We start from the raw sequence: 57,671 nt of genomic DNA, 5'->3' as shown, positions 1-57,671 counted from the left end.
CAGCTAATTCTTTGTTTACAAAATCAATACGTTCTTGAATTTCAACCAATTGCTCAAAAGCAGAATCCGCTTCTTGCCAAACCGTTCTTCCTTGTACAAAATCAATATCTTGCGATAAATATCCGATTGTAACGTCGCCTTCGTAAACAACTTCACCTTCTGAAGATTGCTGACTTTTGGCTAAAATTTTAAGCAAAGTAGATTTTCCTGCTCCATTTTTCCCTACCAAACCAACACGGTTTCCTTTGTTGATGCGGAACGAAACGTTTTCGAATAAATATCTACCCGCAAAATAAACTCCTAAATTTTGTACTAATAACATTTTGCAAAAATACAATGTTTTTTGTTAGATGAAAACTTATCTCAAAACTATAAGTAGTATATTGTGAAAGTGTTTTAAAAATAACAATCACCTTTCAATTAATGATTATGAGTAAAATTATTATTGTTCCTATTAATAAAGAAGCTGAATTAAAATTAGATTATGATACAGCTTCTCCAAACGAATTAATCGAAATTAGGTTAAATGAATCAGAATTTAATATTTTATGGAAGAAAGGTGTTTTTGATTTAATTAATCAAACTTGTAATTCAATAATTGACGATTATGAAGACGAAAAAATTAATAATTTAGTTTTAATTGAAAACACTTATAATCAATTGAAGAAAACATATCCTGAATGTGAAAATATTATTAATATATTTCATAAAGCATTAGAACTTAAAACAAGTATTCATTTCTATTTTTAACAATATTTAAAATCACTTATGAAGATAATATTTGATGGCTGGAATGAAGGATTTCAAAAAGTCACTTTAACACATCTACAAATTGACTTACTAAAAATATCATTAAAAGTTGCTAAAAGTAATGTTGACAAATTATTAGATGGACATTCAATAACAATTGATGTTAACGATGAACAATTAGCTTTAACTTTTATAAAAGAAGCTAAAAATATTAATGCTAATTGTAGAATTTTGCATTGATTTTTTTTAAGGTTTTAAACGATAACTCAAAAAATACAATACAAAACTGATTAAAATCGAAAAAGTTGCTGGCACAAAATAAGCCAATGCGAGATTTTTGGTTGCAATAAAATTAATTGGAAGGTTCATTAATCTGAATTGAAAAACTAAAAAACACAATACTACTATAATTACAGACATTTTCCAATCGTAATTGCGTTTATGATTAATTACTGAACATAAAATATACGCCAAAACAATACCTACAAAACTCAAAATTGTTTTCATTGTAGCTAAATGTTTCAGTTTTTCGCTGATTCCGAATTCGTCACTTTTTCTAACCAAAAAGGCAAAATTATCTTTTCCCATTGAATGAATTAATTCAATCAAATCTAATTCAGCCAAGACGTAAAATTGTTGAATTCCTAAAAATAACAAAACGCTTGCTACAAGTTGAATTGCAAATATTTTTATGTCAAATTTTTTCATTCAAAATAGGTTTAAAATCGATCATAGAAACGTGCAATGTTCGCTTCTTTGTCAATTAGTTGATTATTTTCTAAAAAATCGTACAAATCATCCACCATCACAGGCGCTAACATTGTCCCACGCGTTCCCATTCCATTTAGACAAATCAATTGTTGATGCGTTGGATGCGCTCCTATAATTGGACGACGATCCACAACCGTTGGACGAATTGACGCATGTTGTTCCACAACTTCAAAATCATCTTTAAAAAAATTCTGAACACCTTCAACCAAATATTGTTTTGCATCCTCAGTATTTTCATAATTCACATGATCACGATCGTAAGTTGCGCCTACAAAATATTGATTATTTTCTAAAGGCATCAAAAATTCTTTTCCTTTCACAACTGCTTCAGGTAAATTAGCTTCTGTTTTAATTCTCAACACTTCGCCTTTTACACCAATTATAGGTAAATTTTTGAAATAAGGATTGTTCAAAATATTATAACCTTCGGCAAAAATTATTTTAGTTGCTTCGATTTTTTTATAGCTCGTTTGATTATCCTCTAATTTTAATTCATTAAAATCAAAAGTTTCATCAAGAAACAAATCATTTTTGACTAAATAATTTTTAAAATCAGCCAAAAGATTTGTCAAATCAACACGGCCTGTATGCAAAACTTCGCCAGAACCTATCGGAGAATTTATTGAAGAAAAATCATTCAATTGTTCTGTATCAGTTGCTAAATAATCAATCAAATCTGGATGAGTTGTCGCTTTTTTCAACCACGTTTTTTTCTCTTGTTCGTCATTAAAAATTCTATAAACTGGAAAATTGTAGATATATTTTTTGTTTAATAATTGTTCGAAATCACCAAAAACTTCGCGCAATCTTTCAATTTGTTTTGTCGCATTCCAAACAATTGAAATACGTTTTAGCACAACAGGATTAAAAATTCCAGCAGCAATCGCCGATGCTTTGTGAAAATGATTATCAATCACCACAAAAGATTTCTTTTCCTGCAACAATTTCATCGCCATACAACTCCCTGCAACACCTTGACCAACGATGATATATTCTACTTTTTTCAATTTCTAAAATTTGCTTACAAAGGTATCTATTTTAGATTTTAAGGATTAACTAAATTCTGAAAAAAAACATTGTAGAAAAATTAAACTATTTTTTCTCCTTCAAAAGTATTTAGAGCATTAATATAGATATTCTCTACAAAGTCTCTTAAGGTGATTCTTTTTTCGCTTTCGTCTAATTTAGTTGTTGATTTTTTAATAGAATTAGAAAGAGTTTTTGCTTGTCCAAAACTATTAATTGAAACAAATAGTGTTGTAGTAAAATAATACTTTTCATCATTATGTTTTTAATCGACCTAATTTAAATAAAAAAAACTCCAATCAAATGATTGGAGTTTTTTTATTGTATTCTGATTAGTAATTCCACATATCAGCTTCTGACTGAATAATAGAATTTCTAATTTTATGATGTTCTTCTAATTGACCTTTCGCATCATTTGGAATGTAATCATCAATCATTTTCGTTCCATACATTGTTTGAGCTTTATAAATAACAGAACTAAATCTGCGTGCATTTAACATCTCATCGTATGTAATTGCCGAATTTGAATTACTTGGATTAAATACTGTTGCATTCACCAAAACATTACGAGCATCAGGATACCAAATCCAAAATAAATCTACGTAAGCTCCGTCAGCAAATTCTGTTCCTAACGATTGCGCATCAGGCCCCATAATTGCTAAACCTAACAAACGATATTTTAATTCTCCTAAACGACGGTCGATATACCAAAGACCTTTCGTTTTTACCATTTTGATATCGTCAGATTTAATTTTATAATTAAAAATAGCAGCTTCGTCAGGAGTTTCTCCAGCAGCTTTCATATCGTAGTAATACTGCTGTGTATCTTTCTTCTCATTACGAGCCATAATTTGCTCATAACTCATTTTAGTTTGAAAGTACTCATCATCGTAAACTTCTCTAATCTTTTTGCTACGAACTCCGTCAACCAATACATCGTATAATGATTTAGAATTTTGCACTAACTCATCACCAGATCTATAATAAGGTTGATTTAGACGCTCATTCAAATCAATTACTTCCCATACAACTTTCGACCATAAAACATCTTTATCTTCGATAAAACCATATTTCATAGGATCTTGAGCCGTACTTACTGTATCTCCAGCTTCATCAACTCTTGTTTTATTTTCGCGGTCTTTTCTTAACTGTTCTGGCGAAACAGCGTTAAGAACATTTTGCGCCATTGTAAGAGTTGAGAAAAAACTCATTAAACCAAACAAAAGATACTTCATATTTTAAATTTTTACTTTTTAAATTATTGTACTTGAATTGCGATAGATGATGCTTCTCCAGTTGCTCCTGAATTTGTACGATATTTAATATCGAAAACACCAATAATATCACCTTTTTTCGCTTTCGAAATAACTCCAGCTGCTCCTGACATTTTATTTCCAGAAACACGAGCCGTTGCCTGACCAGGAACTTTAACATTGAAAGATGTTACTTCACCTGAAATTGGGAATAAGAAATCTGGCCAATCTACACGAATTGTTTGCGCTGCAATTCCATTATCTGGAATAGCTGGACTTGTATTTCCTAAAATAACACCACGTGCTGGTGGAACTGGTTTGATACGGAATGTTTCACGAACTGATAATGTTTTACCAGAACTTGCTCTTGCAGATGCCGTAAACACCACTTCGTTTCCTCCTCCAGGCGTATAATTCCATTTGTTAGCTCCCGCTCCAGAAGGACTTCCAGAAGAAGCACTTAAACTAACAGGTCCGTTTGCACCGTTAATTGTTGCTGAAATTGGATTAGATACTCCACGATAAACTACACGTAAATTATCTGCAACAATAGAACCTCCTGTTGGATCTTTTTCAATAATCTCAGCAGCTTTTTTATCTAATGTTTGTGCAACAACTTGATAAGTTGAAGGTGCTATGGCTACCGTTTTCGTTTTTCCATTCGATACGTATGTAATGTTACCTGTTAATTGATGCATACCAACTGCAGATGTATTCAGCTTAATAGATGCTTTACCATCAACAACAGTAGCAGAACCAACACTTGTAGAAACAGAACCTTTGATTGAATTATCGTAAGCTCCTAAAACTACATTAAGAACAGCTTCATCTCCGACTTTAACAACACCTGGAGATAAGAATAAACCTTGGAAAGCATCCAATTCGATTTTTTCTTCTAATTTACCAGATAATAATGCTCTCACTAAGTTACCTTCTTCTGTACGAGCATCCATTTGCATTTTCGATAAATTCGTTAAAGAAGCAACCATTGGTTGATCATAGAATTTTTCTTGAATCCAACTTTGTTTCTTCGATTTTGGAGTTGTTCCAAAAAATTCGTTGATACGAGCTTCCGCATTTTTAGCATCAGGACTTTGTTTTGCAAAAGTCATTAAGAAATTTCTGAAACCATCAATTTTGTTTGTAAACTCTTGTGCTTTCTCATTTCCTTTGTCACCTCCTTTTCCTTTAAAGAATAAAGATACAACAGGCTCTGTATTAGACAATGCATTGTAATCTGTATCTTCTGCTCCAGAAACAAAATCTGCACCAGCTAATTCTTTTTTCAATCCATCGATATAAGCAACAAAATCATTTGTTTGCTTTTTAACTTCTGCAGCCTCAGCTTGAGTTTTTGCATAAGTTGGATCATCCTTCGCTTTTAGATCAATTTGACCATAGAAGGTATCGTTATTTGTTTTCGTTAAAGTCGTTGTTGACTCTAAAGAAGTATTTATCGTTTCGAAAGATCTCAACACCTCACGATCCACGTTCAAAGCCATCATTGCAATGAACACGAGATACATCAGGTTGATCATCTTCTGACGTCCGGTTAGTCTACCACCTCCTGCCATAATAATTTATAGAATTAATGAATAATTAGTTTAATTTATCGTACAATGATTAGTTGTTTTTCATTGCAGAAAGCATACCTCCGTATACTTTGTTTAATGCATTAATGTTAGCAGAAAGCTCTTGCATTTCTTTCAAGAATTGCTCTGAACTACCTGAAGATTTTTGCATTTCTTCGATAAATTGTTTATTTAATTCTACTTGTTTTTGGCTATTTACAATTTGCTCAGCATATACAGCATTTAATTGGCTGATATTAGTTGATGCTTTTGCAATTTCGTTGCTATATTGTTCTGTTGAGGCAACAGCTGATGTTGTTGTGTTTAATTCATTAACAGCTGAACCAAATTTATCTAAAGAACCACGTAATCTTTCGAAAACTTCTTTGTCTAATTTTGCATCTGCTAATACTTTGTCTAACTCAGCAGTTAAGTTGTTTCCTGCAGTTGCAACAGCCGCAGTTTTTCTTTGTACTGGCTCTCCGTTTAATAATTCTGGATAAGCTTTTTCCCATTCATAGCTTCCTTGAGGTTTATCGAAGAATGCTGAATAAAAGAAAACGAATGCTTCAGCTACTAATCCAATTGTTAAGATTAAATTGGCTGATATTGGTCCTAAATTCGTGTGAGTAATTTTACATAATGCCCCGATAATTACTACTGCGGCAAAGAAATTATACAAAAAATTTGTAAGACGTTCTTGTTTTGAAGCTTGTACTGCCATAAGAGTGCTTTTTATTAAATTGTTTTATTAATTAGGTTATTTGGTTTTTCTAAAATTTACTTTTGATCCTTCTGGGAATGATTGAACTGTACGGAATCCGATGAAACTTCTTGCAGAATCTTTGTGTTCCCAATCTCTTGCTGAAGTCATTAATAAATATCCAACATCTTTCCAAGATCCTCCTCTTACACTTCTATTTACTTCTCCAGACATTGTAATTGACGGATTAAGTGATGAAGACATTGTATAAGATGATCTGTTATACGGAGAACTTGTCCATTCAGCTACGTTACCAGCCATGTCATAAAGACCATATCCATTCGCACGGAATGTTTTTATAGGAGCCGTATACATGTAACCAGTTTTCTTGCCATCGTTGATTTCTAAATAATCTCCACGTTTTGGTTTGAAGTTCGCTAGATAACAACCTCTATCATCTGTTAAATAAGGACCTCCCCAAGGATAAGGTGCATTTTCTAAACCACCTTTCGCTGCGTATTCCCACTCAATTTCTGTTGGTAAACGGTAACTAATAACTTTTACTTGACTTCCTCTTTTCTTTTTATTATTCAATGCTGTGTTATGATATCTTGTGCGGAAATCACAAAAAGCTGTTGCTTGATTCCAGTTAACACCTACAACAGGATAATTTGCATAAGCTTTATGCCAAAAATAGTCTTGGTGCATTGGATCATTGTACGAATAGTTGAAATCTCTTACCCAAACTGTTGTATCAGGATAAATGTTTAAACTAAATTCTTTACGAAAATCTACACGGAAAGTACCACGTTTTTTTGCTGCAGCAGTTTGATCAACTGTCACATAAGAATAGTTTAATTTACGCGTATCAATACGTCTTTCTCCATTCATACGCTCTTCTGGAGGATAATATAATCCTTCCATAACCTCAGCATAATCTACATCTGGATATTTGTATTTATCCCACTCCAAACGCTGTTTCCAATTTAATTTCTTACCATCTAAAGATTGACCATCACGACCTGTATTACTGTTTTTAATATATTCATCATATGGCGTCCCTTGTCCATCTTGTGAACCAGAAATATATGCATAATCACCAATACCTCCTGCTCCATTATTTGGATTCATAGGGTCAAAACCTAAAGTTTCTGCCTTGTTTGCCAAAGCAGTACGAGCGATAGAATCTTTTACATAATTTACAAAATACTGATACTCAGAGTTTGTAATCTCTGTATCATCCATAAAGAAACCTGTAACAGTAACCGTTTTTACTGGAGCATCATTTGTTTTTGTAAAATCGTAATCGGTTTGTCCTAAAACAAACGATCCACTCGGAATCGGAACCATTCCTTTTGGACGAACTGGCGTCCAAGCCGAAGATGTTTTCGAAACTATTTGTCCATCATTTCTATCACTACTCCCTCTGTTCTTCAACATTTTACATGATGATAAAGAAAGAGATAGCAACAATGCACTTACCAAAATTCTATTCATTCTGTTATAGATTTATTTTTATACAGGTTTTATACTTTTAGTTCTCAATTAATAAGGCTACAAATTAAGGCAATTTATTAATTGATTTTTAAAATTGTTCTTTATTTTTTAATAAAATTTTTTGAAATATTTCCACCACCTATTCGGTATTTCTCCATTCAAGGCTTGCTCATAATCTTTTTCTGAACACGGAATAATTTCAAATTTTCGCTCTCCATCAACAGTGTTATCAACTTCTATCCACAATTGATTGGTTAATACATTTCGGTAAAAAATATAATTGTATCCTTCTGTAGGAACAAAAATTTTTTCAAAATATTGTGTATCGTCAAAACTTTTTATCTCTGGACGGTGATTTTTTCCATCAATAAAATACCAAATCATCTGCGAAATTAATAGATGATCTAATTTTTTATAATTCTCGATATAATCACAAACGTAAAGTGAAGTCAATTTATTGCTGAAACCTAAATATCTTGTTAACGCACAAATTTCTCGTGAAGTAAATCCATTTGGCGTCATATTTTTTGAAGAAGAGAAATCCGAACCTTGTAAACTCGATAAATTAAGCAAAGCCGCATTTGCATCTCTCGAATAAGGTTCTATTTCTTTTACATTTTCAGAAATCACACCCAAACGAACAGCATCAAAATTTAACTGATCTAACAAATCTAATTTTTCTTGAGCAACAAAATACGTTTGAAAACCGATATTCGTATAATCCAATAAATTGAAAGGCTCATTCGAAATAATTTTTGTTAAATAATTATTTTCTGTTGTTTGTGCTTCATCTTTTCCTAATCGTAATTTATGATCGATTGTTAAGTAATAAACTTTATCAACAATTTCGTCATAAGCACGATATTGTTGATAACCTAAACTTGGGTTTCCACCCAAAATAACAACAACATATCCATCACGAATTAATCCGTTGGTAACTTCTCTAAAAACTTTTTCGGTTTCGGCTTTATCATCATAATAAACAACATCGCCAAAATCGTACAAATCTATCGACCAATTTCCCATTTGCAATTCGTACAATTGTGTACGAACAAGGCTAAAATCTACATCTTCGATCAAATCTTTTTGTTTCGAACGAGATTCTGTCACACCAATAATCGCAATTTTATCGTTCGATTTTTCATCGCTTTCGATAACATCTTCGCGAAATTTTATAGCTTGTCCTAACGCAAAAGAATTACAAGATTTAGCAAAATCTTGTAATTCTTCAGAAACGGGTTTTAAAAAGTCGTTGTACATTATTACTTTTTAGTCGTTGTTTTTTTAGTTGTCGTTTTCTTCGCAGTTGTCTTTTTTGCAGGCGCTTTTTTAGTCACTGCTTTCTTTTTAGGTTTCGCAGCTTCTATTAATTTTTCAACCTCAGCCAAAGTCAACGCTTCTGGATTCGTCTCTTTCGATAACTCAACTTTTATTTTTCCTTGAATCAAATTATAACGTCCCCAACGCGCTTTCTCTAATCGAATTTCCTGTTCTGACCATTCGCGAACAACACGTTCAGATTCTTTACGTTTTTTATCTTCAATCAATTCGATAATATCAGCTTGAGATAAATGATCGAAATCGTATTTTTTCGGAACATTAATAAACCATTCATTCCATTTGATAAATGGTCCAAAACGTCCTTTTCCTTTTGTTACATCATACCCTTCGTATTGTGCAATCGGTGCATCAGCTTTTAATTTTTCTTCGATTAATTCTACTGCACGATCAAATGATAAATCCATTGGATCTTCCTCTTTCGGAATCGAAATATATTTATCATCAAATTTCACATAAGGTCCAAAACGTCCAATATTCACTTCTACTTCGTGCGCTTTATACTCACCTAAAGTTTTTGGTAATTCGAACAATTTCATTGCCTCTTCTAAGGTAATATTATGAATAGATTGATGTTTTTGAAGACTTGCAAAGCGAGGTTTTTCTTCATCTTCTGCTTCACCAATCTGAATCATTGGCCCAAAACGTCCAATACGTGCATGCACTTTTTTACCCGATACAGGATCAATTCCTAATTCGCGTTCTCCAGTTGCACGATCAGCATTTTCTTGAACATCTTCTACAACATGATGAAATTTCGTATAAAATTCATCAATCATTTTTGTCCAATTCAATTTACCTTCCGCAATATCATCAAAACTATTTTCGACACGCGCTGTAAAATCGTAATCCATCACATTCGTAAAATAATCAACCAAGAAATCATTTACCACAATTCCGATATCAGTTGGCATTAATTTGCGACGATCAGCTCCAAAAATTTCTTTTTGTTGAACTTTTTTGATTTGATTATCGATTAGCGTTAAGGTATTATATTTTCGTTCTTGACCATCCAATTCCCCAACTTCCACATAGCCTCTATTCTGGATTGTAGAAATCGTTGGCGCATAAGTTGATGGACGACCAATTCCTAATTCTTCTAATTTTTTTACCAAAGATGCTTCTGTATAACGAGCCGAAGGACGAGAAAAACGTTCAGTACCGTTTATTTCATCTGCTTTCAATTGCTCATTTACTTTTACACTTGGTAATAATACTTTATCATCATCAGCATCTTCGTCGTCAAACGATTCTTGATATACTTTTAAGAAACCATCAAACACAATTACTTCTCCTTTCGCTTGGAAAATAAAGTTGTTTTTGTTGTTATCAATATCAATAATAGTTCGTTCCAATTCTGCATTTGCCATTTGAGAAGCAACTGTACGTTTCCAAATTAATTCGTACAATTTTCGCATAGAATCGTCTGCATTTATTGAATGATTTTCGAAATGCGTTGGACGAATCGCTTCGTGCGCTTCTTGTGCAGATGAATTTTTGTTTTTATATTTTCTTATCTCAACATATTTGTTTCCGTAAGCAGATTCTATCTCAGCTTTTACTGCTGTTAATGCATCATCAGACAAATTCACACTATCTGTTCTCATATATGTGATATGTCCAGATTCGTATAATTGTTGTGCGACACGCATCGTTCTTGAAACTGAAAAACCTAATTTACGAGATGCTTCTTGTTGCAAAGTTGATGTTGTAAATGGTGCTGAAGGTGTACGCTTTGCTGGTTTCTTTTGTAAATCATTTACTTTAAAATCTGCTCCAACACATGTTTCTAAGAAATCTTCGGCTTCTTTTAACGTAGAAAATTCTTTTGTTAAAACTGCTTTTAATGTTCTTCCCTCATTTGTTTCGAAAATTGCAATGAATTTATATGACGAAACTGGAACAAAATTTTGAATTTCTTTTTCACGTTCAACAATTAATCGAACAGAAACTGATTGAACACGACCTGCAGATAAGCCTGGTTTGATTTTTTTCCATAAAATTGGCGACATTTCGAAACCAACTAATCTGTCCAAAACACGACGAGCTTGTTGTGCATCAACCAAATTCTCATCAATTTGACGTGGATTTTCTACCGCACGTTGAATCGCTTTTTTTGTAATTTCATTAAAAACAATACGTTTTGTATCTTTCTTTTCTAATCCAAGAACGTGATACAAATGCCAAGAAATTGCTTCTCCTTCGCGGTCCTCATCGGATGCTAACCAAATTGTTTGGGCTTTCGAAGACAATTTTTTCAGTTTACTTACAACCTCCTTTTTATCAGGTGTTACTTCGTATATTGGCTTATAATGATTCTCGATTTCGATTCCCATTCCTTTCTTTGGTAAATCGACCACGTGACCAAAACTTGATTCCACGATAAAATCATCACCTAAAAAACCTTGAATGGTTTTAGCTTTTGCTGGGGACTCAACAATAACGAGATTTTTAGACATATTGTTTTCTTAAAAAATTTCTGCAAAATTAATAACAAAAAAATGAAGCAGCCAAAAATGATTTTCAACTGCTTCATAATTTTGTCTATTTCATGTAAGGATTATCCTTGTAAATATCTGTTCCTATTTGGTCTATTTCTGATTGTTCATTGTCTTCTGTTCCTATAACTGTTTCATATAAAACATATGTAGCAATATAAATTAGAGGCATTGCTACTAATAATCCAACTCCACAAGCAAGTACGCCTAAAATTGCAACTCCAAAACAAGCCAAACAAAAAACAAATGCTGATCCGAAGTTTTTAAATAAAATACTTACACTTGATTTTATAGCTTCCGTTGTAGTAAAACTTGTAAACAATACAAAAGGAATTGCTAGTATTGATGTAACATAGAAAATAAATCCAGGTACAATACATAATAAAATACCTATGAATCCTAAAAATTGAACAGCTAAATATGTTGTAAAAATCACACCAAATTTTCCATCTTTATAATGAACAAACAAATCTGAAAAATCAGGATTTTGATGTTTATTAAATTTTTTAGCCATTGTCAAAATACTTACTGTAATCGGTGCTAAAGCTGCTGCAACTACAATACTAACAATATTACTCACCCACGCTAAAGGAGATGATGCTTCTGCAAACACTTCATTTAAATCAGATGGATCATTAATAACCATAGTTGGTGCTGAAATGATTAATCCTAAGAAGAAATTAATCATGAAACTAATTGCGAATGTTATTACAATTGCAAGAATTGCATATAAAGCGATTCCTGAAAAAATTTCCCATGATTTTGAAAAAATATCGCCAACGTTTATATTTACTCCTCGTTGTTTAATTTCTTCTATTCTTTGTCTAATTCTATCATCCATAGTTTTATATTTTTTTAGATTTCCTCAAATCTACAAAATGTTAATAAAATGCAAAAGAAAATTTTACTGCCAATATGTCACATAGATTTATTATTTTTGCACGATAAAATATCCATTTTAGAATGCATACAGAAGAAAAACATATAGATGAAGCAAGACAAGGAGAGGCTTTGATGACTGCTCCTACTCGTAATGCAACAAAGAAATTATTCTTAGAAAGTTACGGATGTCAAATGAATTTCTCGGATAGTGAAATTGTTGCATCTATTCTAAATAACGAAGGTTATCAAACCACTCAAAAAGTTGACGAAGCAGATTTAATTCTTTTAAACACTTGTTCTATTCGTGAAAAAGCGGAACAAACAGTTCGTAAACGTTTAGGAACTTTAAACGCAATCAAAAAACAAAATCCAAGTCTTAAAATTGGAGTTTTAGGTTGTATGGCGGAACGTTTGAAACATAAATTCTTAGAAGAAGAACATTTAGTAGATATCGTTGTAGGACCAGATGCTTACCGCGATTTACCAAACTTAATCAACGATGTAGAAGATGGTCGTGATGCGGTAAACGTACAATTATCAAAAGAAGAAACATATGCCGAAATTTCTCCTGTTCGTTTAGGTGGAAATGGCGTTACAGCCTTTGTTACGATTACTCGTGGCTGTGATAACATGTGTACATTCTGTGTTGTTCCTTTTACGCGTGGTCGTGAGCGTTCTCGTGATCCTCACTCAATCTTGAATGAATGTAAAGAATTAGCAGAATCTGGTTACAAAGAAATTACACTTTTAGGTCAAAATGTCGATTCATATTTATGGTATGGTGGAGGACCAAAAAAAGATTTCAAAAATGCAACTGATATTCAGAAAGCGACTGCTGTAGATTTTGCTCAATTATTAGACATGGTTGCTACGCAGTTTCCTAACATTCGTTTACGTTTTTCAACCTCTAATCCACAAGATATGGAAGAAGGCGTATTGCAAATGATGGCGAAACACAAAAATATTTGTAAATACATTCACTTACCTGTTCAATCGGGTTCTACTACTGTCTTAGCACGTATGAATCGTCAACATACTCGTGAAGAATATTTCGAATTGATTGATAAAATTCGACGTATCGTTCCAGATTGTGCTTTATCTCACGATATGATTGCAGGTTTCTGTGGCGAAACAGAAGAAGAACATCAAGATACATTATCGTTAATGGAATATGTGAAATATGATTTCGGTTATATGTTCGCTTATTCTGAGCGTCCAGGAACGCCAGCGCACAAAAAAATGCCTGATGATGTTTTACCAGAAGATAAAAAACGTCGTTTACAAGAAATCATCGAAATGCAACAAAAACACTCTGCAGAGCGTATGAATAGTTATGTTGGAAAAACTCATGAAGTTTTGATTGAAGGAAACTCTAAACGTGACGAAAATTTCTGGTACGGACGTAATACACAAAACGCGGTTTTAGTTTTCCCTAAAGTAGAAGGAACTAAAATAGGAGATTTTGTAAACGTAAAAGCAAATAGCTGTACAACGGCTACTTTGATTGGTGAAATGATAGAAGGATAAACAATCAATCCGTCAATTGTATACTAAAAATAAAATTCGTCAATTCGAGTGATTTTTATAAATGAAATGATTAAAAATTGTATCGAGAATAGAATTTTAATAGTTTAAAACCTTTTTCTCGATACAAAATTCTAAAGAATTTTACTCGAAATGACGGTTTTAATAAGACAATAATTGAAATTTGATAGATCATTTTTCAAAAACCTAAAAAATAAAAAAATGGATTCTTTACAAACTATCAAACAACGTTTTGGAATCATTGGAAATAATATAGCCTTGAATCGTGCTTTAGAAAAGGCGATTCAGGTTGCACCTACAGACATTTCTGTTCTTGTTATCGGAGAAAGTGGTGTAGGTAAAGAATTTATTCCGAAAATTATTCACAATCAATCTGCACGCAAACACAACAATTATATTGCAGTGAACTGTGGTGCGATTCCAGAAGGAACAATCGATTCTGAATTATTTGGACACGAAAAAGGTGCTTTTACAGGCGCTACACAAACACGTAAAGGTTATTTTGAAGTAGCAGATGGTGGAACTATTTTCTTAGATGAAGTTGGTGAATTGCCTTTAGCTACACAAGTGCGTTTATTGCGTATTTTAGAGTCGGGTGAATTTATGAAAGTTGGTTCTTCGGAACTTCAAAAAACAAATGTTCGTGTTGTTGCTGCAACGAATGTAAAATTGAAAGAAGCTGTTGAAAAAGGTAAATTTCGTGAAGATTTATATTATCGATTAAATACAGTTCAAATTGATATTCCTGCTTTGCGCGAGCGTAAGGAAGATATTAATTTATTGTTCCGAAAATTTGCTTCAGATTTTGCAAATAAATACAGAATGCCGCATATTGAGCTTTCTCCAGAAGCCCAAAATTATATTGCGAATTATCCTTGGCCGGGAAATGTGCGTCAATTAAGAAATTTTGCTGAACAAGTTTCTGTTGTGGAAAAAGACCGTGTGATTTCGTTAGAAAAAATCATGGAATTATTACCCAATAATTCAACAATGTTGACGGTAACAAATAAATCGAAAGATGGAAGTTCTTCTGATTTTATGGAACGTGAATTATTGTTCAAAGTTTTATTGGACATGAAAAAAGATTTGAACGATTTACGTGCTTTAACATTAGATTTAATCAAACACAAAGATGTTGAAGATTTTAATGGCAATACACAAGAATTGATTCAGCGCGTTTATCAAGATCAAAACGAACCAGAAGAAGATTTTGTGCCAAGTCAATATAATTTGGTTCCAACGAAATCTGCTCCAATTACACCAAATTATCAACAATCGCAATACGATTATTCGAACGATGTATATGATGTAAGTCCAATCGAAGAACCAGAATCTCTTTCGTTGCAAGATAATGAAAAGGAAATGATAAAATTGGCGTTGGAAAAACACAAAGGAAAACGTAAAATGGCGGCTGACGAATTGGGAATTTCTGAGCGAACATTGTACCGAAAAATCAAACAATATCATTTGTAATATGAACAAAATAAAACTATTCGTCCTTAGTATTTTTGCTATTTTTAGTTTAACAGGATGTATAAAATATTCACTTTCGGGAGCAGCAATTCAACCAGATTGGAACACAATTTATGTGGCAACTTTTCCGAATTACGCACCTCAACAAAATCCTACTTTGAGTCAAGATTTAACGATTGCGATTCAAGATATTTTTAGAAGTAGAACGAAGTTAAAGTTAAATTCGAATGAAAATTCTGACTTAATTATCGAAGGTGAAATTACGGGATACGATGTTGTTCCAGAAGCAATTCAATCAAATGATATTGCGGCAAAAAACCGTTTGACGATTTATGTAAAAGTTCGATACATCAACAATAAAGACGAATCAAAAAGTTATGACAGAACATTTTCTGCTTTCCAATTATATGACGGAAATGCAATGTTAAGCGCTGTAGAATCGTCAATTGTTCCTTTAATTATTGATGATATTCGCGACCAAGTTTTTGCGTCTATTGCGATGGATTGGTAAAAAAATAACCTTATATTTGAGCAATGACCAGAATTGAATATTTAGTAGCACATCCGTACGAAGTTGAGAAATCGGACATTCCACTTCTTAAAAAAGAGGTAGAAAAATATCCGTATTTCTACACATTGCGCGCTTTATTACTTTATGGTTTAAAAAAGGAAAATCATCCTTCTTTTGAGGATTATTTGAACAAAACTTCAATTCACAGTAGCAATCGTGTCGATTTGTATCATTACATCAATTCAGAACCAATTCAAAAAGAAATTCAAACAAAAACTGAAACTATTTCTCCTGAAATGGAAGAAGAAATAATGGAAGAATTAGTTGAAAACGAAATTATTTCTGAACCAATTTTAGAAAATTCTACTTCTGAAATCATCGAAAACAATAACGAAACAGTTGAAGTTATTGATGAAATCATTGAAGAAAAAGAAGAAGAATTAAACCAAGAAATTGAAGTTGTTTCTGAAACTAATTCAGAAGAAATCAATGAAGATATTGTAGACGAAATGATCGAAAATGATACAGAAGAATCTGAATTGAGAACAGATCATGTTGTTGATATTATTTCGGATGAAGAATTGAACGAAGTTGCTGAAATCACGAATAAAGTTGTGGTAGAAAATAATTCGAAAGAAGAAAATTTAACTTCTGAGAATGATATCGAAAATGCTGTTCAACAAACTTCTGGAATTGAAATTATTGAATCTGAACCTCAGCAGGTAATTGAAACAATTGAAGATAATCAGGAAGAAGAAATTATAGAAGGATTGTCTGAAAATGCGGAGGTAATTGAAGAATCTGAACCTGAAACGATTGAAGAAAAAGTAGAAATCATTGAAAATAATTCGGATGATTCGACGTTCTCTTTTTCGGATTGGTTGAAGAAAGTTCCTTCTCAATCAAAAACTCAACAAGAGATTGAGGAAGAGCAAGAAATTGCAGAAAGAGAAATAAAATATAAGTTGATTGATGACTTTTTGGAAAAAAATCCGAAAATCGTTCCGATGAAAAAAACGGATATTACACCAGTTAACACACCATCAAATTTCGTTCAGAATACGGAAGAATATTCGGATTTGATGACCGAAACTTTGGCTCAAATTTATATTGAGCAAAAAAAATATGATAAGGCAATTAAAGCTTATAAGATATTAATTTTGAAATATCCAGAAAAAAATAGTTTATTTGCAAATCGAATTAAAGAAATTGAAAATTTAAAAAACTCTAAATAATAAAATGGGACTATTTCAGTTTTTCATGATTATTATCATGATTTTATGTGTATTATTAGTACTAATCGTATTATCTCAAAACCCTAAAGGAGGAGGATTATCTTCTACTTTCGGAGGTGGCGGAGGAAGCCAAATGTTTGGAGTTCAAAGAACGAATAAATTCTTAGACAACACAACTTGGGGATTATTTATCGCTGTAATCGTATTGATTATTGGAGCAAGTGCTTCGCATGAAAATCCAAATGCGATAAAACCAATTAAGCCAAATGTTACGGCACCAGCTAATAATTTACCAACGCAACCTGCTGCAAACGGAGCAAGTCAAAATCAATTACCAGCTCAACCAGCGAAGTAATTTTGATAAGAAAATATACAAGCCTCACAAATTGTGAGGCTTTTTTTGTTGATTGATTAATATTATCTTTAAATTTATCAAAACCTAAATTATGAAAACATTCGTTTCATTTATAACCATCTTACTTACTTTTATAAGCTGTGTTGGTCAAAAAGTATATCAGAAAATTCCAAAAGAAAATTATCAATTACTCACAACTTTTTCTGCGCAATATGAATTATCAGGAACACATTTCTTCAAAAATGAAACTGAATTAAACAACATGTATGCCACATTACCAAAAGATTACAATAAATCATTACCTCGTTTCGTTATTGATTATGAACAAAATCAAATAATTTTGATTCCTCAAAAACATATTAATTCATATAATATTGATTCTATTACTGGTAATGAAAAGATTTATAATTTACATTTAACACCTATAAAAGGAATTAATCAAACACAAGATTCTTCAAATTTATTGATGATGATTGTACCTAAATCTGTAGAGAAGATTTTAGTAAAAACTAAATAAAAATGGAAAAATATACATCTAAATATTTACTTATTTGTCTTGCATTTAGCACAAACTTATTTGCTCAACAAAACTTTTGGAAAACTACCAATGCGAAAGGAAATATTTCTAAAGAGCAATTAAATCCAAGAGCACATATACCAACTAAATCGGTTAAATTAGACTTAGCTTATGATAATTTGGTGAACTATTTAAACAATACGAATCAACAAAATTTTTTATTAAAATTTCCAACTGAGAACGGAAAGTTTAATACATATCGTATTGTAGAAACCTCAAATTTATCTCCTGAATTACAAACTAAATACCCAGATATAAAATCTTTTTCTGGATACAATACAAATGATTTGACAGAGAAAATCAATTTTAGTTTATCTCCTCAATTTGGTTTGTATGGTTTAGTTTCAAACGGCAATAAAACAGTGTTAATAGACGCTTACACCAAAAATAAAGCGTCATATATTGTGTATGATAAAAAAGATTTAGTTAATACAAATTCTTTCAAATGTGCTACAGAACCTTCTGAAAGTGCTCTTGGGATAGATAATTTGAATTTTGAAACTATTAAACAATCTTCTCGAACAGCAACTCAAAATGGAAGTTTAAGAAAATTTAGATTAGCCATTACAACAACGACTGAGTATTCAGATTTTGTAATCAAACAAGCTAATTTATCATCTGGTACAGAAGCTCAAAAGAAAGCGTCAATATTAGCTGCAGTCAATTTATCACTCACACGAATTAATGGCGTTTTAAAAAATGATGTTGGTGTTTTTTTAGAATTAATTCCAAATACTGATCAATTATTTTTTATTGATTCTGATTCTTTCCAAGACCCTAATATTAATTCTAATTCTGCAGCAAATTACAATCTTGAGGAAAATATTACTGTTACAAATAATGTTATTGGAGTTGCTAACTACGATATTGGTCATTTATTTTTTCAAGTGAATGATGATAATAATTCAAATGGATTAGCCAATACGCCAGCAGTTTGTAATGATAGAGCAAAAGCAGGAGGAGTGACTGGTACAATAGTTCCTATTGGGGATGCTTTTGATATTGATTATACTGCCCACGAAATTGGTCATCAATTAGGTGCCTACCATACACAAAACAACAATTGTAATCGTACACTTAACAGTTCTGTTGAACCTGGAAGTGGTTCTACAATTATGGCTTACACTGGTATCTGTTCACCAAACGTACAAAATCAAAGTGATGCATATTTCCATACAAAAAGTTTAGAAGAAATGGCAAAAGTGCTAAATTATGTGAATTGTGGACAATTCGTTACAACAACTAATGCTGCACCTATTATAGCTTCTAACTTGAAAACAAAATATAACATTCCAATTTCAACTGCATTTGCTTTAGAAACATTAGCCACTGACTCAAATAATGATCAATTAACATATTCTTGGGAGCAGATGAATCCTGAAGTTTCTGAAACTTCTATTAAATCACTTCCTCCTATTTCCTCTAATTCTCAAGGCCCAAATTTCAGATCATTCTCTCCACAAAAAGTTGGAATTCGCTATTTTCCTCGTTTAGAAAAAATTATTTCAAATGAATTAGTATTTCAAACAAATCTATATCTGTCAAACGTTTCAAATTACGATAAAAACAATTGGGAAGTCATTCCTTCAGTTCCTCGTACAATGAATTTCTCTGTAACAGTTCGTGACAATAATTCTGAAGTTGGATTAACCGCTCGACAAAATGTTCAGTTAAACTTTCTAAATTTTGGTCCATTCAAAGTGACTTCACAATCAATTGCAGAAAATTGGAAACAAGATAACACTGCTACAATTACTTGGAATGTTGCAGGAACTGATGCAAACGGTATTGACACACAAAATGTAAAAATTTTATTATCGGTTGATGGAGGAAAAACATTTGATTATGTTTTAGCTGAATCAGTTCCGAACAACGGTTCTTATACATTCACAGTTCCTGCAGGATTAGGAATTACTAATAAAGCGAGAATTATGATTAAAGCTATTGATAACGTTTTCTTAGCTGTTAACTCTACTGATTTTTCTATAGAAAGTTCTTTAACTACAAATGATATAAAAGGAAAAGATTTAGGTACGATTTCTCCAAATCCTTCAAATGGAATAATCAATTTAGATTTTACAAACTCATTTACAACAGGTAAAATTACGGTGACAGATTTAGCAGGAAGAACAGTTTACTCAAACAAATTGAATTCTTCGAAATCTCAACAAGTTAATTTATCTAGTTTATCAAATGGTGTTTACATTGTTTCGATTGAAGCAGGTAACGAACAATTCACGAAAAAAGTGATTATCAAAAAATAATTATTCATAAAAATCACTTTAAATGCCAAGTTGTCATACAACTTGGCATTTTTGTTTTAAGGAGTGAAATTAACTTATCCATAATGGCAGAAATTGTGTGTTGGCACGTTTTTCGTTTATTTAAAACCATCAATTATTAAAATAAAAATATAAATATGTCACAATTAAACATTAAACCATTAGCAGATCGAGTGGTTATTGAGCCTGCTCCTGCAGAAACTAAAACAGCATCAGGAATTATTATCCCAGATTCAGCAAAAGAGAAACCTCAAGAAGGAATCGTTGTAGCAGTTGGTAATGGTAAAAAAGATGAACCAATAACTGTTGCAATTGGAGACAAAGTTCTTTACGGAAAATATTCAGGAACTGAATTAAAATTAGAAGGAAAGGACTATTTAATCATGCGTGAAGCTGATATTTTGGCAATCATCTAAATTTAGTTGTAATTAGTAAAATGTATTAAGTACAAAGTAACTTATTTTTTTATTTTTAATTATATTCGACTTAAGACTTAAGACAACAAAACTTATAAAAAAAATGGCAAAAGATATTAAATTCGACATTGAATCAAGAGACGCTTTAAAAAGAGGTGTTGATGCATTAGCAAATGCAGTTAAAGTAACATTAGGACCAAAAGGTCGTAACGTAGTTTTAGAAAAATCTTTCGGTGCTCCACATGTAACAAAAGACGGAGTTTCTGTAGCAAAAGAAATCGAATTGGAAGATCCAATCGAAAACTTAGGTGCTCAAATGGTAAAAGAAGTTGCTTCTAAAACAAACGACGTTGCAGGTGATGGTACTACAACTGCTACAGTTTTAGCTCAAGCTATCGTTCGCGAAGGTTTGAAAAACGTTGCTGCAGGTGCGAACCCAATGGACTTAAAACGTGGTATTGATAAAGCTGTTTCTGGAATCGTTTCTAACTTAAGAGAGCAATCTCAAGAAGTTGGTGATTCATCAGAAAAAATTAAACAAGTTGCTTCTATCTCTGCAAATAACGATGATACTATTGGATCATTAATCGCAGAAGCTTTTTCTAAAGTTGGAAAAGAAGGAGTAATTACTGTTGAAGAAGCAAAAGGAACAGAAACTTACGTTGACGTTGTAGAGGGAATGCAATTCGATCGTGGATATCAATCTCCTTACTTCGTTACAAACGCAGATAAAATGATTGCTGAATTAGAGAATCCTTACATCTTATTATGTGAGAAAAAAATCTCTAACTTACAAGAAATCTTACCTTTATTAGAACCAGTTGCTCAATCAGGACGTCCATTCTTAATTATTTCTGAAGAAGTTGAAGGTCAAGCTTTAGCTACTTTAGTAGTGAACCGTTTAAGAGGTTCTTTAAAAATTGCTGCTGTTAAAGCACCAGGATTTGGAGATCGTAGAAAAGCGATGTTACAAGATATAGCAATCTTAACAGGAGGTACAGTTATTTCTGAAGAGCAAGGAATTACGTTAGAAACTGCTACTTTAGAAATGTTAGGTACTGCTGAAAGAGTAGTTATCGACAAAGACAATACAACTATTGTTAATGGTGCTGGTGATGCAGAGCAAATCAAATCTCGTGTTAACCAAATTAAAGCACAAGTAGAAACAACTACTTCTGACTATGACCGCGAAAAATTACAAGAGCGTTTAGCTAAATTAGCTGGAGGTGTTGCTGTATTATACGTTGGTGCTGCTTCAGAGGTTGAAATGAAAGAAATTAAAGACCGTGTTGATGATGCTTTACACGCAACTCGTGCTGCTGTAGAAGAAGGTATCGTTGCTGGTGGTGGTGTTGCTTTTGTTAGAGCTTTATCTAACTTAACAATCGATACTACAAATGCTGACGAAGCTACAGGTGTTAAAATAGTAACGCGTGCAGTTGAAGAACCATTACGCCAAATCGTTCACAACGCTGGTGGTGAAGGTTCTGTAGTTGTTGCAAAAGTAAAAGAAGGAAATGGAGATTTCGGATACAATGCAAAAACTGACGAATATGTAAACATGATCGAGGCTGGAGTTATTGATCCAACTAAAGTCGCTCGTGTTGCATTAGAAAACGCTGCTTCTGTTGCAGGTATGTTAATTACTACTGAGGCGGTTGTTACAGAAATTAAAAAAGATGAGCCAGCTATGCCACCAATGGGAGGTGGAATGCCAGGAATGATGTAATCATCAACTCATAAAAATATACAATAGAAAAAGCCATTCAGAACTCTGAATGGCTTTTTCATTAAGTCATAAATAATAAAAACTATATAATCGTCGATTTCCCCATCAATACATTTTCAAAATTAAAATATGAATGATGATCATGATCGCTCAATAATATCTTCGCAATATAATTTGCTACAACAGACGTCGAATAATCGCTCGTTTCATCTAAATCTGAAGTTACAATCAAATTATTAATCGCATTTCCCACCGCATTTTCTATTGCTTTTGCTCCTTCTTCCAATCCCAAATAACGCAACATCATTGCGGCACTCAAAATAGAAGCCATCGGATTTGCAATTCCTTTTCCTTTTGCTTGTGGATACGAACCATGAATAGGCTCGAACAATGCATTTTCTGTACCAATAGAAGCCGAAGGCAACAAACCTATACTTCCTCCAATTACACTTCCTTCGTCCGAAATAATATCACCAAACATATTCTCTGTCAAAATCACATCAAATTGTTTTGGATTGATAATTAATTGCATCGCTGCGTTATCAACAAACAAGAAATCTAATTCAACTTCAGGATATTTTTGGCTAATATCCATCGCAACTTTTCGCCATAAACGAGAGGTATCCAACACATTTGCCTTGTCTACCAACGTTACTTTTTTGCGACGCTTCATTGCTTCCTGAAAAGCTAAATGTGTAATTTGCTCAATGTCTTTTCTGTTGTACGAACACGTATCATACGCATGAGAACCATCTTGTGCTGTAAATTTTTCTCCGAAATAAATTCCATTAATCAATTCACGAAAAATAACCATATCTGTTCCTTCGATGTGCGAACGTTTCAATGGACTTTTCCCCAACAAAGATTCGTAAGCCTTGATTGGACGGATATTTGCAAATAAACCAAGTTCCTTTCTTAGCTTTAACAAACCTTGTTCGGGACGAACTTTAGCGTTCGGATTATTGTCATATTTTGGATCACCAATAGAACCAAACAAAACCGCATCTGCATCTTTACATAATTGCAATGTCGCATCAGGCAAAGGATTTCCCGTTTCGTCAATCGCAATTGCACCAATCAAAGCTTCCTCAAATTCGAAATTATATTTAAAAATTTGTTCAACGACTTTCAGAACTTTTATTGTTTCCGAAACGACTTCTGGTCCTATTCCATCGCCAGAAAGTACTGCAATTTTATGCGTTTTCATGTTGTAAAGATTTATGGTTTTGTTCGTAAGTTTCTATTTTATCTTTTTGACTGATTAAAAAATCAATGTCATCATATCCATTTAATAAACAGATTTTTTTATAAGAATCAACATCAAAGTTGATGGTTTGATCTTGAATTTTTAAGGTTTGATTTTCTAAATTAACTTCAAATTCTGTTGAAGGATTTTGATCGATGATCTCAAAGATTTGATTTAAAATTTCATCTGAAACAACGATTGGTAAAATTCCGTTATTCAATGCATTTCCTTTGAAAATATCTGCAAAATAACTACTAATTACCACATCAAATCCGTAATCTTTGATTGCCCAAGCAGCGTGTTCTCGGCTACTTCCACAACCAAAATTTTTACCTGCAACTAATATTTTTCCAGCATATTTTGAATCATTCAGCGGGAAATTATCAATTGATTGATTATCTTGATTAAATCGCCAATCTCTGAATAAATTATCTCCAAAACCTTCTCTACTAATCGCTTTCAAAAAACGAGCTGGAATAATTTGATCGGTATCTATATTTTCTATTTTAATCGGAACAGCCGATGATTTTAATTGATTGATTGAATCCATTTTGAGTAAATTTTAATTGATATCAACAATTTTTCCGTGAATTGCAGCAGCAGCAGCAATCAAAGGACTTGCTAATAATGTACGAGAATTTGGACCTTGACGTCCTTCAAAATTTCTATTCGAAGTCGAAACACAATATTTTCCTTCTGGAACTTTATCGTCGTTCATCGCCAAACAAGCCGAACAACCTGGTTCGCGCAATCTGAATCCAGAGGCTTCAAAAATTTTGTCCAAACCTTCTTCTATCGCTTGCTTTTCTACTTGTTTCGATCCCGGAACAATCCACGCAGTTACATTTTCATTGCGCTGTTTTCCTTTCACATAATTTGCTACTTCACGCAAATCTTCGATTCTTGCATTTGTACAACTTCCGATAAACACATAATCAATTGGATGATTGATGATTGATTGATTATCTTGGAATCCCATATATTTCAACGCTTTTTCAAACGATTCTTTTTCATTATCGCTTAACGAATCTTTAGAAGGAATACTGTCTTTCACCGAAATTCCCATTCCTGGATTCGTACCAAACGTAATCATTGGATAAATATCCGCAGCGTCAAATTCTATTTCTTCATCAAAAATTGCATCAGCATCACTTGGTAAAGTTTTCCAATATGCTACTTTTTGCTCCCAATCTTCTCCTTTCGGTGCAAATGGTTTATCTTTTAAATAAGCAAAAGTTGTTTCATCTGGTGCAATCATTCCGCCACGAGCGCCCATTTCTATCGACATATTACAAACTGTCATTCGACCTTCCATCGACATATTCTCGAAAACATCTCCTGCATATTCACAGAAAAAACCTGTTCCTGCATTTGTTCCAACTTTAGAAATGATATACAAAATCACATCTTTTGGTTGAACATTTGGATTCAGTTTTCCATTAACTGTAATTCGCATCGATTTTGGTTTATTCATCAACAAACATTGACTAGCAAAAACCTGTGCAACTTGACTTGTTCCAATTCCGAAAGCAATTGCTCCAAAAGCTCCATGCGTAGATGTGTGACTATCGCCACAAACCATGCTCATTCCTGGTTGCGTAACACCCAATTCTGGCGCAATAATGTGAACAATTCCTTGATACGGATGACCTAAACCATAAAAAGTAATATTATTTTTTTCGCAATTAATCGCTAATTGCTCTAATTGTTGTTTTGATAATGGATCTCGAACTGGCTTATCTTGATTAATCGTTGGTACATTGTGATCCGCAGTTGCAACAATTTGATTTGGTCGAAAAATTGGAATATTTCTCGCTTCTAATTCTGCAAAAGCTTGTGGACTTGTTACTTCGTGAATTAAATGTTTATCAATATAAATCACTTGTGGTCCATTTTCTACTTGGCTGACAACATGGGCATCCCACACTTTATCGAATAATGTTCTCATGCGAATTTTCTCTGTGATGTTTGATTAAACTGATGCATTAATCCAAGTAAATCTTCACGAACAACTTCTTTCTTCAAATCTGCAATTTCTAAAAATTGTTCATATAAAATATCTAATTCATTTTTAGATGTATCGAAACCGATATCTTTTAGACGATAAGCTAACGCCGAACGCCCGCTACGAGCTGTCAAAATAATAGAGGATTCATTAACTCCAACATCTGCTGGATTGATAATTTCGTATGTTTCACGGTTTTTAATCACACCATCTTGATGAATTCCAGAACTGTGCGCAAAAGCATTCGATCCTACAATTGCTTTGTTTGGTTGAACCATCATTCCCATTGTTTCAGAAGTTAATTGACTTAATTCTGTTAACATTTGAGCATTGATATCTGTATAAAAATTCAATTCTTTGTGTTGTCTAAAAATCATCACGATTTCTTCCAAGGCCGTATTACCAGCACGCTCACCAATTCCATTAATTGTACATTCTATTTGGCGTGCTCCATTTATAGCTCCTGCAACTGCATTCGCTGTCGCTAAACCTAAATCGTTATGATTGTGGCAAGAAATAATCACATTATCAATTCCTTGAACATGATCTTTTAAATATTTAATTTTATTTCCATACTCAAAAGGCAAACAATAACCCGTTGTGTCTGGAATATTAAGAACCGTCGCACCAGCTTTTATCACTTCTTCACAAACTTGAGCAAGAAAAGCATTATCCGTTCTTCCTGCATCTTCAGCATAAAACTCAACATCATCTACAAATGTTTTTGCATATGCAACCGCTTCAACTGCACGTTCGATAATCGCTTCACGATTCGAATTAAATTTGTGAATAATATGAGAATCCGAAGTTCCAATTCCGGTATGAATTCTTGGTTTTACGGCATATTGTAAAGCTTTAGCTGCAGATTCTATATCTTTTTTGTTTGCACGAGTTAAACCACAAACTGTGGCATTTTTCACTAATTTTGAAATTGCATTTACGGCTTCGAAATCTCCAGGACTTGAAATTGGAAAACCAGCCTCGATAATATCAACGCCTAATTCGTCCAATCGAGCCGCAATTTCTAACTTCTGTTTTTTGTTTAACTTACACCCCGGCACTTGCTCTCCATCTCTCAGTGTCGTATCAAAAATTTGAATCTTCTCAGCACTCATTGCAATTAGTTTTGTTTGTTATTGTGATGTAAAATTAAAATTGTACTAACTTTAAATTTTCAAATTGAAAAGTGTTTTACAATTCTTAAAGCTAAAATATTTATCATAATCATTTTATTTTCAATACATTATATATAATTTAATTACAATGTCAAATCATAACAAAGACGCACTATTTAGTTTAATAAAGTCACTTAATCGTTCCGAAAAACGTCAATTCAAACTTTATGTAAATCGTCTGCAAATTAATGCAGATGCAAAATTTTTGTTATTATTTGAAGCATTGGATAAGTTGGAAGAATATGATGAAACGGCTATTTTGAAGAAAAAAATTACCACGAAACAACAATTATCTAATCTAAAAGCGCATTTGTACAAACAAATTTTGTTTAGCTTGAGAATGAATCCTTCGCAACAAAATTCGCGTATGCAAATACGTGAACAGTTTGATTTTGCTACGATTTTGTATCAAAAAGGCTTACACAAACAAAGTCTAAAAATGTTGGACAAAGCCAAAACTCAAGCCTTAGATTTTGACGAAAAAGCCATTGCTTATGATATTTTAGAACTCGAAAAAATTATCGAATCACAATTCATTACACGAAGTATTTCTGGTCGTGCAGATCAGTTGATTGAACAATCGGAGGAATTGAGTTTACAGAATTTACAAGCAAGTAAATTGTCTAATTTATCGCTAAAATTGTATAGTATTTTGCTCGAGAATGGATACGCAAAAGATGATGATGAAATTCAAAAAATTCAGAATTTCTTTGATTCGGAAACAAAAAATATCGATTTTAAGAAATTAAAATTCAAAGAGAAACTGTGGTTTTACAAAGCAAATGTTTGGTTGTCGATGTTAACGCAAAACCTACACTCTGCCTATGAATTTTCGAAAAAATGGGTTGAATTATTTTACGAGAAAAAAGAACGAATTCTTAGTCATCCAGTTTGGTTTATTAAAGGAAATAGCTATTTATTAAAGATCTTATACCTGAAAAAAAATTCTGAAGAATTTAAATTTTGGTTTGATAAATTAGAATCTGTTTACGAGATTTTGCCTCAAAATGATAATGTGGAAGCGCTTTGGTTTATCAATAAATTTAATAGCAAACTGAATTATTTTTTCATTAATCCGAAAGAAAATATTAGTCCATTTTTGATTAAAGATATTTTACGCGAAATTAAATCGCATCATCATAAAATCGATAATCATCATATTTTGGTGCTTTATCTAAAAATTGCTGCCTATTATTTCTTAAACAAAGATTGGGATAATTCGTTCGAGTATTGTCAAAAAATAATCAATAGTGAAGCGTCAATTCAAGAAGATTTACATTTTTACACCTTGGTTTTGATTATGATGAATTTGTATGATTCTGGGAATGATCAAGAATTGGATACATATTCGTACAAAACGCATCAATTCTGCAAAAAGATGAAAAATAGTAATATTATTACACGAAAAATTAGTTTATTTTTTATTGAATTGAATGATTTGTACCCACATGAAAAAGTAAAAGCTTTCAGAGAATTAGATGATTTTTTGAAAGATTCGGACAATCAAAATTTGTTGCGAAGAAATACCAATTACATTAATCTTAGACGTTGGATGGAGGATAAAATTTAGACTTAAATTATCTGCATAAAATAATTTTAAAAATTTAGTGTTTATCATATATTTACATCTAAATTAACACATAAACACTATGTACCAAGATTACAAAGTTGGCGAACATAAAGCGAACAAAGGATTGCGCTTTTTAAATTTTATTATAGATTATGTATCAATCATTTTATTGACGATGCTATTTTTCGGTTTTATAGCAATTGTTATTGTGATCATTAATCCAGAAAGCGACATTATTTATCAATTAGAAAATATAAATCCTTTGATTGATAGAGTTATCACAGCCTTTTTTTATGTTTTACTAATTTTTTTATCAGAGTTTTTAACCAAAGGACGTTCATTAGGTAAATTTATTACAGGAACAAAAGTTGTGATGATTGACGGTTCTACACCTACAACGAAAGATTATTTTACAAGAAGTATTTGTAGAATAATTCCATTTGATGTTCTTACTTTTTTAGGAGAAAATGGTTGGCACGATAAAATTTCAAAAACTACAATTGTGAACAAAAAAGCTTTTGAAGCAGATTTATCACAAGCAGACAACATCGAAAGTATTGGAAAAACTGAGTTTGAATAATTTTCTATAAAATAAAATCTATTCAAATTATCTCAAAACAATAATTTATGTAAAAAATCATTGTTTTTTCTGCGTATTATTTCGCAAAAAAGGCTATTTATTAATACCTTTGCAACGTAAATATATTTTTGAGAAATGGAAAAACAACCTCAAGAGGTAGTGTTAGTTGGTGCTGGTATCATGAGTGCTACTTTAAGCATACTTCTTAAAAAAATAAATCCGGCTATTAAGATTTCTGTTTTCGAAAAATTAGATAAGATTGGATTTGAAAGCTCTGATGCTTTCAATAATGCAGGTACTGGTCACTCTGCTTTTTGTGAATTGAATTATACACCAATGGACAAAAATGGAGTGGTTAATATTGATAAAGCAATTAATATTGCAAAACAATTTGAAACTTCGAAAGAGTTTTGGTCTTACTTAGTCGAAAATAATTACGTTTCTTCTCCAGAAAAATTCTTACGTCCTACTCCACATATGTCTTTTGTTTGGGGCGATGACGATGTAAATTTCTTGAAAAAACGTTACGAAAAATTATCTCAGCATCCTTTATTTAAGGATATGGAATATTCGGATGATGTTTCTAAAATCAGAGAATGGGCTCCATTAATTGTTGACGGTAGAAAAGGTAATGAAAAAGTTGCGGCAACGCATATGAACTTGGGAACTGATGTGAATTTTGGTGAATTAACGCGTCAAATTTTCAAAGGTTTACAAGACAAAAAAGAAATCACGTTAGAAACTGAACACGAAGTAAAAGACTTAACTCGTCTTAGCAACGGAAAATGGGCAGTTAAAGTAAAAGATTTAAAATCTGGAAATAACAAAGCACTTAATGCTGATTTCGTATTTATTGGTGCAGGTGGAGGAGCAATTTTATTGTTACAAAAATCTGGAATTCCAGAATCGAAAAAATTTGGTGGCTTCCCAGTTGGTGGACAATGGTTAATTTGTCAAAACGAAGAAGTAATCAAAAAACATCATGCAAAAGTATATGGAAAAGCAAAAATTGGTGCACCACCAATGTCTGTTCCTCACTTAGATACACGTGTTATTGATGGAAAACAATCTCTATTATTTGGTCCATTTGCAACATTCTCAACAAAATTCTTAAAATACGGATCTAATTGCGATTTATTCAAATCTGTAAACTTAGGAAACGTAGGATTTTTGATGAATTGTGGATTAAACAATATCGATTTAACAAAATACCTGGTAGAACAAGTGATGTTATCTAAAGCGAAAAAAGTAGAAGAATTACAAGAATATTTTCCTGAAGCTAAACTAGAAGATTGGTTCGAACAAACTGCAGGACAACGTGTTCAAGTAATCGAAAAACAAGATGGAAAAGGAGTTTTAAAATTTGGTACAGAAATCGTAACATCTCAAGATGGAACAATGTCTGCCTTATTAGGAGCTTCTCCAGGAGCATCTACATCTGTTAGTGCAATGTTGAACTTAATGAAACAATGTTTCCCAGACTTGATGAAAAACAACTGGAACGAAGCAATCAAAGAAATGATCCCTTCTTACGGTGAAGATTTAGCACAAGCTGAATTAGTTGAAGCATCAAGAGCCCGTACAACTAAAGTGCTTAAAATTTTAGATTAAGATTTTCTTACATCATATAATTATAAATCCTGATATTCATTTGTCAGGATTTTTTTTGCACGAAACTTAAGAGCATAAAAAAAGGTTTGAGAATAAATTCTCAAACCTTTTAATTTTTTCTGAACATCTTAGTCTTTCTTGTCTTCGCTTTTGATAATTTCGTATTCAACTTGCATCACTCCTGTATTGGTGTGACCAATTTCGCTGAATGCAGCTTGACTTAAGTCTAAAACTCTAGATTTAGCGTATGGACCTCTGTCGTTGATTTCTACAACTACAGATTTACCATTTCTGATATTCGTAACTTTTACTTTCGTACCAAATGGTAAAGACTTATGGGCAGCTGTTAGTTCGTGTTTGTCATACGTTTCACCACTAGCTGTCTTGCGTCCGTGGAATTTGTCTCCATACCAAGAAACAACTCCTGTCGAGATTTTTCGAGCACTATTCTCGATAAGTTCTCCAACCAACTTTTCATCTTCAACTGATAATGTATCTTTTTTGATGGTATCATTATCAATATCGTTACTAAATCTTTTCTCAGAAGCTGGCATAATAATTGTGTCATTATTACCAGAATCCTTAAAAATTTTACCATCAGCATTTGCTATTGGAAAAATCATTAACATTGCTATAAACGCTGTAATGCTTTTCGTCATCCTTTAGATTTTTCTGATTTACTTTGCAAATTTAAGGGTATAAACAGCTTCTTATTTAGAATTATTCTAATCAATTGATTTTTAATTCTAAAATCTCTTGTGCTTTGCGAATTTAGATGCTTACAGCGATTTGTTAATTTAATGTTAAAATAAAACTATAATCCTAATTTTTTTGGGAATTATTTATTTAAATCGGATATACTATTGATTATCAATAAATAATAATTTTATATAATTTGAAGAAATTTATCTAATAAAGAAATAAAAAAGGTAAAGTGTTATAAACTTTACCTTTTCTTAATTTTTAAAGATTTAAAAATCAATTATAAACTAGCTAAAATATCTTTTACTTTAGCTGAAATTAATTTTCCTTCCGCTTTACCAGCTAATTTAGATGAAGCAGCTCCCATTACTTTTCCCATATCTTTTGGAGAAGTAGCGCCAACCTCTGCAACAATTTCTGTAATTGCAGCTGTTAATTCTTCGTCTGATAATTGAGCAGGTAAAAATTGTTGAATAACTTCTGCTTGTGCCAATTCTTTTTCAGCTAATTCAGCACGTCCATTTGCTTCGAATTGTTCAGCAGCTTCTTTACGTTGTTTTACTAATTTTTGTAATAAAGCAATTTCTTGATCTTCTGATAATTCTCCGTTAGCACCTGATGTTTTTGCTAATAATAATTCAGATTTTACAGCTCTTAAAGCTTCTAAAGCAACAGTATTTTTAGCTTTCATCGCTTCTTTTAACTGTGCCATTATTTGAGTTTCTAAATTCATTTGTTTTGCTTTTAGACTACAAATTTAAGACAAAAAAAGGCTCATCGCAAAAGCAATGAACCTTTTCTATAATAAGAATATTTTTTACGAGTGATCGTTTATTAATCTACGTTATCGTGTAGAAAATTGTTTGGACGAATTTGTGTTTCGTTGTTACGATTAGTTCCGACAGAAAAATCAGAAGATTGATTATCATTACGATCAGATAAATTCAATCCTTGACGTTTATAAGCAGGAATTGCTTCGTATTCGTCTACTTGAGAATTCGTCATCGTATTGTTGAATTTAAAATTAAATTGTTTCAAACGATTTCTTCTCTCTTCAATCATACTATTCAATTCAGGATCATTTGATTGCTCAATTGGCTGACTAAATGGATCTATAGCAACTTGTACTTCTTCAGCTTGTGGAGCAGCAGAATGAGTTACATTAGATTGAATTGGCTCTACATTTCCATATCCTTCGTTCTTTGGAGCTTGGTATCCAGCATAATTATTTTGAGGATAATTTGACTGTTCTGAAGCTACAGGATTAGAATATGAATTATATGTTTGATTATTATTTACATTATTCGTTGGTTCTTGCGGACGATTAAAATCAGATTTCAAACGTGGTTCGAAATCATCGTAAGAACGTCTTTCTTGTACTGGCTCATCTTCAATATCATCTAAAACATAACGCTTTGGAGAATTATTTTCTTCGAAAGATTCTTCTGGCGTATTGTGATAAGTTTGTTGTTGAAAACTTTGGTTAATATCTGCTTGACGATAATTATTTTGAGGAGCCTCTGGCGTTTGATTTTGTTGAGGCGTTTGTGGTGCTTGTTGAGAAGCATTAGAACGACCAAAGTCTAACGTCATTGGTTTTACACGATTTACAAAAGGTTGCTCAACTGATAATGTTTTATTTATTGGTTGCTCTTCCTCTAATGTGTGTACAATTTTTTGTTCCTCTTTCCCTGTATACGCCTGATCTTCTGTAGGAAAACCAGTTGCCACAACAGTTACAGAGATAGAATCTCCTAAATCTAAGTCTTCACCAATACCCATGATAATATTTGCACTATTACCAGCTTCTTGTTGAATGTAATCATTGATAATACCGATTTCATCCATTGTAATTTCGTTATTACCAGATAAAATCAATAACAATACGTTACGTGCACCTGTAATTTTGTTGTTGTTTAACAATGGAGAATCTAAAGCAGAAGAAATTGCATCTTTCGCTTTGTTTTCACCAGAACCTTGTGCAGATCCCATGATTGCTGTACCAGAATTTTTAAGTACTGTACGCGCATCACGTAAATCGATGTTCATTGCATAGTGTTGTGTAATAACTTCTGCAATTCCTTTAGCTGCTGTTGTTAAAACCTCATCAGCTTTTGAGAAACCATTTTTGAAACCTAAGTTTCCGTATAACTCACGTAATTTATCATTGTTGATCACAATCAATGAATCTACGTTTTGTCTTAATTTTTCGATACCTTTTTCGGCTTGTTCCAACCTCATTCTTCCTTCGAAAAAGAATGGCGCTGTAACAATTCCTACTGTTAAGATATCCATTTCTTTTGCAATACCAGCAATTACTGGCGCTGCTCCGGTTCCTGTACCACCACCCATTCCGGCAGTAATAAAGACCATTTTAGTCCCTTCGTCTAAAACAGCTTTTACATCATCCATACTTTCGATAGCAGATTGCTCTCCTACCTCAGGATTTGCTCCAGCTCCTAAACCTTCTGTTATTGCTTGTCCTAATTGAATTCTTGTTGGTACTGGACTATTTGCTAATGCTTGAGAGTCCGTATTACAGATTACAAATTCTACACCTGCAATTCCTTGTTCAAACATGTAGTTTACGGCATTACTACCTCCACCACCTACTCCGATTACTTTGATAGCTTGAGATCGGCTCTTTGGTAAGTTGAACACAATATCTCCTGTTAACATATCACTCATATTCTTCTTATTAAATTGGTTCGTAATTTATTCTAGTTTATTCTTATTATTCAGTTTCGTTGATCATTTGGATAAATTTATCCGTCCATTTCGAAAAGAAGTTTTTCTTTTCTGGCTTAGATTTAGCTTCTTTCTTTTCTCCAATTTCTTGATCCAAGAATTCGTCCACTACTTCTTCTCTTTTTGGTTTTTGGATAATTTCTTCCTCAACAACAATTTCAGCTTTTACAGTCTTTTTTTGTTGTGTTGGTTGAATTCCAATTTCTAATTCTTCTTGGTTATTTAAATTATTAATAACTGGTTTTTCATAAATTTCGTGCTGATAATTCGCCGCTAATTCTTCTAAACCTTTCATTAATAAACCTACAGATGTTGCATATTCTGGTCCACTAATTTCCTCAGCTTTTGCACCAACAATATGTTCGTTAGAATATCCAATTCTTACATCCATTCCAGTTACATATTCTGTAAGTTGACGAATGTGTTTCAATTTAGATCCACCACCTGTTAAAACGATTCCTGCAATCAACTTTTTGTTTTGATCTTCGCAACCGTAATTTTTCAATTCCAAATATACTTGTTCCAAAATTTCCTGCACACGTGCATGAATAATTTGTGACAATCTTTTTAATGATATTTCTTTTGCTTCGCGTCCTTTTAAACCAGGAATCGATACAATTTCAGTTTCTTTATTTTCTCCTGGCCAAGCAGAACCAAATTTTTCTTTTAAAGCTTCGGCTTGCTTACCAATGATAGAACATCCAACTTTGATGTCTTCTGTAATCACATTTCCACCAAACGGAATAACAGATGTGTGACGAATAATATTATCCTTAAAAATTGCAATATCCGTTGTTCCACCACCTATATCGATCAATGCAACACCAGCTTCTTTTTCTTCTTCGCTAAGCGCAGCACTAGACGATGCAATTGGTTCTAAAGTAATACTTGCCAAACGTAAACCAGCAGCTTTTACACAACGTGCAATATTTCGGATAGATGAAACTTGTCCTACAACCACATGGAAATTAGCCTCTAAACGACTTCCGTACATACCAATTGGTTCACGGATTTCACCTTCGTTATCAACCTTAAATTCTTGAGGAAGAACATGGATAATTTCTTCTCCAGGTAACATCACCAACTTATAAACTTGATTTGTTAATAACTTTAAATCATTATCATCAATCACGTCTTCTGAATTGGTACGAGTAATGTAATCGCTATGTTGTAAACTACGAATATGTTGTCCAGCAATACCAACAGTAACATCAGTAATTTTGACACCAGATGATCTTTCAGCCTTATCAATTGCCTCTTTTATCGAGTTAATGGTTTGTGTAATATTATTTACAACACCTCTGTGTACACCTAAGCTTTTTGCTTGTCCGTGTCCAAGAATTTCGATTTTTCCGTTCTCATTTTTTCGTCCGACAAGCGCTACAATCTTTGTAGTCCCTATGTCTAAGCCAACTGCGATCTTACTATTGTTCTCCATTTTTTATTCGTTTGGTTGCTACAACTTGGTTTACAAATTTCAAGCTCAATTTTTCATAATCTTCAGTTCCTATAAAATCAATGTATTGATTATAGAATAATTTTAGATTATGTAACTTCTGTTCAAAGTTGTTTAAAGTTCCTAATTCTATATAATAGTTTCCTGTGTTTACAATTAAATTAAAAGAACGTTGTCCCACTTTTTGAATTGCTATGATATGATTTTTTAATAAATCGTCTGCTTTCAAAGCTTGAACAAATTTACTCAAATCCTCATATTCATTCGGTTTCACATCACCAGAAACTAAGATTACATCTGCTGAATTTAATTTAGATAAAGGCATTTTTCCGCCTTTTGTTGTCAAATAAAATTCATTTTTCAGCGTCTTTATTCTTGCTACTGCTGAGTTTGCTTTTATGTCAAGTCGTAAATGTCCGTTGATATCTTTACTTACTTGTACAGAATCCACAAAAGGACTCTCACTTACTTTTTGTTCGATTTCTTTTACATTCACTTCTCTTAGAGATTGTTTCAGAATGTCTTTTCCATCTCTGTTGATAATTTCTCTTATCGATTCATCATTAATAAAATAATTATCAACTGGCTGAACAAACGCCACGTCAATTTTATTCACTGTACGCGAAGCATTTTTAATTACCGTAAAACTAATCAAACCGATTAGCAAGGCAACTCCAAAAATCACTTTTATGATTTTCAATTTACGCTTCACTTAACCACTCTTTTATTGGTTTAACAATTGTATCAATATTTCCTGCTCCCACAGTCAATAATACATCAAAATCTTGTTTTTTGATGTTTGCTAAACTATCTTCTAATGAAGATACTATTTTTTCATTTAAATTCACCTTTTCTAGCAACCAATTTGAAGTAATTCCTTCGATTGGTAACTCTCTGGCAGGATAAATGTCTAATAAAATCAAACTATCTAACTGCGATAAACTTTGTCCAAATTCTTCTGCGAAATCTCTTGTACGTGTAAATAAGTGAGGCTGAAATACTCCCAACACTTTTTTACCCGGATAAAGTTCACGAACTGAACGAATTGCTGCATTCAATTCTGTTGGATGATGTGCATAATCGTCGATGTAAATTTTTCCATTTGCTTCGAAACGATTAAAACGTCTTTTAACTCCAACAAAAGTTGATAAAGCTTCTTTAATTTTATCATGAGGAACACCCATATAATCTGCAACAGCCAAAGCCGCAACCGCATTTTCCATATTGTGATGGCCTGGTAATAAAATTCCAACGTCTGTCAATGAACCGTTTGGCGTTTTTACATCAAACACATAATGTCCATCAATAATTCTTACATTGTGTCCATCATAATCTGCGTCCAAATCTACTCCATACGTAAAAGCTCCTTCGAAAGGCAAACCTTTGTGAACAAATAATTTTTCTTCCACAATTGCCGCAAATTCTTGAAACGATTTTTTCACTTCATCACGCTCACCATAAATATCCAAATGATCTGCATCATCACTTGTGATAATCGCTAATTTTGGAGAAAGACGTAAGAAAGAACGGTCAAACTCATCGGCTTCTGCAACTGTATATTTAGATCCATTTAAGATGATATTCGAATCGTAATTTTCTGCAATACCACCTAAAAAAGCTGTACATTCTACATTCGCAACTTTTAGGATATGTCCTAAAATAGATGAAGTCGTTGTTTTTCCATGTGTTCCCGCAACACCAATATTGTATGTATGTTTGGTAATTTCACCTAACACTTCTGAACGTTTCATGACTTTAAAATCATTCACTAAAAAATAATTTAGTTCTGAATGATCTTTTGGTACTGCTGGCGTATAAATTACCAACGTATTTTTTGGATTAATTCCTGCTGGAATTAACTCGATGTTATCTTCAAAATGAATATCAATTCCTTCAGCAATCAATTCAGTTGTTAACTCGGTTTGTGTTTTGTCATAACCTACAACTTCTTTTCCGATTGACTTGAAGAAACGTTCCAAAGCACTCATTCCGATTCCTCCTGCACCGATGAAATAATAATATGTTTTATCTAAAATATTCATTATAATAAATTCAATAATATATCTACAATCTTTTTTGTTGCGTACGGTTTCCCTAATTGCTTAATGTTTTGAGATAATTTATTTTTTAATTCTTCATTATTCGCCAAAGCAATTACTTCTTTGACTAAAATTTGTTTTGCATCTGCATCTTTCACCATGATCGCTGCATCCTTTTCAACCAATGCTTGTGCATTTTTGGTTTGATGATCTTCTGCCGCTGTTGGCAATGGAAGCAAAATAGTTGCTTTTCCTACAATACACAATTCCGAAATCGCCATTGCTCCTGCACGAGAAACAATCATATCCGAAGCTGCATAAGCATCTTTCATGTTGAAAATAAATTCGGTTACATGAATCGTTGGATATTTATCGCCAACCAAATTTTTGATTTTTTGATAATCTAACTTTCCTGTTTGCCAAATCAATTGAACGCCACTTGCAACAAATTCGTCAAGGTTTTCTAACCAAGCATTGTTCATTGCTCTTGATCCTTGTGAACCACCAACTGATAAAATAGTTGGTTTTTCTGGATCTAATCCAAAAGCTGAAATTGCTTCTGCTTTTGAAGGTAAATTTTGAAAAATTTCGGCACGAATAGGATTTCCTGTGTAATGCACTTTTTCTTGCGGAAACTGAGAAATTCCTTCGTAAGCTGTACAAATAGCACTAGCTTTATTTTTCAAAATTTTGTTGGTAACTCCTGGAAACGAATTCTGTTCTTGTAATAAAATCGGAACATTTTTACTTCCCGCTACCCACAACATTGGTCCACTTGCATAACCTCCTGTACCAACAGCTAAATCTGGCTGAAAATCTTTGTAGATTTTCTTTGCAAGATTTAAACTTTTTATCAATTTGAAAGGGAACTTTAAATTCGCTTTCATGTTACTTCTATCAAATCCAGAAATTGGTAAACCTTTTATGTCATACCCAACTTTTGGCACTTTTTCCATTTCCATTCTTCCTTCTGCTCCAACGAACAAAATTTGTGCATCTGGCAAACGACGTTTTATTTCGTCTGCAATTGCAATGGCTGGATAAATATGTCCACCTGTTCCTCCGCCGCTTATTAAAACTTTAGGCGATGTCTTCGATGTATTCTTCACTTAATACTTTTCTATCTTGTTCTAATTCTTCTTGCGATTTAATCTGAGTACTTACACTCAAAATTATTCCGAACGAAATACATGTCATCCAAATGGATGTTCCTCCGTAACTAATCATTGGCAATGGTTGCCCTGTTACAGGAATTAAATTAACCGCTACCGCCATGTTTACCATCGCTTGTATAATAATTGGTAAGCCCACTGCAAATACAAGTAGCGTACCAAAAACGGTATGAATTTTAGATGCGATGATACAAATCCGTATTAAAATCAGAAGGAAAATTCCGATTAATAGAATTGCACCAATTGCACCATATTCTTCTACAATAATCGCGAAGATAAAATCGGATGATGACTGCGGTAAAGTTTGTTTGAAAACACTTTTTCCTGGTCCAGCCATTTCATTCAATCCTCTCGCAATTGCAGCTTTTGCGTGTAAAACTTGATAACTTTCTAATCCAGAATCGTCATTAAATTTCTCGATACGTGACATCCATGTGTGCACACGAGAATTTGTTACTAAATCTGGTCGAGATAAAGCCATCCACACGAATCCGCCACCGAGTATTAAACCTACTCCGGCAATTGTAAATAAATATTTGAATGGAAATCCACCAATAATCAACAATATTCCGCACATTCCAGCTAACATCAACGCTGTTGAACCATTAGAAGGAAAGATTAATCCTACAATTACAATAATTGGTAAGAATAATGGAACTGCTGTATTTTTCCATGTATATTCTTTGTCTCTATTTTTTGTTAAATAACGAGCTATATAAATCAACAACGCTTGCGAAGCAATCATCGAAGGCTGAATACCAATTCCAGTCCCTGGAATAGTTAACCAACGCGCAGCATTTGCACCTCCAATGGTTTGTCCTTGTACGAGTGTTATTGCCAAAACTCCAGAAAGTATAACAACCGCTGTTAAAGCAAACAAACCAAACCAACGATAATCAATACGTTGTAATCCATAAATGATAAATAAACCAATTAATAAAATCACAGCGTGCTTACCTAAATGCCCAAAAATAGTTCCCGATCCTACCGTATACACCAAGTTAGAACTTGCAGAATAAACAGGTAAGAACGAAAATAGTGCTAACAATAAAATGAAAGCCCAAAGCGGTTTATCGCCTTTAAAATATTTTTGTACGATGTTAGACATTGGTTGGTTATGTTATTATAATTTGCGTACGTTTTCTTTAAATTGATCTCCACGATCTTCGTAACCTTTGAACAAATCGAAACTTGCACAAGCTGGTGACAGAAGAACCGTTTCTCCTTTTGTTGCTAATTTATATGATTGTTCTACACAATCTTTCATTGTATTTGTTTCAACAATTGTATCGATATATGGACTGAAAAAATCAACAATTTTTGCGTTATCAACACCTAAACAAACAATTGCTTTCACTTTCTTTTTCACGAAAGGTAAAACTTCGTTGTAATCGTTTCCTTTATCAGTTCCTCCAACAATCCAAACAACTGGTTTCGTCATACTTTCCAAAGCAAAATATGTTGCATTCACATTTGTTGCTTTAGAATCGTTGATAAAATCTATTCCTCCAATTGTCAAAACAGGCTCTAAACGATGTTCAACCGATTTAAAATCAGACAAACTCTTTTTTAGTTCCTCATTATTGATATCAATAATTTTTGCAGCTACAGCCGCAGCCAATGAATTAGAAACATTGTGTTTACCAATTAATCCTAAATCATTCACTAACATTGTAAAATCACCATTCGAATCGTTCACACGGAACAATTCATTGTTTGCGTATGCTTCATTTGTTGCATCCATCATTGTGAACGGTTTGCGATGAGCTCGAATATCAATCTTATCAATCATCTCCATTGTTTTTGGATCATCCAAATTGTAGATAAAATAATCGTTTTCATCTTGGTTTTCAGTAATTCTGAATTTAGCCTTTGCATACAAATCAAACTGATAATTGTATTGGTCTAAATGATCTGGTGTAATGTTCAGTAAAATTGCAACATACGGTTTGAAATCTATTTTGATATCATCTAACTGAAAACTACTTACTTCTAGTACATAATAATCGAAGTTATCTTCAGCTACAGATTTTGCAAAACTTTTTCCGATGTTGCCACCTAATCCTACATTTAATCCAGCTTGCTTTAGGATATGGAACATCAAACTTGTTGTTGTTGTTTTTCCATTAGATCCTGTAATCGCAATAATTTTTGCATCTGTATAACGAGACGCAAATTCAATTTCAGAAATAATTGAAATTCCTTTCGCTTCTAATTTCTGAATTAGCGCTGATTTTTTTGGAATACCTGGACTTTTCATTACTTCATCGGCATTCAGAATTAATTCTTCTGTGTGCTGACCTTCTTCATAAGCAATTCCGTGCTCCTCCAAAAGTTGTTTATACTTGTCTTTTATTTGTCCCATGTCCGAAAGAAAAACATCAAAGTTTTCTTTCTTCGCAAGAATAGCTGTTCCTACGCCACTTTCTCCTCCTCCTAAAACGACTAATCTTTTCATTTTTTATCTAATCTTTAAGGTAATAATACTAATTACCGCTAAAATGATTCCGATGATAATTGCACGCACCACGATTTTACTTTCATGATAACCTAACTTCTGAAAATGGTGATGTAGAGGAGACATTAAAAAGATTCTACGACCTTCACCAAATTTCTTTTTCGTGTACTTGAAATAAGACACCTGTAACATTACTGATAAACTTTCTGCGAAAAATATTCCACACAAAATTGGTAATAATAATTCTTTACGAACGATAATTGCTAAAACAGCAATAATTCCTCCGATTGTTAAACTTCCTGTATCTCCCATGAACACTTGAGCTGGATAGGTATTATACCAAATAAATCCGATCAAACCTCCAAGGAAAGCTCCACAGAAAATCAAGACTTCTTCTGAACGCGGAATAAACATAATGTTCAAATAATCGGCGAACATTAAATTTCCGGAAACGAAAACAAACATCGAGATTGCCGCCATAATCACAGCCGAACTACCTGCTGCTAAACCGTCGATTCCATCTGTTAAATTTGCTCCATTCGATACTGCTGTAATGATAAAAATTACCGCAAAAATAAAAATCGCTGCAACTGCCCATGTTGGTCGATCTTGCGCATCCATCCAAAACAAAATATCAGAATAGTTGAATTCATTTCCTTTTACAAAAGGCATTGTCGTTTCTAATGTTTTTTCTTCTGGACCAAATTTTATTTGTCGGTTGTATTCTGTTTGTTCTATTCCTACAGCTGTTTTTACTCTATTTTCTTGATGTTTTACAGTAACTGTTGGACTGAAATAAAGCATTAATCCAACTACAACTCCAAGACCAACTTGTCCTAAAATTTTAAATTTACCTTGTAAACCTTCTTTGTTTTTTCTAAAAACTTTGATGTAATCGTCTAAAAAACCAATCACACCTAACCAAATTGTTGAAACCAACAAAATAATAATGTAAATATTATCTAATCTCGCAAAAAGTAAAGTCGGAATTAATGTCGCCAAAATGATGATTAAACCACCCATTGTTGGCGTTCCAGCTTTTTCGACTTGCCCTTTTAAACCTAAATCACGAACAATTTCGCCCATTTGTTCTTTACGTAAATAACTGATGATTCGTTTTCCGTAAAACAAACTGATGAACATTGCCAATAAAATTGCCATTCCCGCACGGAAAGACGTGTATTGAAACATACGCGCTCCAGGAAAATGAATACCTTCTAAATAATCAAATAAATAGTATAACATTCTTTATTTGTTCAATATTTTACTCAATTCTGATGCAACTTCTACATCAGAAAAATGTGTTCTTACTCCGTTAATTTCTTGATACGTCTCGTGACCTTTTCCCGCTATTAAAATAATATCTTTTGGTTCGGCCATTTTAAGTGCTGTTTTTATAGCTTCTTTTCGATCTGTAATCTTCAAGGTGCGATTATAAAATTGTGCTTTTACACCAACTTCCATCTCACGAAGAATTTCTTCTGGATCTTCTGTTCTTGGATTATCTGATGTAAAAATGGCAAGATTAGATTTTTCGCTCGCGATATCCGCCATTTCAGGACGTTTTGTTTTATCACGATCTCCACCGCAACCTACAACTGTTATTAATTTTTCATTTTTGGTACGAATTCCTTCTATTGTATCCAATACATTTTCTAACGCATCAGGCGTATGTGCATAATCTACGATTACGATAATTCCTGATTCTGTTTTGAATGTTTGAAAACGACCATCAACATTTCCAAGTGTGCTCAACGCTTTTAGAACTTCTAATTCATCTTGTCCTAAAATTGACGCTACACCAAAAACTAATAATAAATTATATGCATTGAATTGACCAATTAATGATGTCCAGAATTCTTTTCCATTGAATTCTAATTGCATTCCATCAAATTGGTGTTCAATAATTTTTCCTTTAAAATCTGCATCAGTTTTTAGCGCATACAATTTTTTCGTAGCAACTGTATTCTGAAGCATTACTTTTCCGTTTTTATCATCTGCATTCGAAATTGCCGTAGACGTTTTTGGCAAATCGTCGAAGAATTTCTTTTTTGCTGCAAGATAATTTGCAAACGTTTTGTGATAATCTAAATGATCGTGTGTGATATTCGTAAATCCAGCCACTTCAAAATGCAAACCAGCAATTCTATTTTGATGAATTCCGTGCGAAGAAACTTCCATAAAAGCAAATTCGCATCCTCTATCTACCGCTTCGCGAAACATTTTGTTCAATGTCAAAATATCTGGCGTTGTATGGGTAGACGGAATCACTTCACCATCAATCACAATTTTAATCGTCGAAATTAATGCACAAGCATAACCTAATTTTGTAAACAATTCGTACAACAAAGTTGTCGTTGTTGTTTTTCCATTCGTACCTGTAACTCCAACAAGTTTTAAATCTTTTGTTGGATTTCCATAAAAGTTAGAAGCTAAAATTCCTAATGCAATCGTTGAATTTTCAACTTTCACATACGTTATTCCATCAACTAAATTTTCTGGCAAAACTTCGCAAACAATTGCTTTAGCACCTAAACCAATCGCTTTTTCTATATACTGATGACCGTCAACTGTAACTCCATTTACAGCAACAAAAACATCATCGTTTGATACTTTTCTTGAATCAAATTGAATATTATTGACTTCAACTTTTGTTGAACCAATCGTTTCTGAGATGGAAACTTTATATAATACATCAACTAAATTTCTCATCCTTCCAACATTAAATAAATTGTCTCACCCTTCTTAAATCTTGTTCCCGCAGGAATGGATTGATTTGTTACTTTTCCAAACCCTGAATATTGTACATCTAACCCTAAATTTTCTAATACCGGAATTGCTTTAGATCCTGTATGACCAGTCACATTTGGCACTATATTTTTAGAATTACTAACATTAATATCATCTCCTTTTTTAAACTCTTTCACCGCGTTCTTTTTTACTAAATCGCGTGGCAAAGGTATGGGAGTTTTTGAATATACCCAATCGGCAATTTTCTTAAAAACCGGAGCAGTTACACTACCTCCATAAAACCCTTTGGCTGTATTTGGCTTGTGCACAACAACAATACAAGAATACTTTGGTTTTTCTGCTGGAAAATATCCTGCGAATGATGCACGATATTGCATTCCTTTACCGTCTCGCTTCCAATAATCAACACGAGCAGTACCTGTTTTACCAGCAATATCGTAATTACTATTACTAATAATACGTCCCGTTCCTTGTTCTACTGCTCCTCGAAGCATTTCTTGCATTTGTTTTACATTTTCCAAAGAAGTTAATTGATCAACCAAAACAACTGGTTCGAAAATTTTATCAGGTTCACCTTTACGTGTGATTTTATCCATAAATAATGGTTTCAACATTTTACCATTATTTGCCACTGCGTTGTAGAAAGTCACAATTTGAATTGGAGTTAACTGTAAACCATATCCATAACCCATTACAGGTAACGTAATATTACTCCAAGATTTACTATCTGGACGGTGCATAATTGGACTTCCTTCTCCAAGAATATCAACTCCAAGAGGCGAAGTCATATGCCATTTATCCATTTTTTTGAAGAAAGCTTTTGGATTTTCTCCGTAATATTTATTTATAATTTTAGCTGTACCAATGTTAGACGATTTTTTCATCACGCCATCTACAGTCAATGTTCCGTATCCGTGTGTATCTGTAATCGTACGACCATAGAATTTATAACTTCCACCTCCCGTTTCTACTGTCGAGTTTTTATTAATAAAACCATCATCCATTGCTGCAAGCAACGAAACTGTTTTGAAAGTAGATCCTGGTTCTGCAGCTTCACCAACCGCATAATTATAATCGTCTATATATGTTCCATCTTTTTTACGAGATAAATTCACAATTGCACGAACTTTCCCTGTCTGAACTTCCATCACGACTACACTTCCGTGTTGCGCCTCAAATTCAGAAAGTTGTTTGTACAAAGCATCGTAAGCAACCATTTGTAAATCGGCATCTATTGTTGTGTAAACTGATGAACCCGCTTGGGGCTCTTGCTCCCAACTTTTCATTGGTTTCCATTTTCCACGTCCCATAAATTGCTCCCAACGACGACCTTCAATACCGCTTAATAAGTCAGAATAAGCTCCTTCTAACCCAACTTTTCCGCGTTGATCATCGTAACCAATTGTACGAACACCAATGTCTTGAACAATTAATTCTCGTTTTGACTCAGTTTCATGAATAAATCCACCTTTGTTTTGACCTTTGTTGAAGATTGGAAATTTTTTGATGCGTTGATATTGCTCATAATCCAAATCTTTTACTAACATCATGTAGCGATTCTTCTTTTTACGTTCTGTCGAAAATTTGTCGTAAAAATAAGAAGGTGATTTTGTAAACATCTTACCTAAAGAATCGGCAAGATTGTGCATTTCTGTTTTAAATAATTCATCTTTGATCACCGTCAAATCCACATAAACATTGTGTTTTGTAACAGTTGTAGCCATTAATGCGCCATTAGAAGCATATAAATTACCACGCTCCGCCGTAACGGTATCTAATCTAAAATTATTCTTTTCAGCAAAACGCTCTAATTCAACCCCTTCTACAATATTAATTCGAAACATAAAAACAATAATAAAGATGGCCCAAATCGCTAGCGCGCCGGCAAATACCCATCCTTTGATGACAATATTGTTTTTATTTTTCGCTGACTTCGTCATAAACTTTGTCTACTATATAATAAGGTTGTTTATCTGGAATTTTCAAACCATACACTGCTGTACGCTCCAAAATTTCCGTTTCTAATTGCATACGCATCAAATCGCGATGCTTATCTGTATATTGAGATTTTAAATCTTCTACTTTATCTTGTAATTCAGCGATTCGAACCACTTTACGATCAACTAAATGCGAACTCGAAATACTCAAAAAAGCCAAACCTACCAGATACAACATGAACTTCCAGTTTTGTTCTGAGCCAGTTTTGATTAAAAACTCACCTCTCAACAAACCTGTAAAAGTTTTTTTCTCTGGTAATATTTTTTTCTTTTTTGCCATTCCTATTTCTTAATCCTCATTACGAACCGCAATACGCATTTTCGCACTACGCGCTCTTGGATTTTCATTAATTTCTTCTTGCGTTGGCACAATCACCTTTGATTGTAAAGGTTTGAAAGGTGCCGACCAATTTCCAAAAACATCACGTTCAGGTTCACCTTCAAACATTCCGTTTTTCATGTAGCGTTTTGTTAAACGATCTTCTAACGAATGATACGAAATAATCACCAAACGACCACCTGGTTTTATCACTTCTCCACATTGCGTTAACATCTCTTTCAATGCAGCCATTTCATCATTTGCTTCGATTCGTAATGCCTGAAACATTTGAGCGAAAAATTTATTTTCTTTCATTTTTGGAATGAATGAAAAAATTTGCTTCAACTCATCAATTGTATTAATTTGTTTATCTGCTCTTGCTTTCACAACTTCTCTCGCCAAACGATACGAACCTTGCAATTCTCCAAAATCATAAAAAACACGAGCAAGATCTTCTTCTTCGTATTCATTAATAATTGTTTTGGCAGAAAGTTTTGCATTCTGATTCATTCGCATATCCAATTCTCCATCAAAGCGAGTTGAAAAACCACGTTCTGGCGTATCAAACTGATGAGAAGAAACTCCCAAATCACCCAAAACACCATCCACTTGTTTTATTCCACGAAATCTTAAATTATTTTTCAAGAATCTAAAATTTTGCTCAACTAACTCAAATCGATTATCATCAATTTTATTGCGAACCGCATCCACATCTTGATCAAATGAAAATAATTTTCCATTTTGATCCAAACGACTTAATATTTCACGTGAGTGACCTCCACCCCCGAACGTACAATCTACATATATACCTGATTCGTTAATAATTAACGCATCAACACTATCTTTTAATAATACTGGATTATGATATTCACTCATCTTCTCCTAAATTTCCCATTACATCTTCTGCCAAAGAAGCAAAATCTAAATCATCTACATTAATCGACTCTTCATATTTGTCTTTATCCCAAATCTCGATCATGTTTACAGAAGAATTAAGAACTACTTCTTTATTAATTTCTGCAAATTTCACTAAATCTTTTGAAATCTGTAGCCTTCCATTCGCATCAACTTCGACAATTTTTAGTCCAGCCGTAAAAATTCTAATAAAATCATTGTTTTTCTTCACAAATCGATTCAATTTATTCAAATCATTCATCACTTTTTCCCATTCTTTCATAGGGTGCAGTTCTAAACAATTTTGAAACACAGATCTTTTCAACACAAAGCCATCTTCCAAACATTCAGCAAGTTGTTTCTTCAAACCCGCTGGTATTGGGAGCCTACCCTTTGTATCTACCTTACACTCATATGTTCCAATTAATGAATTCATGATAGAATTTTTCCAAAAATAAATAAAATATTACCACAAATTACCATTTTTTACCACTTTTATTGAAATAGTTATCAACAATTTAAAATTTAGTATCAGATAGTTATGTTTTTTCTAACGCTAACCCCATGTATAAAATGAGAAATAATGTTTATATAGACCTTGTTTTGATAAGTGATTAATATGGATTGTTAAAGTTTTTCATATAAACCACGAAATAAAAAATATAATTAATTAAATTTGTCGACTTAATATCGAGTAAATGTTTTTTAGCTTAAAGAAAAAAGATAAGTTCTCTTACATAGAAGAAGGAGAAGGACAACCAATTGTTTTGCTTCATGGATTAATGGGTGAACTTAGCAATTTCAGCTCACTTACAAATTATTATGCACAAAGAGGATATAAGGTTTTCGCACCAGAATTGCCATTATATTCTTTATCTGTCATCAATACTAATATCAAAAATATTGCAAAACATGTTGCAAATTTTATTGAAGAAGTCGTTAAAGAACCAGCTATTTTAGTTGGAAATTCTTTAGGAGGACATATTGGTTTGATGGTTTGTCACAGACATCCAGAATATGTAAAAGCACTTTGTTTAACAGGAAGTTCTGGTTTGTACGAAAAATCTTTTGGAGAAACTTATCCAAAACGTGGTAATTACGAATATGTAGAACGTAAAACGCGCGAAGTTTTTTACGATCCTGCTATCGCTACAAAAGAAATTGTAGATGATGTTTTTGACACTGTAAATGACAGAAATAAAGCTATCAAAACTTTATATATCGCAAGAGACGCGATCAAATCTAACATGAAAGATGATTTAAAAGACATCAAAATGCCTGTTTGTTTGATTTGGGGAAAACAAGATAATGTAACTCCACCAGAAGTTGCAATAGAATTTGAAGAAGAATTACCAGACGCTTCTTTATTTTGGATTGATAAATGTGGGCACGCTCCAATGATGGAACACCCTGAATTATTCAACGAAATTTTATACAAATGGCTAATCGAAAAACAATTAGATCCAGCCACTAAAGCATAATTATGATTAAAAAAGCTGAATTCGTAAAAAGTTCGCAAAAATATACAGATTGTCCAGATCCTTTCAAACCAGAATACGCATTTATTGGGCGTTCTAATGTTGGAAAATCATCATTAATCAATATGTTAGCAGATAAAAAAGCATTAGCTAAAACTTCTGCAACTCCAGGTAAAACTCAATTGATTAATACATTCGAAATGGACGATACTTGGTATTTAGCCGATTTACCAGGTTATGGTTTTGCTAAAGCACCAAAAGGTGTTCGTGGTGGTTTCAATAAAATGATTTATGATTACATTGAGTTTCGTAAAAACTTGGTCAATGTTTTTTTATTGATTGATTCTCGACACACGCCTCAAAAAATAGATTTACAGTTTATGGAATGGTTAGGAAACAAACAAATTCCGTTTGCGATTGTATTTACAAAATTAGATAAACTAACGAGTACACAAATGCAAAAAAACTTGAATCATTACAAAAACGAGTTATTAAAAACTTGGGAAGAATTACCAAAAATATTTACAAGTTCGGCTTCGAGTAAAATTGGTAAATTAGAAATCTTAGGCTACATTGATAGTTTGAACGAACATCTTGTAGACGAGTTCAAGAAAGAACAATACAAAAAAGAATATTAAAAAAGTCGGAACGTTGTTCCGACTTTTTGCTTATTACTCTCCTAATTCAGCAGATTTTGTTTTCAAATCATTGATACAAGGTTCTATTAATTTCATTAATCGTTCTTGTAATTCAGGTGTTGGATTATTCATCTGCATCATTTCTGTATACGTAAATTCATCCATCATTTTATCTGTCGAACAGTCACAATATTTTGTAATCAGTTCTTTTTTAGCCGCAGATATCCCTGGTGTTATTGCCGCTTGTTCACAAGCCGTCATTGCTTGCTCTTTTTCCTCCGCATTATTCTTATCGCCTTTAGCATTACAGCTAACAATGGTTAATCCAAAGATTAATCCTAAAATAATTTTCTTCATAGGTAATAGATTTTAATCTTGTTAAGATAATGATTATTAATTATTTCACAAAATCATTCACAGCTTCAACATAACCTGGTAAACCTTTTCCTGAAATAATTTTTAGACAACTTTCACCTGTTACACTATTTTTTCTGAAATCTTCGCGCGCATAAATATCCGAAATATGAACTTCTATCACTTTAGTCGTAATCGCTTTTATCGCATCTGCAATCGCATACGAATAATGCGTATATGCACCAGCATTCAAGATAATTCCGTCATATTTAAAACCAATTTCGTGCAATTTATCAATAATATCTCCTTCGTGGTTTGATTGAAAATAATGCAACGAAACTTCTGGAAATTGCTTTCTCAATTCGTGTTCAAAAAAATCTTCGAAAGTTTGTGTTCCATAAATCTCTGGTTCGCGAACGCCAAGTAAATTTAAATTAGGTCCGTTTATAATTTGTATTTGTTTCATTTTCTTTATTTTATAAATATAAATCTCTTTTTTAGATCGAAAAAGTTTAATTTTTTCTTTTTTTTAATCAATTTTTTACTTTTTATTAAGTTTTGGCATAAACCTTGTGTATATACAATTACCAACCTATTATCATATAAACCAATCTAAACCAAAAAAATCAACCAAACCTTAAAATCTCAGTTAACAAATGATTAACTGGGATTTTTAATTTTAGTACCCATACTTTCCTTTCCACTTTTGATTGAGCGATTGTTTATCCACTTGCTCTCGCTTATTATTTCCTGGCTCATAAAAAGTCGTTCCCGAAATTTCATCAGGTAAAAATTCTTGCTCAGCAAAATTTCCTGGAAAATCGTGCGAATATTTATATTCTTTTCCATAATCCAAATCTTTCATTAACTTAGTTGGTGCATTTCGTAAATGCAACGGAACAGGCAAATCACCCGTTTGCTTCACAACTTGTTGCGCTTTACCAATCGCTAAATAGGTTGCATTACTTTTTGGAGAATTCGCTAAATAAACCGCACATTGACTCAATAAAATACGAGATTCTGGATAACCAATCACCGAAACAGCCTGAAATGTATTATTCGCCAAAATCATTGCAGTTGGATTTGCATTTCCCACATCTTCGGAAGCTGAAATCAACATTCTTCTCGCAATAAATTTCAAATCTTCACCACCTTCAATCATTCGAGCTAACCAATAAACCGCTCCATTTGGATCTGAACCACGAATCGATTTGATAAAAGCCGAAATAATATCGTAATGCTGTTCTCCCGTTTTATCGTAACGTGCTAAATTTTGCTGAATACGTTCATGCACAATTTCATCATTGATGATGATTTTATCTGTTGGAGAAAAACTATTAATCACCAACTCCAAACCGTTCAACAGTTTTCTTGCATCACCACCCGAATATCTTAATAATGCATTTGTTTCAACTAATTCAATATTTAATTTAGATAAAACCGTATCTTTTTTTATAGCTCGTTCGATTAAATCAACTAAATCTTCTTTTTCGAGATGTTTCAATACATAAACTTGCGCACGCGAAAGCAAAGCTGGTACAACTTCGAAACTTGGATTTTCGGTTGTTGCTCCAATCAACGTCACCAAACCAGTTTCTACCGCTCCCAACAAACTATCTTGTTGTGATTTATTGAAACGATGAATTTCATCTATAAATAAAATAGGATTTTTTGTTCCCGAAAACAAATTTTGATTCTTTGCTTTTTCAATTACTTCACGTACTTCTTTCACACCAGAATTTATGGCGCTCAACGTATAAAAAGGTCGATCAGTTAATTCGGAAATCAATTGTGCAAGTGTCGTTTTTCCTGTTCCTGGCGGTCCCCAAAAAATCATCGAAGCAATCATATCATGTTGCAACATCATTTTTATTGGTCCGTTTTCGCCCACCAAATGCTTTTGATTAATGTATTCTTCAAGCGTTTTTGGACGCATTCTTTCAGCTAAAGGAGCATTCATAAAATCTTGTTTAGATTTCAAAGTTAGGGAATGTTTTGTCAAAATGAATGATTTTTTAGACGACATGTTTTGGCATTTAGATTTATTTTCTTTGTGTTAGAATAAAAATTAAAATGATGAAGAAAGCGTTAGAATGTGCTTTAATTTTAACAAGAAAGCACCAACTTTTGGGTGATAAAATTGCTTTATCAACTGATTATTTGAAAAAGATTGAACTAAAAGATAAACAATCAGAAATCAATAAACAAATGATTGAGTTTTTGGTCGAATTGCAAGAATTTGTCGAATTTATCAGAGTTAATCAAGAACTTAGATTGATGTATGTTGAATTGGTAAATTATTATTTCACGCAAATTCATCATCAAATTAATTTTTATGAAATTGAATTGGATCGTTTAGAATTTGAATCAAAATTCTCTATCAATATGATTAATCAATTTAATCAAAACGAAAAAAATAATGAAATAAATTCGGTTCAAGAAAAACTAAATTTATATTACACGATTATTAATTCGTAGAAAAACGTTTTCGGCATAATTTTTTATTGTAAATTCGACTTAATATTTAGAATTTGAAATGAAAAAATTAACTATGTTTTTTAGCTTAATGATTTTGTCATTAAGTTTTGCATTTGGTCAACAAACAGAAAAACCAAAAATTTATAGCGAAGAAGCAAATCCGAAAGTAGATATTGCGAATGCGGTGCAAAAAGCTTCTGCTGAAAAGAAACACGTTTTATTGCAAATTGGTGGAAATTGGTGCGCTTGGTGTATTATGTTTGATAAATTGACGAAAGAAAATCAAGAAGTAAAAGATTATATCGCGAATAATTATGAAGTGGTTCATGTAAATTATTCTCCAAAAAATAAAAACGAAGAAACGTTAGCTGCATTGAAACATCCAGAGCGTTTTGGGTTTCCTGTTTTTGTGATTTTAGATGAGAAAGGAAATTTAATTCATACACAAAATTCGGCTTATCTTGAAAGCAAAGAAGTGAAAGGACACGATCCGAAAGTTGTGTTAGAATTTTTACAAAACTGGTCTTACAAAGCATTAGATCCAGCGAGTTATACTAAAAAATAATCTGCGTTAAGCACGTATCGTATAGAGAATCAATCTGCAAAAGCATAAACTTTTTAGATTGATTCTTTTTTATTTCGGTTATTGATTAACTTTGCGAGATGAACAAAATTTTGGTTACACCATTTATTCTGTTGGTAAGATTTTATCAATTAGCAATTTCTCCTTGGTTGGGAAGCAATTGTAGATTTCAACCAACTTGCTCTTCTTACATGATAGAGGCGTTAAAAGAACATGGTTTGCTGAAAGGTTTGTGGCTCGGAACAAAAAGAATTGGTCGCTGTCATCCTTGGGGAGGACATGGATACGACCCTGTACCTAAAAAGAAAAATTAATGATTAACTTAATTTCGTTTATCGATTGGGATCCAAAACCTTATTTATTTGAAATAGCAGGATTCAAAGTACATATTTACAGTTTATGTTGGATAGTTGCCTTTGTCGTAGGCTGGTATTTGATGTCGAACATTTTCAAGAAAGAAAATCAGAAAAAAGAATTACTTGATCCGTTGTTTTTGTACACATTTATTGGCGCAATTGTAGGTGCAAGACTTGGAGAATATATTTTTTATGATCCAGCAGCGTTTATCGAACGACCAATCGAAGTTTTCTTACCTGTACAACATTCACCAGGACAAAGTGCTTTCTTTGGTTTATTACAAGATTACGAATTTGTAGGATTTAGTGGACTTGCAAGTCACGGAGCAGCATTAGGTGTCATTTTAACTTCCTATTTATTTAGTAGAAAATATTTGCATCGTAATGTATTGTGGTTATTAGACCGTATTGCTGTTGTTGTTCCTTTTGGTGGAGCTGCGGTTCGAATTGGAAACTTTTACAACTCAGAAATTGTAGGAAAAGCATCAGAATTACCTTGGGCAGTAAAATTTCATCAACAAAGTTTGGGATATGGAGAAGTAATTCCTCGCCATCCAGCTCAAATTTATGAAGCGATAGGGTATGTTATCTTAGGAATTATCATGCTTTATTTGTACAACAAAACAGATAAGAGAAAATATTTAGGAGCCTTGTTAGGCGTATTCTTATTTTTATTATTTTTAATACGATTTGTTGTTGAGTTCTATAAAGAAAATCAAGGTGAAGAAGCAGTTGCTCAAATGTTGAATATAGGATTAAACAATGGTCAAATCTTAAGTATTCCTTTTATGTTAATCGGTTTATACTTATTTATCTCTTCTAAAAATAGATTAGATACCAATCAACCTTAGAATTATTATAAACTTAGAAATAAATTTAAACTTATGGGATTTTTTAAAGAATTTAAAGAGTTTGCTGTAAAAGGCAACGTAGTAGATTTAGCTGTCGGTGTTGTTATCGGAGGTGCATTTGGTAAAATTGTTACTTCTTTAGTTGAAGATATCATTACACCAGCACTTTTAAATCCAGCTTTGAAAGCCATTCATGCTGAAAATTTAGCAGCCTTAGTAATTCCAGGAACAGCCATTAAATATGGTAGCTTTTTAGCTGCTGCTATTTCTTTTACTGTTGTTGCATTTGCTTTATTCGTAATGATTAAAGGAATTAACAAGTTGAAAAAAGAAGCTCCTGCTGAAGAAGCTGCTCCTGCTGGACCAACACAAGAAGAATTATTGGCTGAAATTCGTGATTTGTTGAAAAACAAATAATTCGTTTTTCGAACAATTAATAAAACAAAAAAGGATCGCAATTGCGATCCTTTTTTTTTCGATTATTTTCAAACTACTAAGAAGCTGATTGCATTTGCATTTCTTCTCCACCTCCCATTTCTTCTCCATTTGAACGTTGTTGTTTACCACTTTGCTCTTTCTCGTTTGTATTTTTGAAACGATACGTAAATGAAAGGTTAATAGAGCGTTTCATCCAACGCATACTTTGATAGTTTTCTGATTCTTCGTAGAAAGTTGTTTGCTCTCTTTTACGAGAATTGAATACATCACGAATATTTAATGTTAATGAAGCTCTCTTTTTCAATAAATCTTTTGATAAAGATAAATCCATTGATAAGTTATCTTCTGTTTTTTGTTGAGCAGTTTTCATTCCTCCCATATAATTACCTGCGATTTGTAATTTTAAATCAGCTGGTAAAATAAAGTTTGATGATAAACGTCCACGAGAACTAAATCCATCTCCTTTGAAACTTTGTGTAAATTCTTTCGACTCTGTAACTCCTGTATCTGGATTTAAATAATCTGAAATTGTTGCTGAGTAAGAACCTGTTCTATTGTATCCAAATAAGTTGACATTAAACATTAAATTCCACCATTTGAAAGGACGGTAAGTAGCAGTTAAATCTAAACCATAACGGTCTTCATTTCCTGCATTAACTGGCATTGTTTCGAATGCTTGATTATATGGTTTTAAAGGATTTCCTGACTCTATATAATTATATGTTTGGAAATCATTAATCACATCAGTTGTTCTTTGGTAAAATAAACTTGGTGTCACCATCAATTTACCAACTGTTGCGATATACGATAATTCGAATGAATTAGTATATGTTGGATTAAGATCTGGATTACCACGACGAACATCTAATGCATTTACACTAGAAAAATATGGCATTAACATGAATCCCATTGGACGACGAACACGACGAGAGTAGCTTAATTGCATCTCATTTTTATCTGTCAATTTATAATTCAATGTTAATGTTGGGAATAAATCTGTATATTTTTTTGAAATTGTAGTTCCTTCTGAATGATTTGCAATTTCCATATCAGAACTTTCTACACGTAAACCTGCAAAGTATTGGAATTTTTCTCCAATTGCATTTCCATATTGCACGTATCCAGCATATACATTTTGTTGATTATCTATATCAGCTAAGAAAGCTTTATTTGGAGTTTCTGTTCCGTCCGTATTAATTGTATTATTTCCACTATTTGTTTTTGTATCGCTTAAATCAACACGAGCACCTAATTCAAATTTTCCTTTTTCTCCAATTGGACGAACATAATCTGCTGTAAAAACTGCAGAATTTTGAGTTTCTAAACTATATGTTCTTTCATTTCCTGTCAATACATCACTTGCATTTAAATTACGAATAATTCCATTTTCGTCTTCTTTTTGGTACGAGTAACGTCCTGTAAAAGTAAACTCATGTCCTTTTGTATCAAAAGCGTGTTTGTAGTTAAAATCCGCATCAAAACTTTTTTTTAACTCTTTTTCATTTTCGATACGAGCAGTTTTATTTGTTTGATTCCATAATGCATCATAATAATAGTATCTAACATCATTAATATTATTTCCATTATTGTAACGATATCCTGCAGAAGCTCCTAATGTATTTTTATCATCTAAATAATATTCACCTCCTAAACGTGCATTATAGTTTCTACGAATTCTATTGTTGTTCGTATCTGTTTTTCTATAATCAGAAATAATTCCATTCGGATAGTTTGTTGTCAAAGCATTGCCTTCTCCTTCTCTATCCATATAACGTGTACCTAAAGTAGTATAGATGTTATATTTTTTTGTTTTGTAGTTCAAGTTGACGTTTCCTCCAACCATTTTAGGAATACCTCCATTCAACGTTACAGAACCATTAAAACCTGTATTTGTTCCCTTTTTAAGGATGATATTAATAATTCCCGCAGAACCAGAAGCTTCATAACGTGCAGAAGGATTTGTCACCAATTCGATACGCTCAACATTTTCGGCTGGAATATTTTTTAACGCTTCTGCTACATCAGAAACACCTAACATTCCCGAAGGTTTTCCATCAATCAAAAACTTTACATTATCATTCCCTCTTAATGAAACGTTTCCTTGTGCATCTACAGAAACCGATGGTACATTTGCTAAAGCATCCGACAATGTTTGACCTTGCGACATTGGATCATTCGCCATATCATACACTTTCTTGTCCAATTCTACTTTATAAATAGGCTTTTCCGCTGTTACAACTGCAGCGCCCAATGAAACTGTTTGCGTCGTTTTTACAGTAAAAGTACCTAAATCTAAAGCTGATTCTAAATTAATCTGTTTTTCTATTACATCGTATCCCAATGGCTCAATCACAAGAACATATTGCCCAGCCTTTGCTTCTACTGTAAATTCTCCTTTTGCATCCGTTGCCGCTTCTGCCACAACTCCATCTTCCGAGCTTTCAAGCGATATTGTAGTGTATTCTACAGGTTTGTTTTCACTTGATAAGACTTTCCCTTTAATTTTTAAAAGCTCTTGCGCATTCAATCCTGCACAAACACAAATAAAAATCAAAGCAAATAAACTTCTTAACCTCATTTGTTTAATTTTTCGTTTTGTAGTTTTATAATTTTACAACTTGTTTGACAATCCTTTTTGGAAAAGGTTTAATCGATTTCAAAAATAATTTTAAAAAATATTGGTCGATTATTCATCTCAAATGTTACATCTTTTAAAAGATTTCATCATAACCGAAAAATTTTAACATTTATTGTTTTAAACCTTTTTAATTTTTTAAAGTCTTAAGAATAAATAAAACAAAAAAAGTTGATAATTATGAGAACAGCATTTTATAAATATGTAGGATTAGGATTAATTGCTTTCACTTTAACAACTGCTTCAGCGCAAGACAGAAATGAAGGATCGAGAGAGCAGAAATTACAACAATTAAAAAAAGATTTGAACTTGACAGATGCGCAAGTCATTAAAATCAAACAAATTGAGGATAGCTACAAAGACGAAAAACTGGAATTGAAAAAGAAAATGAAAGAAGTTCGTCAAAAAGAATTTAATGAAATCAATAATGTTTTTACGCCAGAACAAAAAGCAACATTGAAAGAATTGCACGCCAAAAAACATCAAAATAAAAAAGGAGCTAATTAATAGCTCCTTTTTTATTTAAACAATTATCACAACTTAATACGTTTATCTTTTTTACAAAGCAACTAGGCAATCGTCACAACACCTGAGTTACAAAAACCTTTTACATACATTCTACTGCCACTATGTTGCCTTCATCTTGCCTTGATGTTGGGAGTATCCTGCTACTGTCCCGTCCTAATGACCCGTCCTAAAATAACTATACTGTAATCTTCCCCTTG

General features: G+C 32.7%; 55 protein-coding genes (1 of these 55 running past the window's edge). 22 read left to right on the top strand and 33 right to left on the bottom strand.

Going from position 1 to position 57,671, the window contains the following annotated elements; genetic code table 11:
- A protein-coding gene (locus B3792_RS04070) for an ABC-F family ATP-binding cassette domain-containing protein (RefSeq protein ID WP_180905128.1) crosses the window boundary here: on the bottom strand, nucleotides 1–322 show its beginning. 1,595 nt of this gene lie to the left of the window's left edge; 322 of the gene's 1,917 nt are visible here — the first part of the coding sequence; its start codon is at nucleotides 320–322; its stop codon lies beyond the left edge, outside the window.
- A gap of 107 nt (nucleotides 323–429) precedes the next feature.
- On the opposite strand from B3792_RS04070, the gene B3792_RS04065 reads away from it, so the two are divergent.
- Nucleotides 430–750: a hypothetical protein gene (locus tag B3792_RS04065; protein ID WP_115002126.1), complete on the top strand. Its 321-nt coding sequence runs from the start codon at nucleotides 430–432 to the stop codon at nucleotides 748–750.
- Between the two features lie 18 nt (nucleotides 751–768).
- The gene (locus B3792_RS04060) at nucleotides 769–990 is read left to right on the top strand and encodes a hypothetical protein (protein ID WP_115001689.1); all 222 of its coding nucleotides are present in this window, start codon (nucleotides 769–771) and stop codon (nucleotides 988–990) included.
- A 6-nt stretch (nucleotides 991–996) separates the two neighbouring features.
- On the opposite strand, the gene B3792_RS04055 is transcribed toward B3792_RS04060, so the two are convergent.
- From B3792_RS04055 to B3792_RS04015, 9 genes are all read right to left on the bottom strand, one after another.
- Nucleotides 997–1,458 (bottom strand): hypothetical protein, encoded by a 462-nt coding sequence (locus B3792_RS04055; RefSeq protein WP_115001691.1) that lies wholly within the window; start codon nucleotides 1,456–1,458, stop codon nucleotides 997–999.
- Nucleotides 1,459–1,469: 11 nt separating this feature from the next.
- Entirely contained in the window at nucleotides 1,470–2,528 is a 1,059-nt protein-coding gene (locus B3792_RS04050) for an NAD(P)/FAD-dependent oxidoreductase (RefSeq protein ID WP_291047147.1), read from the bottom strand.
- 351 nt (nucleotides 2,529–2,879) lie between these two features.
- The gene (gldN, locus tag B3792_RS04045; protein ID WP_257468103.1) at nucleotides 2,880–3,782 is read right to left on the bottom strand and encodes a gliding motility protein GldN; all 903 of its coding nucleotides are present in this window, start codon (nucleotides 3,780–3,782) and stop codon (nucleotides 2,880–2,882) included.
- Nucleotides 3,783–3,805: 23 nt separating this feature from the next.
- The gene (locus tag B3792_RS04040; protein WP_291068946.1) at nucleotides 3,806–5,374 is read right to left on the bottom strand and encodes a GldM family protein; all 1,569 of its coding nucleotides are present in this window, start codon (nucleotides 5,372–5,374) and stop codon (nucleotides 3,806–3,808) included.
- A 49-nt stretch (nucleotides 5,375–5,423) separates the two neighbouring features.
- On the bottom strand, nucleotides 5,424–6,095 hold the full coding sequence (gene gldL, locus B3792_RS04035) for a gliding motility protein GldL (RefSeq protein WP_125349619.1): 672 nt from the start codon (nucleotides 6,093–6,095) through the stop codon (nucleotides 5,424–5,426).
- A gap of 36 nt (nucleotides 6,096–6,131) precedes the next feature.
- Nucleotides 6,132–7,571: a gliding motility lipoprotein GldK gene (gene gldK / locus B3792_RS04030; protein ID WP_185144160.1), complete on the bottom strand. Its 1,440-nt coding sequence runs from the start codon at nucleotides 7,569–7,571 to the stop codon at nucleotides 6,132–6,134.
- Nucleotides 7,572–7,679: 108 nt separating this feature from the next.
- A complete protein-coding gene (locus B3792_RS04025; RefSeq protein ID WP_291047148.1) occupies nucleotides 7,680–8,831 on the bottom strand; it encodes an arginase family protein in 1,152 nt (383 codons plus the stop codon).
- Nucleotides 8,832–8,833: 2 nt separating this feature from the next.
- On the bottom strand, nucleotides 8,834–11,368 hold the full coding sequence (gene topA / locus B3792_RS04020) for a type I DNA topoisomerase (RefSeq protein WP_125349621.1): 2,535 nt from the start codon (nucleotides 11,366–11,368) through the stop codon (nucleotides 8,834–8,836).
- A gap of 85 nt (nucleotides 11,369–11,453) precedes the next feature.
- Entirely contained in the window at nucleotides 11,454–12,248 is a 795-nt protein-coding gene (locus B3792_RS04015) for a hypothetical protein (protein WP_125349622.1), read from the bottom strand.
- 122 nt (nucleotides 12,249–12,370) lie between these two features.
- Here B3792_RS04015 and miaB point away from each other — a divergent pair, with 122 nt between their 5' ends.
- The 9 genes from miaB to groL all read left to right on the top strand — a co-directional run bounded on the left by miaB (nucleotide 12,371) and on the right by groL (nucleotide 22,412).
- Nucleotides 12,371–13,816 (top strand): tRNA (N6-isopentenyl adenosine(37)-C2)-methylthiotransferase MiaB, encoded by a 1,446-nt coding sequence (gene miaB, locus B3792_RS04010; RefSeq protein WP_125349623.1) that lies wholly within the window; start codon nucleotides 12,371–12,373, stop codon nucleotides 13,814–13,816.
- 219 nt (nucleotides 13,817–14,035) lie between these two features.
- On the top strand, nucleotides 14,036–15,307 hold the full coding sequence (locus B3792_RS04005; protein ID WP_125349624.1) for a sigma-54 interaction domain-containing protein: 1,272 nt from the start codon (nucleotides 14,036–14,038) through the stop codon (nucleotides 15,305–15,307).
- A gap of 1 nt (nucleotide 15,308) precedes the next feature.
- A complete protein-coding gene (locus B3792_RS04000) occupies nucleotides 15,309–15,818 on the top strand; it encodes an LptE family protein (protein ID WP_125349625.1) in 510 nt (169 codons plus the stop codon).
- A 23-nt stretch (nucleotides 15,819–15,841) separates the two neighbouring features.
- The gene (locus B3792_RS03995) at nucleotides 15,842–17,053 is read left to right on the top strand and encodes a tetratricopeptide repeat protein (protein ID WP_219034382.1); all 1,212 of its coding nucleotides are present in this window, start codon (nucleotides 15,842–15,844) and stop codon (nucleotides 17,051–17,053) included.
- Between the two features lie 4 nt (nucleotides 17,054–17,057).
- A complete protein-coding gene (gene secG / locus B3792_RS03990) occupies nucleotides 17,058–17,408 on the top strand; it encodes a preprotein translocase subunit SecG (RefSeq protein ID WP_038332909.1) in 351 nt (116 codons plus the stop codon).
- Nucleotides 17,409–17,499: 91 nt separating this feature from the next.
- Nucleotides 17,500–17,925 carry a hypothetical protein gene (locus tag B3792_RS03985; RefSeq protein ID WP_125349627.1) on the top strand — a complete coding sequence of 142 codons (426 nt, stop codon included), beginning with the start codon at nucleotides 17,500–17,502 and terminating at the stop codon, nucleotides 17,923–17,925.
- Between the two features lie 2 nt (nucleotides 17,926–17,927).
- Nucleotides 17,928–20,249, top strand: a complete 2,322-nt coding sequence (locus B3792_RS03980) for a zinc-dependent metalloprotease (RefSeq protein WP_125349628.1) — start codon at nucleotides 17,928–17,930, stop codon at nucleotides 20,247–20,249.
- A 155-nt stretch (nucleotides 20,250–20,404) separates the two neighbouring features.
- Nucleotides 20,405–20,683, top strand: a complete 279-nt coding sequence (locus B3792_RS03975; protein WP_125349629.1) for a co-chaperone GroES — start codon at nucleotides 20,405–20,407, stop codon at nucleotides 20,681–20,683.
- 103 nt (nucleotides 20,684–20,786) lie between these two features.
- Nucleotides 20,787–22,412, top strand: coding sequence for a chaperonin GroEL (groL, locus tag B3792_RS03970; protein ID WP_291068944.1), 1,626 nt, complete (start codon nucleotides 20,787–20,789; stop codon nucleotides 22,410–22,412).
- A gap of 82 nt (nucleotides 22,413–22,494) precedes the next feature.
- Here groL and leuB read toward each other — a convergent pair whose 3' ends face one another.
- Genes leuB through B3792_RS03950 form a run of 4 tightly spaced genes read right to left on the bottom strand, consistent with a single transcriptional unit; the run spans nucleotide 22,495 to nucleotide 26,778 of the window.
- Complete coding sequence (leuB, locus tag B3792_RS03965; RefSeq protein ID WP_286494786.1) at nucleotides 22,495–23,619, bottom strand: 3-isopropylmalate dehydrogenase; 1,125 nt, start codon at nucleotides 23,617–23,619, stop codon at nucleotides 22,495–22,497.
- Nucleotides 23,606–24,208: a 3-isopropylmalate dehydratase small subunit gene (leuD, locus tag B3792_RS03960; RefSeq protein ID WP_219034380.1), complete on the bottom strand. Its 603-nt coding sequence runs from the start codon at nucleotides 24,206–24,208 to the stop codon at nucleotides 23,606–23,608. The genes leuB and leuD overlap by 14 nt, the downstream gene beginning before the upstream one ends.
- Nucleotides 24,209–24,220: 12 nt before the next feature.
- The gene (gene leuC, locus B3792_RS03955; protein WP_221855339.1) at nucleotides 24,221–25,606 is read right to left on the bottom strand and encodes a 3-isopropylmalate dehydratase large subunit; all 1,386 of its coding nucleotides are present in this window, start codon (nucleotides 25,604–25,606) and stop codon (nucleotides 24,221–24,223) included.
- A complete protein-coding gene (locus B3792_RS03950; protein ID WP_221855341.1) occupies nucleotides 25,603–26,778 on the bottom strand; it encodes a 2-isopropylmalate synthase in 1,176 nt (391 codons plus the stop codon). The genes leuC and B3792_RS03950 overlap by 4 nt, the downstream gene beginning before the upstream one ends.
- Before the next feature lie 148 nt (nucleotides 26,779–26,926).
- Here B3792_RS03950 and B3792_RS03945 point away from each other — a divergent pair, with 148 nt between their 5' ends.
- From B3792_RS03945 to mqo, 3 genes are all read left to right on the top strand, one after another.
- On the top strand, nucleotides 26,927–28,408 hold the full coding sequence (locus B3792_RS03945; protein ID WP_038332873.1) for a hypothetical protein: 1,482 nt from the start codon (nucleotides 26,927–26,929) through the stop codon (nucleotides 28,406–28,408).
- Between the two features lie 79 nt (nucleotides 28,409–28,487).
- Entirely contained in the window at nucleotides 28,488–28,988 is a 501-nt protein-coding gene (locus tag B3792_RS03940; protein WP_038332867.1) for an RDD family protein, read from the top strand.
- 135 nt (nucleotides 28,989–29,123) lie between these two features.
- The gene (gene mqo / locus B3792_RS03935; protein ID WP_125349636.1) at nucleotides 29,124–30,599 is read left to right on the top strand and encodes a malate dehydrogenase (quinone); all 1,476 of its coding nucleotides are present in this window, start codon (nucleotides 29,124–29,126) and stop codon (nucleotides 30,597–30,599) included.
- A 128-nt stretch (nucleotides 30,600–30,727) separates the two neighbouring features.
- On the opposite strand, the gene B3792_RS03930 is transcribed toward mqo, so the two are convergent.
- The 15 genes from B3792_RS03930 to mraZ all read right to left on the bottom strand — a co-directional run bounded on the left by B3792_RS03930 (nucleotide 30,728) and on the right by mraZ (nucleotide 47,571).
- The gene (locus B3792_RS03930; RefSeq protein WP_125349637.1) at nucleotides 30,728–31,258 is read right to left on the bottom strand and encodes a septal ring lytic transglycosylase RlpA family protein; all 531 of its coding nucleotides are present in this window, start codon (nucleotides 31,256–31,258) and stop codon (nucleotides 30,728–30,730) included.
- 323 nt (nucleotides 31,259–31,581) lie between these two features.
- On the bottom strand, nucleotides 31,582–32,034 hold the full coding sequence (locus B3792_RS03925) for a GatB/YqeY domain-containing protein (protein ID WP_125349638.1): 453 nt from the start codon (nucleotides 32,032–32,034) through the stop codon (nucleotides 31,582–31,584).
- A gap of 101 nt (nucleotides 32,035–32,135) precedes the next feature.
- The gene (gene ftsZ / locus B3792_RS03920; RefSeq protein ID WP_291069004.1) at nucleotides 32,136–33,980 is read right to left on the bottom strand and encodes a cell division protein FtsZ; all 1,845 of its coding nucleotides are present in this window, start codon (nucleotides 33,978–33,980) and stop codon (nucleotides 32,136–32,138) included.
- A 55-nt stretch (nucleotides 33,981–34,035) separates the two neighbouring features.
- Complete coding sequence (gene ftsA, locus B3792_RS03915) at nucleotides 34,036–35,487, bottom strand: cell division protein FtsA (RefSeq protein ID WP_180905149.1); 1,452 nt, start codon at nucleotides 35,485–35,487, stop codon at nucleotides 34,036–34,038.
- Nucleotides 35,474–36,205, bottom strand: coding sequence for a cell division protein FtsQ/DivIB (locus B3792_RS03910; RefSeq protein WP_291068942.1), 732 nt, complete (start codon nucleotides 36,203–36,205; stop codon nucleotides 35,474–35,476). The genes ftsA and B3792_RS03910 overlap by 14 nt, the downstream gene beginning before the upstream one ends.
- Nucleotide 36,206: 1 nt before the next feature.
- Nucleotides 36,207–37,547: a UDP-N-acetylmuramate--L-alanine ligase gene (murC, locus tag B3792_RS03905; protein ID WP_221855345.1), complete on the bottom strand. Its 1,341-nt coding sequence runs from the start codon at nucleotides 37,545–37,547 to the stop codon at nucleotides 36,207–36,209.
- The gene (gene murG / locus B3792_RS03900; RefSeq protein ID WP_286494790.1) at nucleotides 37,547–38,653 is read right to left on the bottom strand and encodes an undecaprenyldiphospho-muramoylpentapeptide beta-N-acetylglucosaminyltransferase; all 1,107 of its coding nucleotides are present in this window, start codon (nucleotides 38,651–38,653) and stop codon (nucleotides 37,547–37,549) included. The genes murC and murG overlap by 1 nt, the downstream gene beginning before the upstream one ends.
- Nucleotides 38,625–39,824 carry an FtsW/RodA/SpoVE family cell cycle protein gene (locus B3792_RS03895; protein WP_180905153.1) on the bottom strand — a complete coding sequence of 400 codons (1,200 nt, stop codon included), beginning with the start codon at nucleotides 39,822–39,824 and terminating at the stop codon, nucleotides 38,625–38,627. Before B3792_RS03895 ends, murG begins: the two co-directional genes overlap by 29 nt.
- Before the next feature lie 15 nt (nucleotides 39,825–39,839).
- On the bottom strand, nucleotides 39,840–41,174 hold the full coding sequence (gene murD / locus B3792_RS03890; protein ID WP_291047153.1) for a UDP-N-acetylmuramoyl-L-alanine--D-glutamate ligase: 1,335 nt from the start codon (nucleotides 41,172–41,174) through the stop codon (nucleotides 39,840–39,842).
- Between the two features lie 3 nt (nucleotides 41,175–41,177).
- Nucleotides 41,178–42,419, bottom strand: a complete 1,242-nt coding sequence (mraY, locus tag B3792_RS03885; RefSeq protein ID WP_291047154.1) for a phospho-N-acetylmuramoyl-pentapeptide-transferase — start codon at nucleotides 42,417–42,419, stop codon at nucleotides 41,178–41,180.
- Between the two features lie 3 nt (nucleotides 42,420–42,422).
- A complete protein-coding gene (locus B3792_RS03880) occupies nucleotides 42,423–43,886 on the bottom strand; it encodes a UDP-N-acetylmuramoyl-L-alanyl-D-glutamate--2,6-diaminopimelate ligase (RefSeq protein ID WP_286494794.1) in 1,464 nt (487 codons plus the stop codon).
- A complete protein-coding gene (locus B3792_RS03875; protein ID WP_221855357.1) occupies nucleotides 43,883–45,865 on the bottom strand; it encodes a penicillin-binding protein in 1,983 nt (660 codons plus the stop codon). Before B3792_RS03875 ends, B3792_RS03880 begins: the two co-directional genes overlap by 4 nt.
- Nucleotides 45,843–46,202, bottom strand: coding sequence for an FtsL-like putative cell division protein (locus B3792_RS03870; RefSeq protein ID WP_052217625.1), 360 nt, complete (start codon nucleotides 46,200–46,202; stop codon nucleotides 45,843–45,845). Before B3792_RS03870 ends, B3792_RS03875 begins: the two co-directional genes overlap by 23 nt.
- Nucleotides 46,203–46,211: 9 nt before the next feature.
- A complete protein-coding gene (gene rsmH / locus B3792_RS03865) occupies nucleotides 46,212–47,117 on the bottom strand; it encodes a 16S rRNA (cytosine(1402)-N(4))-methyltransferase RsmH (protein WP_125349647.1) in 906 nt (301 codons plus the stop codon).
- Nucleotides 47,110–47,571 carry a division/cell wall cluster transcriptional repressor MraZ gene (gene mraZ / locus B3792_RS03860; RefSeq protein WP_038332815.1) on the bottom strand — a complete coding sequence of 154 codons (462 nt, stop codon included), beginning with the start codon at nucleotides 47,569–47,571 and terminating at the stop codon, nucleotides 47,110–47,112. Before mraZ ends, rsmH begins: the two co-directional genes overlap by 8 nt.
- Before the next feature lie 262 nt (nucleotides 47,572–47,833).
- On the opposite strand from mraZ, the gene B3792_RS03855 reads away from it, so the two are divergent.
- Entirely contained in the window at nucleotides 47,834–48,616 is a 783-nt protein-coding gene (locus B3792_RS03855) for an alpha/beta fold hydrolase (protein ID WP_038332809.1), read from the top strand.
- 2 nt (nucleotides 48,617–48,618) lie between these two features.
- The gene (gene yihA, locus B3792_RS03850; RefSeq protein WP_084106860.1) at nucleotides 48,619–49,251 is read left to right on the top strand and encodes a ribosome biogenesis GTP-binding protein YihA/YsxC; all 633 of its coding nucleotides are present in this window, start codon (nucleotides 48,619–48,621) and stop codon (nucleotides 49,249–49,251) included.
- A gap of 33 nt (nucleotides 49,252–49,284) precedes the next feature.
- On the opposite strand, the gene B3792_RS03845 is transcribed toward yihA, so the two are convergent.
- The 3 genes from B3792_RS03845 to B3792_RS03835 all read right to left on the bottom strand — a co-directional run bounded on the left by B3792_RS03845 (nucleotide 49,285) and on the right by B3792_RS03835 (nucleotide 51,565).
- Nucleotides 49,285–49,608: a hypothetical protein gene (locus B3792_RS03845; RefSeq protein ID WP_291047155.1), complete on the bottom strand. Its 324-nt coding sequence runs from the start codon at nucleotides 49,606–49,608 to the stop codon at nucleotides 49,285–49,287.
- Between the two features lie 40 nt (nucleotides 49,609–49,648).
- A complete protein-coding gene (locus tag B3792_RS03840) occupies nucleotides 49,649–50,071 on the bottom strand; it encodes a type II 3-dehydroquinate dehydratase (protein ID WP_125349650.1) in 423 nt (140 codons plus the stop codon).
- A gap of 213 nt (nucleotides 50,072–50,284) precedes the next feature.
- Entirely contained in the window at nucleotides 50,285–51,565 is a 1,281-nt protein-coding gene (locus tag B3792_RS03835; protein ID WP_115001758.1) for a replication-associated recombination protein A, read from the bottom strand.
- Nucleotides 51,566–51,678: 113 nt separating this feature from the next.
- Here B3792_RS03835 and B3792_RS03830 point away from each other — a divergent pair, with 113 nt between their 5' ends.
- From B3792_RS03830 to mscL, 5 genes are all read left to right on the top strand, one after another.
- Complete coding sequence (locus tag B3792_RS03830) at nucleotides 51,679–52,083, top strand: hypothetical protein (protein ID WP_115001760.1); 405 nt, start codon at nucleotides 51,679–51,681, stop codon at nucleotides 52,081–52,083.
- Nucleotides 52,084–52,141: 58 nt separating this feature from the next.
- Nucleotides 52,142–52,648 (top strand): thioredoxin family protein, encoded by a 507-nt coding sequence (locus tag B3792_RS03825; protein WP_291047156.1) that lies wholly within the window; start codon nucleotides 52,142–52,144, stop codon nucleotides 52,646–52,648.
- Nucleotides 52,649–52,746: 98 nt separating this feature from the next.
- Nucleotides 52,747–52,980, top strand: a complete 234-nt coding sequence (gene yidD, locus B3792_RS03820) for a membrane protein insertion efficiency factor YidD (protein WP_291047157.1) — start codon at nucleotides 52,747–52,749, stop codon at nucleotides 52,978–52,980.
- Nucleotides 52,980–53,873 (top strand): prolipoprotein diacylglyceryl transferase, encoded by an 894-nt coding sequence (lgt, locus tag B3792_RS03815; protein WP_291047158.1) that lies wholly within the window; start codon nucleotides 52,980–52,982, stop codon nucleotides 53,871–53,873. The genes yidD and lgt overlap by 1 nt, the downstream gene beginning before the upstream one ends.
- 33 nt (nucleotides 53,874–53,906) lie before the next feature.
- On the top strand, nucleotides 53,907–54,290 hold the full coding sequence (gene mscL, locus B3792_RS03810) for a large conductance mechanosensitive channel protein MscL (RefSeq protein ID WP_038332787.1): 384 nt from the start codon (nucleotides 53,907–53,909) through the stop codon (nucleotides 54,288–54,290).
- A 76-nt stretch (nucleotides 54,291–54,366) separates the two neighbouring features.
- Here the strand turns inward: mscL and B3792_RS03805 are convergent, their stop codons facing one another.
- On the bottom strand, nucleotides 54,367–56,889 hold the full coding sequence (locus B3792_RS03805; protein WP_291047160.1) for an outer membrane beta-barrel family protein: 2,523 nt from the start codon (nucleotides 56,887–56,889) through the stop codon (nucleotides 54,367–54,369).
- Between the two features lie 237 nt (nucleotides 56,890–57,126).
- Here B3792_RS03805 and B3792_RS03800 point away from each other — a divergent pair, with 237 nt between their 5' ends.
- A complete protein-coding gene (locus tag B3792_RS03800; protein ID WP_115001771.1) occupies nucleotides 57,127–57,453 on the top strand; it encodes a hypothetical protein in 327 nt (108 codons plus the stop codon).
- Nucleotides 57,454–57,671 lie beyond the last annotated feature (218 nt).

It is taken from the genome of Empedobacter sp. UBA5924 (assembly GCF_002431085.1).
Classification (GTDB): domain Bacteria; phylum Bacteroidota; class Bacteroidia; order Flavobacteriales; family Weeksellaceae; genus Empedobacter; species Empedobacter falsenii_B.
Note: the sequence above shows the minus strand (reverse complement) of the source record. Positions and strands in the feature narration are given on the sequence as shown.

Coding starts and splice junctions, on each gene's coding strand:
- B3792_RS04065 (WP_115002126.1), top strand. CDS start 430: ATGAGTAAAATTATTATTGTTCCTATTAATAAAGAAGCTGAATTAAAA.
- B3792_RS04060 (WP_115001689.1), top strand. CDS start 769: ATGAAGATAATATTTGATGGCTGGAATGAAGGATTTCAAAAAGTCACT.
- B3792_RS04055 (WP_115001691.1), bottom strand. CDS start 1,458: ATGAAAAAATTTGACATAAAAATATTTGCAATTCAACTTGTAGCAAGC.
- gldN (WP_257468103.1), bottom strand. CDS start 3,782: ATGAAGTATCTTTTGTTTGGTTTAATGAGTTTTTTCTCAACTCTTACA.
- B3792_RS04040 (WP_291068946.1), bottom strand. CDS start 5,374: ATGGCAGGAGGTGGTAGACTAACCGGACGTCAGAAGATGATCAACCTG.
- gldL (WP_125349619.1), bottom strand. CDS start 6,095: ATGGCAGTACAAGCTTCAAAACAAGAACGTCTTACAAATTTTTTGTAT.
- gldK (WP_185144160.1), bottom strand. CDS start 7,571: ATGAATAGAATTTTGGTAAGTGCATTGTTGCTATCTCTTTCTTTATCA.
- B3792_RS04025 (WP_291047148.1), bottom strand. CDS start 8,831: ATGTACAACGACTTTTTAAAACCCGTTTCTGAAGAATTACAAGATTTT.
- topA (WP_125349621.1), bottom strand. CDS start 11,368: ATGTCTAAAAATCTCGTTATTGTTGAGTCCCCAGCAAAAGCTAAAACC.
- B3792_RS04015 (WP_125349622.1), bottom strand. CDS start 12,248: ATGGATGATAGAATTAGACAAAGAATAGAAGAAATTAAACAACGAGGA.
- miaB (WP_125349623.1), top strand. CDS start 12,371: ATGCATACAGAAGAAAAACATATAGATGAAGCAAGACAAGGAGAGGCT.
- B3792_RS04005 (WP_125349624.1), top strand. CDS start 14,036: ATGGATTCTTTACAAACTATCAAACAACGTTTTGGAATCATTGGAAAT.
- B3792_RS04000 (WP_125349625.1), top strand. CDS start 15,309: ATGAACAAAATAAAACTATTCGTCCTTAGTATTTTTGCTATTTTTAGT.
- B3792_RS03995 (WP_219034382.1), top strand. CDS start 15,842: ATGACCAGAATTGAATATTTAGTAGCACATCCGTACGAAGTTGAGAAA.
- secG (WP_038332909.1), top strand. CDS start 17,058: ATGGGACTATTTCAGTTTTTCATGATTATTATCATGATTTTATGTGTA.
- B3792_RS03985 (WP_125349627.1), top strand. CDS start 17,500: ATGAAAACATTCGTTTCATTTATAACCATCTTACTTACTTTTATAAGC.
- B3792_RS03980 (WP_125349628.1), top strand. CDS start 17,928: ATGGAAAAATATACATCTAAATATTTACTTATTTGTCTTGCATTTAGC.
- B3792_RS03975 (WP_125349629.1), top strand. CDS start 20,405: ATGTCACAATTAAACATTAAACCATTAGCAGATCGAGTGGTTATTGAG.
- groL (WP_291068944.1), top strand. CDS start 20,787: ATGGCAAAAGATATTAAATTCGACATTGAATCAAGAGACGCTTTAAAA.
- leuB (WP_286494786.1), bottom strand. CDS start 23,619: ATGAAAACGCATAAAATTGCAGTACTTTCTGGCGATGGAATAGGACCA.
- leuD (WP_219034380.1), bottom strand. CDS start 24,208: ATGGATTCAATCAATCAATTAAAATCATCGGCTGTTCCGATTAAAATA.
- leuC (WP_221855339.1), bottom strand. CDS start 25,606: ATGAGAACATTATTCGATAAAGTGTGGGATGCCCATGTTGTCAGCCAA.
- B3792_RS03950 (WP_221855341.1), bottom strand. CDS start 26,778: ATGAGTGCTGAGAAGATTCAAATTTTTGATACGACACTGAGAGATGGA.
- B3792_RS03945 (WP_038332873.1), top strand. CDS start 26,927: ATGTCAAATCATAACAAAGACGCACTATTTAGTTTAATAAAGTCACTT.
- B3792_RS03940 (WP_038332867.1), top strand. CDS start 28,488: ATGTACCAAGATTACAAAGTTGGCGAACATAAAGCGAACAAAGGATTG.
- mqo (WP_125349636.1), top strand. CDS start 29,124: ATGGAAAAACAACCTCAAGAGGTAGTGTTAGTTGGTGCTGGTATCATG.
- B3792_RS03930 (WP_125349637.1), bottom strand. CDS start 31,258: ATGACGAAAAGCATTACAGCGTTTATAGCAATGTTAATGATTTTTCCA.
- B3792_RS03925 (WP_125349638.1), bottom strand. CDS start 32,034: ATGAATTTAGAAACTCAAATAATGGCACAGTTAAAAGAAGCGATGAAA.
- ftsZ (WP_291069004.1), bottom strand. CDS start 33,980: ATGTTAACAGGAGATATTGTGTTCAACTTACCAAAGAGCCGATCTCAA.
- ftsA (WP_180905149.1), bottom strand. CDS start 35,487: ATGGAGAACAATAGTAAGATCGCAGTTGGCTTAGACATAGGGACTACA.
- murC (WP_221855345.1), bottom strand. CDS start 37,547: ATGAATATTTTAGATAAAACATATTATTATTTCATCGGTGCAGGAGGA.
- B3792_RS03895 (WP_180905153.1), bottom strand. CDS start 39,824: ATGTCTAACATCGTACAAAAATATTTTAAAGGCGATAAACCGCTTTGG.
- murD (WP_291047153.1), bottom strand. CDS start 41,174: ATGAAAAGATTAGTCGTTTTAGGAGGAGGAGAAAGTGGCGTAGGAACA.
- mraY (WP_291047154.1), bottom strand. CDS start 42,419: ATGTTATACTATTTATTTGATTATTTAGAAGGTATTCATTTTCCTGGA.
- B3792_RS03880 (WP_286494794.1), bottom strand. CDS start 43,886: ATGAGAAATTTAGTTGATGTATTATATAAAGTTTCCATCTCAGAAACG.
- B3792_RS03875 (WP_221855357.1), bottom strand. CDS start 45,865: ATGACGAAGTCAGCGAAAAATAAAAACAATATTGTCATCAAAGGATGG.
- B3792_RS03870 (WP_052217625.1), bottom strand. CDS start 46,202: ATGGCAAAAAAGAAAAAAATATTACCAGAGAAAAAAACTTTTACAGGT.
- rsmH (WP_125349647.1), bottom strand. CDS start 47,117: ATGAGTGAATATCATAATCCAGTATTATTAAAAGATAGTGTTGATGCG.
- mraZ (WP_038332815.1), bottom strand. CDS start 47,571: ATGAATTCATTAATTGGAACATATGAGTGTAAGGTAGATACAAAGGGT.
- B3792_RS03855 (WP_038332809.1), top strand. CDS start 47,834: ATGTTTTTTAGCTTAAAGAAAAAAGATAAGTTCTCTTACATAGAAGAA.
- yihA (WP_084106860.1), top strand. CDS start 48,619: ATGATTAAAAAAGCTGAATTCGTAAAAAGTTCGCAAAAATATACAGAT.
- B3792_RS03845 (WP_291047155.1), bottom strand. CDS start 49,608: ATGAAGAAAATTATTTTAGGATTAATCTTTGGATTAACCATTGTTAGC.
- B3792_RS03840 (WP_125349650.1), bottom strand. CDS start 50,071: ATGAAACAAATACAAATTATAAACGGACCTAATTTAAATTTACTTGGC.
- B3792_RS03835 (WP_115001758.1), bottom strand. CDS start 51,565: ATGAATGCTCCTTTAGCTGAAAGAATGCGTCCAAAAACGCTTGAAGAA.
- B3792_RS03830 (WP_115001760.1), top strand. CDS start 51,679: ATGATGAAGAAAGCGTTAGAATGTGCTTTAATTTTAACAAGAAAGCAC.
- B3792_RS03825 (WP_291047156.1), top strand. CDS start 52,142: ATGAAAAAATTAACTATGTTTTTTAGCTTAATGATTTTGTCATTAAGT.
- yidD (WP_291047157.1), top strand. CDS start 52,747: ATGAACAAAATTTTGGTTACACCATTTATTCTGTTGGTAAGATTTTAT.
- lgt (WP_291047158.1), top strand. CDS start 52,980: ATGATTAACTTAATTTCGTTTATCGATTGGGATCCAAAACCTTATTTA.
- mscL (WP_038332787.1), top strand. CDS start 53,907: ATGGGATTTTTTAAAGAATTTAAAGAGTTTGCTGTAAAAGGCAACGTA.
- B3792_RS03805 (WP_291047160.1), bottom strand. CDS start 56,889: ATGAGGTTAAGAAGTTTATTTGCTTTGATTTTTATTTGTGTTTGTGCA.
- B3792_RS03800 (WP_115001771.1), top strand. CDS start 57,127: ATGAGAACAGCATTTTATAAATATGTAGGATTAGGATTAATTGCTTTC.